39 protein-coding genes, 1 tRNA gene, 1 pseudogene and 1 riboswitch are annotated in these 45,932 nt (G+C 70.1%); of the genes and pseudogenes, 29 read left to right on the forward strand and 12 right to left on the reverse strand.

Features of this window, described 5'->3' with window-relative positions:
• The 3 genes from E3T33_RS08045 to E3T33_RS08055 all read left to right on the forward strand — a co-directional run.
• Nucleotides 1–367 (forward strand): FMN-binding protein (locus tag E3T33_RS08045; protein WP_134575102.1); only part of this gene is annotated, 367 nt, incomplete at its 5' end.
• Nucleotides 351–1,142: an FAD:protein FMN transferase gene (locus E3T33_RS08050; protein ID WP_241982873.1), complete on the forward strand. Its 792-nt coding sequence runs from the start codon at nucleotides 351–353 to the stop codon at nucleotides 1,140–1,142. The genes E3T33_RS08045 and E3T33_RS08050, both read left to right, overlap by 17 nt.
• Nucleotides 1,143–1,248: 106 nt before the next feature.
• Entirely contained in the window at nucleotides 1,249–1,485 is a 237-nt protein-coding gene (locus E3T33_RS08055) for a hypothetical protein (RefSeq protein ID WP_092322282.1), read from the forward strand.
• A gap of 13 nt (nucleotides 1,486–1,498) precedes the next feature.
• Here E3T33_RS08055 and E3T33_RS08060 read toward each other — a convergent pair whose 3' ends face one another.
• The 3 genes from E3T33_RS08060 to E3T33_RS08070 all read right to left on the reverse strand — a co-directional run bounded on the left by E3T33_RS08060 (nucleotide 1,499) and on the right by E3T33_RS08070 (nucleotide 4,084).
• The gene (locus E3T33_RS08060) at nucleotides 1,499–2,818 is read right to left on the reverse strand and encodes an MFS transporter (protein WP_134575103.1); all 1,320 of its coding nucleotides are present in this window, start codon (nucleotides 2,816–2,818) and stop codon (nucleotides 1,499–1,501) included.
• Between the two features lie 118 nt (nucleotides 2,819–2,936).
• Complete coding sequence (locus E3T33_RS08065) at nucleotides 2,937–3,287, reverse strand: DUF3054 domain-containing protein (RefSeq protein WP_092322279.1); 351 nt, start codon at nucleotides 3,285–3,287, stop codon at nucleotides 2,937–2,939.
• A gap of 86 nt (nucleotides 3,288–3,373) precedes the next feature.
• Nucleotides 3,374–4,084, reverse strand: coding sequence for a VIT family protein (locus E3T33_RS08070; protein WP_092322277.1), 711 nt, complete (start codon nucleotides 4,082–4,084; stop codon nucleotides 3,374–3,376).
• Nucleotides 4,085–4,300: 216 nt separating this feature from the next.
• On the opposite strand from E3T33_RS08070, the gene sucC reads away from it, so the two are divergent.
• The 9 genes from sucC to E3T33_RS08115 all read left to right on the forward strand — a co-directional run bounded on the left by sucC (nucleotide 4,301) and on the right by E3T33_RS08115 (nucleotide 16,331).
• Entirely contained in the window at nucleotides 4,301–5,470 is a 1,170-nt protein-coding gene (gene sucC / locus E3T33_RS08075) for an ADP-forming succinate--CoA ligase subunit beta (protein ID WP_134575104.1), read from the forward strand.
• A gap of 11 nt (nucleotides 5,471–5,481) precedes the next feature.
• Complete coding sequence (sucD, locus tag E3T33_RS08080) at nucleotides 5,482–6,369, forward strand: succinate--CoA ligase subunit alpha (protein ID WP_092322276.1); 888 nt, start codon at nucleotides 5,482–5,484, stop codon at nucleotides 6,367–6,369.
• 245 nt (nucleotides 6,370–6,614) lie between these two features.
• Nucleotides 6,615–7,838, forward strand: a complete 1,224-nt coding sequence (locus E3T33_RS08085) for a DUF6350 family protein (RefSeq protein ID WP_092322274.1) — start codon at nucleotides 6,615–6,617, stop codon at nucleotides 7,836–7,838.
• Between the two features lie 9 nt (nucleotides 7,839–7,847).
• Nucleotides 7,848–8,441, forward strand: coding sequence for a phosphoribosylglycinamide formyltransferase (gene purN / locus E3T33_RS08090; RefSeq protein ID WP_092322273.1), 594 nt, complete (start codon nucleotides 7,848–7,850; stop codon nucleotides 8,439–8,441).
• Complete coding sequence (gene purH / locus E3T33_RS08095) at nucleotides 8,438–10,123, forward strand: bifunctional phosphoribosylaminoimidazolecarboxamide formyltransferase/IMP cyclohydrolase (RefSeq protein ID WP_092322271.1); 1,686 nt, start codon at nucleotides 8,438–8,440, stop codon at nucleotides 10,121–10,123. Before purN ends, purH begins: the two co-directional genes overlap by 4 nt.
• 152 nt (nucleotides 10,124–10,275) lie before the next feature.
• On the forward strand, nucleotides 10,276–11,355 hold the full coding sequence (locus E3T33_RS08100; RefSeq protein WP_092322270.1) for a Glu/Leu/Phe/Val dehydrogenase family protein: 1,080 nt from the start codon (nucleotides 10,276–10,278) through the stop codon (nucleotides 11,353–11,355).
• A 106-nt stretch (nucleotides 11,356–11,461) separates the two neighbouring features.
• Nucleotides 11,462–12,232, forward strand: a complete 771-nt coding sequence (ddaH, locus tag E3T33_RS08105; RefSeq protein WP_092322269.1) for a dimethylargininase — start codon at nucleotides 11,462–11,464, stop codon at nucleotides 12,230–12,232.
• A gap of 443 nt (nucleotides 12,233–12,675) precedes the next feature.
• Nucleotides 12,676–14,529: an ABC transporter ATP-binding protein gene (locus tag E3T33_RS08110; protein ID WP_134575105.1), complete on the forward strand. Its 1,854-nt coding sequence runs from the start codon at nucleotides 12,676–12,678 to the stop codon at nucleotides 14,527–14,529.
• Entirely contained in the window at nucleotides 14,526–16,331 is a 1,806-nt protein-coding gene (locus tag E3T33_RS08115; protein WP_092322266.1) for an ABC transporter ATP-binding protein, read from the forward strand. Before E3T33_RS08110 ends, E3T33_RS08115 begins: the two co-directional genes overlap by 4 nt.
• 52 nt (nucleotides 16,332–16,383) lie before the next feature.
• On the opposite strand, the gene E3T33_RS08120 is transcribed toward E3T33_RS08115, so the two are convergent.
• The 3 genes from E3T33_RS08120 to E3T33_RS08130 all read right to left on the reverse strand — a co-directional run bounded on the left by E3T33_RS08120 (nucleotide 16,384) and on the right by E3T33_RS08130 (nucleotide 18,708).
• Nucleotides 16,384–17,877, reverse strand: coding sequence for an alpha-amylase family protein (locus E3T33_RS08120; RefSeq protein ID WP_241982874.1), 1,494 nt, complete (start codon nucleotides 17,875–17,877; stop codon nucleotides 16,384–16,386).
• Between the two features lie 61 nt (nucleotides 17,878–17,938).
• Entirely contained in the window at nucleotides 17,939–18,253 is a 315-nt protein-coding gene (locus E3T33_RS08125) for an MGMT family protein (protein WP_092322263.1), read from the reverse strand.
• Between the two features lie 2 nt (nucleotides 18,254–18,255).
• Complete coding sequence (locus E3T33_RS08130) at nucleotides 18,256–18,708, reverse strand: GNAT family N-acetyltransferase (protein WP_092322261.1); 453 nt, start codon at nucleotides 18,706–18,708, stop codon at nucleotides 18,256–18,258.
• A 156-nt stretch (nucleotides 18,709–18,864) separates the two neighbouring features.
• Between E3T33_RS08130 and E3T33_RS08135 the strand changes: the two genes are divergently transcribed.
• From E3T33_RS08135 to E3T33_RS08150, 4 genes are all read left to right on the forward strand, one after another.
• Entirely contained in the window at nucleotides 18,865–20,079 is a 1,215-nt protein-coding gene (locus E3T33_RS08135) for an NADP-dependent isocitrate dehydrogenase (RefSeq protein ID WP_092322260.1), read from the forward strand.
• Nucleotides 20,080–20,204: 125 nt separating this feature from the next.
• The gene (locus E3T33_RS08140; RefSeq protein ID WP_092322259.1) at nucleotides 20,205–22,097 is read left to right on the forward strand and encodes a heavy metal translocating P-type ATPase; all 1,893 of its coding nucleotides are present in this window, start codon (nucleotides 20,205–20,207) and stop codon (nucleotides 22,095–22,097) included.
• A gap of 129 nt (nucleotides 22,098–22,226) precedes the next feature.
• Complete coding sequence (locus E3T33_RS08145; RefSeq protein WP_241982875.1) at nucleotides 22,227–25,313, forward strand: S8 family serine peptidase; 3,087 nt, start codon at nucleotides 22,227–22,229, stop codon at nucleotides 25,311–25,313.
• 130 nt (nucleotides 25,314–25,443) lie between these two features.
• On the forward strand, nucleotides 25,444–26,619 hold the full coding sequence (locus E3T33_RS08150) for an MFS transporter (RefSeq protein ID WP_241982876.1): 1,176 nt from the start codon (nucleotides 25,444–25,446) through the stop codon (nucleotides 26,617–26,619).
• Here E3T33_RS08150 and E3T33_RS08155 read toward each other — a convergent pair.
• Nucleotides 26,612–26,965 carry a YrdB family protein gene (locus E3T33_RS08155; protein ID WP_092322254.1) on the reverse strand — a complete coding sequence of 118 codons (354 nt, stop codon included), beginning with the start codon at nucleotides 26,963–26,965 and terminating at the stop codon, nucleotides 26,612–26,614. The two genes, E3T33_RS08150 and E3T33_RS08155, sit on opposite strands and share 8 nt — an antisense overlap.
• Before the next feature lie 114 nt (nucleotides 26,966–27,079).
• Entirely contained in the window at nucleotides 27,080–27,952 is an 873-nt protein-coding gene (purU, locus tag E3T33_RS08160; protein ID WP_092322253.1) for a formyltetrahydrofolate deformylase, read from the reverse strand.
• A gap of 164 nt (nucleotides 27,953–28,116) precedes the next feature.
• On the opposite strand from purU, the gene E3T33_RS08165 reads away from it, so the two are divergent.
• From E3T33_RS08165 to E3T33_RS08185, 5 genes are all read left to right on the forward strand, one after another.
• The gene (locus E3T33_RS08165) at nucleotides 28,117–29,340 is read left to right on the forward strand and encodes an MFS transporter (protein WP_092322251.1); all 1,224 of its coding nucleotides are present in this window, start codon (nucleotides 28,117–28,119) and stop codon (nucleotides 29,338–29,340) included.
• Nucleotides 29,341–29,431: 91 nt separating this feature from the next.
• A riboswitch (ZMP/ZTP riboswitch) is annotated at nucleotides 29,432–29,520 on the forward strand.
• 27 nt (nucleotides 29,521–29,547) lie between these two features.
• Nucleotides 29,548–30,846: a serine hydroxymethyltransferase gene (gene glyA, locus E3T33_RS08170; RefSeq protein ID WP_134474608.1), complete on the forward strand. Its 1,299-nt coding sequence runs from the start codon at nucleotides 29,548–29,550 to the stop codon at nucleotides 30,844–30,846.
• Between the two features lie 78 nt (nucleotides 30,847–30,924).
• Nucleotides 30,925–31,809: a bifunctional methylenetetrahydrofolate dehydrogenase/methenyltetrahydrofolate cyclohydrolase gene (locus E3T33_RS08175; RefSeq protein WP_092322248.1), complete on the forward strand. Its 885-nt coding sequence runs from the start codon at nucleotides 30,925–30,927 to the stop codon at nucleotides 31,807–31,809.
• Between the two features lie 54 nt (nucleotides 31,810–31,863).
• A complete protein-coding gene (locus E3T33_RS08180; RefSeq protein ID WP_241982877.1) occupies nucleotides 31,864–32,697 on the forward strand; it encodes a nitrilase-related carbon-nitrogen hydrolase in 834 nt (277 codons plus the stop codon).
• A 4-nt stretch (nucleotides 32,698–32,701) separates the two neighbouring features.
• Nucleotides 32,702–34,399 carry an NAD(P)/FAD-dependent oxidoreductase gene (locus E3T33_RS08185; RefSeq protein WP_134575106.1) on the forward strand — a complete coding sequence of 566 codons (1,698 nt, stop codon included), beginning with the start codon at nucleotides 32,702–32,704 and terminating at the stop codon, nucleotides 34,397–34,399.
• Between the two features lie 76 nt (nucleotides 34,400–34,475).
• Here E3T33_RS08185 and E3T33_RS08190 read toward each other — a convergent pair whose 3' ends face one another.
• Entirely contained in the window at nucleotides 34,476–35,015 is a 540-nt protein-coding gene (locus E3T33_RS08190) for a gamma carbonic anhydrase family protein (protein ID WP_092322245.1), read from the reverse strand.
• A gap of 40 nt (nucleotides 35,016–35,055) precedes the next feature.
• On the opposite strand from E3T33_RS08190, the gene E3T33_RS08195 reads away from it, so the two are divergent.
• The 5 genes from E3T33_RS08195 (at nucleotide 35,056) to E3T33_RS15225 (ending at nucleotide 40,808) form a co-directional block, all read left to right on the forward strand.
• Nucleotides 35,056–35,532 carry a YbaK/EbsC family protein gene (locus E3T33_RS08195; protein WP_092322244.1) on the forward strand — a complete coding sequence of 159 codons (477 nt, stop codon included), beginning with the start codon at nucleotides 35,056–35,058 and terminating at the stop codon, nucleotides 35,530–35,532.
• Nucleotides 35,533–35,563: 31 nt separating this feature from the next.
• On the forward strand, nucleotides 35,564–36,460 hold the full coding sequence (locus tag E3T33_RS08200; protein WP_134575107.1) for an ABC transporter substrate-binding protein: 897 nt from the start codon (nucleotides 35,564–35,566) through the stop codon (nucleotides 36,458–36,460).
• 46 nt (nucleotides 36,461–36,506) lie between these two features.
• Complete coding sequence (locus E3T33_RS08205; RefSeq protein ID WP_134575108.1) at nucleotides 36,507–37,454, forward strand: aldose 1-epimerase family protein; 948 nt, start codon at nucleotides 36,507–36,509, stop codon at nucleotides 37,452–37,454.
• Nucleotides 37,447–38,739, forward strand: a complete 1,293-nt coding sequence (locus E3T33_RS08210) for a DUF445 domain-containing protein (RefSeq protein ID WP_241982878.1) — start codon at nucleotides 37,447–37,449, stop codon at nucleotides 38,737–38,739. Before E3T33_RS08205 ends, E3T33_RS08210 begins: the two co-directional genes overlap by 8 nt.
• Before the next feature lie 161 nt (nucleotides 38,740–38,900).
• The gene (locus E3T33_RS15225) at nucleotides 38,901–40,808 is read left to right on the forward strand and encodes a PKD domain-containing protein (RefSeq protein ID WP_166784444.1); all 1,908 of its coding nucleotides are present in this window, start codon (nucleotides 38,901–38,903) and stop codon (nucleotides 40,806–40,808) included.
• Nucleotides 40,809–40,846: 38 nt separating this feature from the next.
• Here the strand turns inward: E3T33_RS15225 and E3T33_RS08220 are convergent, their stop codons facing one another.
• The 3 genes from E3T33_RS08220 to E3T33_RS08230 all read right to left on the reverse strand — a co-directional run bounded on the left by E3T33_RS08220 (nucleotide 40,847) and on the right by E3T33_RS08230 (nucleotide 43,977).
• Nucleotides 40,847–42,493 carry an AMP-binding protein gene (locus E3T33_RS08220; RefSeq protein WP_092322238.1) on the reverse strand — a complete coding sequence of 549 codons (1,647 nt, stop codon included), beginning with the start codon at nucleotides 42,491–42,493 and terminating at the stop codon, nucleotides 40,847–40,849.
• A gap of 116 nt (nucleotides 42,494–42,609) precedes the next feature.
• On the reverse strand, nucleotides 42,610–43,791 hold the full coding sequence (locus tag E3T33_RS08225; protein ID WP_134575109.1) for a MarP family serine protease: 1,182 nt from the start codon (nucleotides 43,789–43,791) through the stop codon (nucleotides 42,610–42,612).
• A gap of 113 nt (nucleotides 43,792–43,904) precedes the next feature.
• Nucleotides 43,905–43,977, reverse strand: a tRNA-Lys gene (locus E3T33_RS08230).
• Between the two features lie 91 nt (nucleotides 43,978–44,068).
• Between E3T33_RS08230 and E3T33_RS08235 the strand changes: the two genes are divergently transcribed.
• The 3 genes and pseudogenes from E3T33_RS08235 to E3T33_RS08245 all read left to right on the forward strand — a co-directional run.
• Nucleotides 44,069–44,698, forward strand: a complete 630-nt coding sequence (locus E3T33_RS08235) for a DNA-directed RNA polymerase subunit beta (protein WP_092322235.1) — start codon at nucleotides 44,069–44,071, stop codon at nucleotides 44,696–44,698.
• Between the two features lie 307 nt (nucleotides 44,699–45,005).
• Nucleotides 45,006–45,590, forward strand: coding sequence for a sigma-70 family RNA polymerase sigma factor (locus tag E3T33_RS08240; RefSeq protein ID WP_241982879.1), 585 nt, complete (start codon nucleotides 45,006–45,008; stop codon nucleotides 45,588–45,590).
• Nucleotides 45,587–45,932 (forward strand): annotated as a pseudogene (locus E3T33_RS08245) (hypothetical protein); the annotation flags it as partial. The gene E3T33_RS08240 and the pseudogene E3T33_RS08245, both read left to right, overlap by 4 nt.

A 45,932-nucleotide genomic window follows, 5' to 3' on the forward strand; every position in this document is an offset into this window, starting at 1 on the left:
GGGCACGGCGGCGGGCACGTCCGACTCCTCGGGTGCCGCCTCGCCCGGCGGCGCTCCCGCAGCTGCCGCGCCGGCCGCAGCGGCCGCGCCGTCCGGCACATTCACCGGCTCCGCCGTGCAGACCCGGTTCGGCCCCGTGCAGGTGTCGGTGACCATCGCCGGGGGCGCGATCACCGACGTCACCGCGCTGCGGCTGACCGACCGCGATGGCAAGTCGGTGGCGATCAGCAATCGGGCCGCGCCCGTGCTCCGCGAGGAGGTTCTGTCGGCGCAGTCGGCCTCGGTGCAGAACATCGGTGGCGCGACCTACACGACCGAGGGGTACCTCCAGTCCCTGCAGTCCGCTCTCGATGCCGCGAACTTCTGATCCCGGCGGGCGTCCCTCGCTCACGTTCGAGTCGATGGGAACGGTCGTCAGCCTGCGGCTGGCCGGCCCTGCCGGCGACGCCGGCGAGTCGGTGCGCCGGGCGGCCCACGCCGCGGCCCGGGACACCTTCCGACGCTGGGACGAGCGGTTCAGCCTGTACCGGGCAGACTCCGAACTCAGCCGGATCGCCCGGGGCGACATCCGTCTCACCGACGCGAGCCGGGAGCTGCGCGACTGCTATGCGCTGGCCCTGGACTGGCGTGATCGCACCAACGGGGTCTTCACCCCGCACCGGGCCGACGGCGTGCTCGACCTCTCCGGGATCGTCAAGGCGCTGGCGATACACGAGGCCGGTGGGGTGCTCGCCGGTCTCGGCCTGGCCGGCTGGAGCATCAACGGGGGCGGGGACATCCTGGTCGGCGGGCGCCCGACGCCGGGCTCGGACTGGATGAGCGGGATCGTGGACCCGCTGCACCGAGGCGCCGTGCTGGCCGGCGTGCCGCAGACCGGGCGGATGCGCGCGGTCGCGACCTCGGGCAGCGCCGAACGCGGGGAGCACATCTGGACGGCGCTGCCCGGTGCGCCCTCGCCCTACCGGCAGGTCAGCGTGTTCGCGGGCGACATCGTCACGGCGGACGTGATCGCCACGGCGATCGTCGCCGGCGGCGAGAAGACGCTGGACGAGAGCACCGACCGCTGGTCGATCGAGGTGCTGGCTGTGCTCCGGGACGGCCGCCTGCTCGCCACGCCCGGGCTCCGCCGCCCCGCCTCCTGACCAGCCCGCGGCGCGCCGGAAGCGCCTTGCCCGGGCCTGGGGACGGGCGTACCGTGGCTCGCGCGGGGGAGCCTTCCCCTCCGCCGGGAGCACGTGAGGAGTTGTGATGATGGCAAGCGACCCGGACGCGCTGTGGCCCAGGCGGCCCGGCCTCGGCAGCGAGGGGGTCGACGAGAACCGTGAGGTCGACGACACCAACCTGACCCTCGACGAGGACCTCGCGGGCGGCGAGGACGAGAACGACGAGTGGGCGACCGACGCCGACGAGCGCCCGGTCGATCTGGATCGCGAGGATCGCGAGGATCGCGACGAGGATCGCGACCAGGGCGAAGAGCAGGACTGACCGGGCAGGCGCCTCAGGGCTCGTCGCCCGGGTCGAGCGGATGCTCCAACTCGTCTCGGGACATCCGGAAGATGACGATCGCACTCAGCGCGAGGACCGGCGGCACGAGTCCGGCGACCAGGAAGGCCGGTGCGAGGCCGATGGCCTCGCCTACCGGCCCCGCGAGCGCCATCGAAACCGGCATGAAGGCCAGAGAGACGAAGAAATCCAGGCTCGATACCCGGCCGAGCATCGCCGGGGGGACCCTCCGCTGCAGCAGGGTGCCCCAGATCACGGTTCCCGCCTGGAAGGCGAACCCGACCAGGAAGAGCGCGACGATCATGACCCACAGCTCGGTTGTCAGCCCGATGACCGCCAGGGGCACGCAGCCGAGCCCCCAGAGTGCGTTCATCACGGTCAGGTAGCGGCGCGGCAGCCGGCGCGAGGCGACGACCACCGATCCGGCCGCCCCGCCGATCCCGAAGGCGGCCAGGGCCAGGGCGAAGCCGCCCGGTCCGCCGCCGGCCTGGTCCTTCACTGCGAACGGCAGCAGCACCTCGATCGGCCCCATCAGCACGAGCACCAGCAGGGTGAAATAGGAGAGCGTGCCGAGCAGCCACGGAGTCCTGATCATGTAGGCGAAGCCCGCGCGCACATCCACGAGCACCGCCAGAAACGGATGCTGCCGGGGCGCGTCCGGGGCGGGCGGCTCACGGCGCAGGGCCGTGGGGTGCAGGAACGCGAGGGCGACGGCGGCCAGCAGCTGGGCGCCGGCAATCAGCGCGAAGGCGAAGCCCGGCGAGGAGGCCGCGATGGCGGCGCTGGCGACGGCGGGGCCGGCCGCCTGCATGACCATCGGCCGCAGCACCCCCTCGACGCCGTTCGCGGCGAGGAGTTCCCCGGCCGGGAGGATCGAGGGCAGCAGCGCCGAATAGGCCGGGTAGAAGAATCCGTCGGCCACGCCCAGCGCGAAGGAAATGACGGCCAGGTTCCAGACGTCGACGGACCCCGTGAACGCCAGAACGGCGGCGACCGCGATGACCACGGTCTTGGTGGCCTCGACCGTGACCATGATCCGGCGTTGGGGGATGCGGTCGGCGGCGACCCCGCCGATCAGGACGGCCGCGAGCAGACCGGCTGCCGAGCCGGTGGCGACCACCGAGAGCTCGATCGGGCCTCCGCCGAGCTCGATCACCTGCCAGACCACGGCGACCAGCCACATGCCGGCACCGAACAGCGACAGCGTCATCGCGCCGATCAGGATGCGGTACTGCCCCTCCCGGAAGGGCCGCGCGGCCCGGGGCAGCCCGGGCCGACGGCGCGGAGGCGTGCCCGTGGCGGCGTCATCCCTCATGGCGAGCGTGGTCCTTCCGGCCGCAAGTGCGACCTGTCCATGATTCCGTGCCGCCGCGCAGGGCCGCAACCGCCGGGCCGGGCCGCACCCCGGCGAATCCGGCCGGGCCGCGGCGGGTTCAGCGGGGCGACCGGACGCGGCGAACCAGCAGCGCGACGCCCCGCCAGCCGAGCAGGAACACGCCCAGGACCAGCACGGTCACGATCGCGAAGCTCGGCTGCACGCCCTGCCCGCCGACCAGGCGCAGCGCCAGTCCGCCCGCGGCGGTGCCCAGCCAGATTCCGATGCCGGTCCAGACGATCCGCCGCGGGCTGCGCCACGCCCGCATGACCAGCCAGCCGGCGACAAGCCCGCCGAGGAACGGCCAGAGCGTGTTCAGGACACCGAGGAGGTCCTCGCCGTGGCTGGCTCGCCCGATCAGCACGAACGCGAACACGAGGGCGACGTCGATGGCCGCGGCGAATATCATCCCTCCATCCTCCCCCCAACCTCCCGCGAAACCGCAGTTGTGCACGCTAAACGGCACGTATAACGCGCACAACTGCGCTTTCGCGGTTAGACGGCGGTGCCGATCAGGGCGCCGATCGCGTAGGTGACGACGAGGGCGAGGCCGCCTCCGACCACGATCCGGCCGATGGCGCGGCCCTTCGGGCTTCCGCCGAGGTAGGCGCTGAGCCAACCGGTGATGACCAGGGCGATGACGACGGAGAGGAACGTGGCCGGCACGCGCCACTCGGGCGGCGGGAGCAGCACCGACAGGAGCGGCAGGATGGCGCCGACGGTGAAGGCGAGCGCCGAGGCGAACGCGGCGTGCCACGGGTTGGACAGTTCCTCGGTGCCGATGTGGAGCTCCACCTCGAGGTGGGCTCCGAGTGCGTCGTGCTCGGTCAGCTCGACCGCCACCTGCCTGGCCGTCGCGGGGCTCAGCCCCTTCGCCTCGTACAGCCCGGCGAGTTCGGCGAGCTCCTGTTCGGGCATGTGCTCGAGTTCGTAGCGCTCCTTGGCGATCAGCGCCCGTTCGGTGTCCCGCTGGCTGCTCACCGACACGTACTCGCCCAGGGCCATCGAGATGGCGCCGGCGAGCAGGGCCGCGACGCCCGCGATCAGGATTGCAGCGGAATCCGTCGTCGCGGCGGCGACACCCACGACCAGCGCGGCGACGGACACGATGCCGTCGTTGGCGCCGAGCACCCCGGCGCGGAGCCAGTTGAGCCGGGACGCGTGTCCGGCCGTGTGCGGGTCTACGCCATGTGCTTGTTCAGTCATGGGTACAGCAAATCACCCCGGGGATGCCCGCGCCAGCGACGCGCGGTATGCCCCGGCCCGGCCGCCTGCCGACGGCGGCGATTAGCGACTGTTTGGCCCGGACTGTAGAGTTTGACCGGGTCGTATGTCTTGACGTCGAGCTAAATCCGACATCGACTGCGTCGCCCGACACCCCTCACCATGCACGAACGCTATGACGCGGATTGGAAGAGCAGCGTGGATCTTTACGAATACCAGGCAAGAGACCTGTTTGAGCAGTATGGAGTCCCGGTGCTTCCGGGAATCGTCGCGGACACACCCGAAGAGGTGCGCGCGGCCGCCGAGAAGCTGGGCGGCGTCGTCGTCGTCAAGGCGCAGGTCAAGGTCGGCGGCCGAGGCAAGGCCGGCGGCGTCAAGGTCGCGAAGACCCCGGATGACGCGGAAGCAGCTGGCCGCGCCATCCTCGGCCTCGACATCAAGGGCCACACCGTCAACCGGGTCATGGTCGCCGGTGGCGCGCGCATCGCGCAGGAGTTCTACTTCTCCGTGCTGCTCGACCGGGCGAACCGCTCGTACCTCTCGCTCGCCAGCTACGAAGGCGGCGTGGAAATCGAGGTCATGGCGGTCGAAAAGCCGGAGGCGCTCGCCTACGTGTCGATCGACCCGCTCGCCGGGATCGACCTGGCCAAGGCCCGGGAGATCGCGATCGACGCGAAGTTCCCGGCCGAGCTCGTCGACAAGGTCGCACCGATCTTCGTGCAGCTCTACAACGTGTTCACGGGCGAAGACGCGACCCTGGTCGAGGTCAACCCGCTCGTGCTCACCGAAGAAGGCGACATCATCGCCCTCGACGGCAAGGTCACGCTCGACGAGAACGCCGGCTTCCGCCACCCGAAGCACGCGTTCCTCGAAGACGCCGCGGCGGCCGACCCGCTCGAGGCGAAGGCCAAGGAGAACGACCTCAACTACGTCAAGCTCGACGGCGAGGTCGGCATCATCGGCAACGGCGCGGGGCTCGTCATGAGCACCCTCGACGTCGTCGCGTACGCGGGTGAGAACCACGGCGGAGTGAAGCCGGCCAACTTCCTCGATATCGGGGGCGGAGCATCCGCAGAGGTCATGGCTGCCGGCCTCGACGTCATCCTCGGCGACCCGCAGGTCAAGTCGGTCTTCGTCAACGTCTTCGGCGGCATCACCGCCTGCGACGCCGTCGCCAAGGGCATCGTGGGCGCGCTCGCCGAACTCGGCACGTCCGCGAACAAGCCGCTCGTCGTGCGCCTCGACGGCAACAACGTCGACGAGGGCCGCCGCATCCTGGCCGAGGCCAACCACCCGCTCGTCACACTGGCCGCAACGATGGACGAGGGCGCCGCCAAGGCCGCCGAACTCGCCCACGCCGCGAAGTAAGGATTCCGAGAATGTCAATCTTCCTCAACAAGGACTCCAGGGTCATCGTCCAGGGCATCACCGGCGGCGAGGGCACCAAGCACACCGCCCTCATGCTCAAGGCCGGCACCCAGGTCGTCGGCGGAGTGAACGCCCGCAAGGCCGGCACCACCGTGGTGCACGGCGACGTCGAGCTGCCCGTGTTCGGCACGGTCGCCGAGGCGATGGAAAAGACCGGCGCGGATGTCTCCATCGCGTTCGTCCCGCCCGCCTTCACCAAGGACGCCGTGATCGAAGCGATCGACGCGGGCATCCCGCTGCTCGTCATCATCACCGAGGGCGTCCCGGTGCAGGACTCCGCCGAGTTCTGGGCCTACGCCCAGGCAAAGGGCAACAAGACCCGCATCATCGGGCCGAACTGCCCCGGCATCATCACCCCCGGTGAGGCGCTCGTCGGCATCACGCCGGCGAACATCACCGGCAAGGGCCCGATCGGCCTCGTCTCCAAGTCGGGCACCCTGACCTACCAGATGATGTACGAACTGCGCGACCTCGGCTTCTCCACCGCGATCGGCATCGGCGGCGACCCCATCATCGGCACCACCCACATCGACGCCCTCGAGGCGTTCGAGGCGGACCCGGAGACCAAGGCGATCGTCATGATCGGCGAAATCGGCGGCGACGCCGAGGAGAAGGCGGCCGACTACATCCGGGCGCACGTCACCAAGCCCGTCGTCGGCTACGTCGCCGGCTTCACCGCCCCCGAGGGCAAGACCATGGGCCACGCCGGCGCCATCGTCTCCAACGGGGCCGGAACCGCCCAGGGCAAGAAGGAGGCCCTTGAGGCCGCCGGGGTCAAGGTCGGCAAGACGCCGAGCGAGACCGCCACCCTGCTGCGCGAGGTTCTCGCCGCACTGTAAACAAGCATCCAGTGAGAGGGCCCGGCGTTATCGCCGGGCCCTTTCGCGTGCGCCATAATGGTTCCTATGGCGACTTTTCTCACCCTCTTTCTCACCGGATTCGTTCTCGTCGGCGCGACTCTCGGCCTCGCGGCGATCGTCGCGATGATCAAGGAGCCGTACCGCAAGTAGAATCTCCGTCGAATTCGCACGCACCGCACGCGCGCGCCCGGTGCGGCCGGATCGGCGGGTAGGCTCAGAGGCCGATGAACCGCTTAACGACAGCCCTGCTCGCCGCGCTCGAGGCGCTCATTGTCGTAGCCATCGGCATCGGCATCGCGCTCGTGCCCCTGACCGTGCTCTGGGCGACGCAGGTGGACCTCGGCCTCGACTGGCTCGTCTTCTGGCGGGCCGCCGCCGACGCGTGGTTGCTCGGCAACGGGGTGGACCTCCACGTGCAGCTCGGCCCCGCCGTCGTCTCCGCGCTCGGGATGCCGGCCGCCCTCGAGCCGTTCCCGGTCACCATCGCCTTCCTCGGCGTCGCCCTGCCGGCCGTCGTGCTCGGGGTGCGAACGGGCCGCCGCGCCGCCGCGACCCCGCACCGCTGGGTCGGCGTGCTCTCCGCGATCTCCGCCTACGGCCTGCTCGCCACCCTGGTCACCCTCTCGGCGGGCACCGAGCTCGTGCGTCCCTCCGTGCCGCAGGGGATGCTCCTGCCGACCCTGGTCTACGCGTCCGGCGTGCTGGTGGGCTCGGAGCTGGGCTCCGGCGCCCGCGGGATCCGTGAGCGGTTCGCGGACCTGCCGAAGACGGCCCGCGCGGTCGTCGCGGGGGCGCTCCGCGGCGGGAGCGCGGCGGCCGTCGGCGTGATCGGGGTCTCCGCAGTCGCCGTCGCCGTGCTCACCCTGATCAACTACGCGACCATCATCGGCCTGTACGAAACCCTGCAGTCCGGGGTCCTGGGCGGCATCATTCTCACCCTGGCGCAGCTCGCGCTCATCCCGAACCTCGTCATCTGGGCCGCGGCCTGGTTCGTCGGCCCGGGCATCGCCGTCGGCGTCGGCACGAGCCTGTCGCCGGTCGGGACCGCCCTCGGCGCGGTCCCCGGGCTCCCGATCCTCGGCGCGCTGCCGCACGGCACCCTCGAACTCGGGTTCGTCGGTCTGGTCGTGCCCGTGCTGATCGGCTTCGGCGCCGCACGGATGACCCGCCGCAGGTCCGAGGGGACGGATGCCCCGCTGCCGGGCGCCGCGGAGCGCCTGGTCACCGGACTGTCGATGGGGCTCGTGGCCGGCATCCTGCTCGGGCTGCTCGCCTGGTGGTCGGCCGGTGCGATCGGCCCCGGCCGCCTGTCGATGGTCGGACCCGACCCGTTCCTGGTCGGCGCGCTCGCCGCTGTGGAGGTCGGCCTGGCCGCCGGCCTCGGCATGCTGGTCGGTGGGCGCCCGGCGATCGTACGGGCCGAAGGGCGCTCCTTCGCGAAACGGTAAGCTCGAAGGGTGCTGTCACTGGTCGTTTTGATCTCCGGCGGGGGATCCAACCTCCGCGCCCTGCTCGAGGCGTCCGAGGACGCCGAGTTTCCCGCGCGGGTCGTCGCGATCGGCGCCGACCGCGACGCCGACGGACTCGCCCTCGGCGAAGAGTTCGGCGTGCCCACCTTCACCGTCCCCTATTCCTCGCACGCCGACCGGGAGGCCTGGGGAGACGAACTCCTCGCGCAGATCCAGCAGTGGCAGCCGGACCTCGTCGTGCTCAGCGGCCTGATGCGCCTGCTGCCGCCGCGCGTCGTCGCCGCGCTCTCCCCGAACCTGGTCAACACGCATCCGGCCTACCTGCCCGAGTTCCCCGGCGCCCACGGCGTCCGGGACGCCCTGGCCGCGGGGGCCGGCCAGACCGGGGCCAGCCTCATCGTCGTCGACAACGGCGTCGACGAGGGACCGATCATCGCGCAGGAACGGGTGCCCGTCCTGGCGGGCGACACCGAGACCACCCTGCACGAACGCATCAAGACCGTCGAGCGTCGCCTGCTGGTGCAGGCAGTGCTCGACATCGCCAACGGACACGTCAACCTCAAGGAGCTTTCCCACACATGAGCGGCCACACACAGAGCACCGCAGCGAGCCTCTACCGCGACCGGGACGTCATCCCCGTGCGGCGCGCCCTCATCTCGGTCAGCGACAAGGCCGGCCTGATCGACCTCGCCGACGCGCTCGTCGCCGCGGGAGTCGAAATCGTCTCGACCGGGTCGACGGCGGCCACCATTCGCGCGGCCGGCCACGAGGTGACGGATGTCTCCACGGTCACCGGCTTCCCGGAATCCCTCGACGGCCGGGTGAAGACGCTGCACCCCGCCGTTCACGCCGGCATCCTGGCCGACCTGCGCCTCGAGGCGCATGAGGACCAGCTGAAGGACCTGAGCATCGCCGCCTTCGAGCTCGTCGTGGTAAACCTGTACCCGTTCGTCGAGACCGTGCAGTCCGGCGCTGCCCCGGCCGACGTGATCGAGCAGATCGACATCGGCGGCCCCGCCCTCGTGCGCGCCTCGGCGAAGAACCACGCGAACGTCGCGATCGTGGTCGACCCGGAGGACTACCCCGAGATCATCGCCGCGGTCGGGACCGGCGGCACGACGCTGCGCCAGCGCCAGAAGCTCGCCTCGCTCGCCTTCGAGCACACCGCCGGCTACGACCTGTCGGTGTCGGCCTGGTTCACCGAGAACGTGTACGACCAGTGGGCCGACGACACCGAGACGCTCGCCGAAGACATCCTTGAAGCATTCGACGCCGTGACCGGCGCCGACGAGGACATCGACATCCCGTTCTTCCCGGACGCCCTGGTCATCGAGGCCACCCGCAGCGCCGTGCTGCGCTACGGCGAGAACGCCCACCAGTCTGCCGCGCTCTACGCCGGCGAGGGCGGGCAGGGAATCGCGCAGGCCCTGCAGCTGCACGGCAAGGAGATGTCCTACAACAACTACGTCGACGCGGATGCCGCGGTGCGCGCCGCCTTCGACTTCGACCAGCCGGCCGTCGCGATCATCAAGCACGCCAACCCCTGCGGCATCGCCGTCGCCGCGGGCAAGGCGCCGGATGCGATTGCGTCCGCCCACCGGCGGGCCCACGACTGCGACCCGGTCTCCGCGTTCGGCGGCGTGATCGCCGCCAACCGCACGGTCACCCTCGGCATGGCCGAGACGGTCAGCCAGATCTTCACCGAGGTGCTCGTCGCGCCGGGATTCGAGCCGGCCGCATTCGAACTCCTCCGCGCCAAGAAGAACATCCGCCTCCTGGAATTGCCGGCCGACTACCGCCGCTCCTCACTCGAGCTGCGCCAGATCTCCGGCGGCCTGCTGGTGCAGGAGTCCGACACATTCGAGGAGTTCAGCTCGGCTGGCTGGACGCTCGTGGCGGGCCCGGAAGCCGACGAGGCCACTCGCGCCGACCTCGAGTTCGCGTGGAAGGCCTGCCGCTCCGTGAAGTCGAACGCCATCCTGCTGGCGCGCGGCGGGGCATCCGTCGGCGTTGGCATGGGCCAGGTCAACCGGGTCGACTCGTGCCACCTCGCCGTGCTGCGCGCCGGCGACCGCGCGGCCGGCTCGGTCGCGGCCTCGGACGCGTTCTTCCCCTTCGCTGACGGCCTGCAGGTGCTGCTCGACGCCGGCGTCACCGCGGTCGTGCAGCCCGGCGGCTCGGTGCGCGACGAGGAGGTCATCGCCGCCGCGGCCCTGGCCGGCGTGACCATGTACTTCACCGGCGAGCGCCACTTCTTCCACTAGCCCGCGAAACCGCAGTTGTGCGCGTTATGCGCGGGTTTTAGCGCGCACAACTGCGGTTTCGCGGGGAGGGGAAGGCTTTAGGGTTGAGGTATCCGCCCGACACAATCAGGCGACACACACCGCCCACAAGGCCACCACAGGAAGAACCATTCATGACCCTCTCGCAACCATCACTGTCGCTGGATGCTCTCGCCGGAATCCCGTTCACGCACGAACGCGTGCTCATCACCACGGGCGTCCGCTCCGGGCTCGTCATCACGGTCGCCGTGCACTCCACCCGCCTCGGCCAGGCCCTCGGCGGCGCCCGAGTCTGGCAGTACGAGAACTGGACCGAAGCCGTCGCCGATGCGCTGCGCCTCTCGGCTGCGATGACGCTCAAGAACTCGGCCGCGGGCCTCACCCGCGGCGGCGGCAAGTCCGTCATCTATCTGCCGGTCGGCACCGTGCTCACCGACGAGCAGAAGCGCGACGCCATGCTCGACCTCGGCGACGCCATTGAAAGCCTGAACGGCGCCTACATGACCGCTGAGGATGTCGGCACGAGCGCCGAGCTCATGGCCATCGTCGCCGAGCGCACCCCGAACGTCTGCGGCCTGCCCGCATCCAGCGGGGGCGTGGGCGAACCGGCCGACGCGACCGCCGCCGGCGTCTACGCGAGCCTCGTCGCCACCCTCGAGGCGCTGTTCGGCAGCCGTGAGGTGTCCGGACGCCACATCGTGATCTCCGGCCTGGGCCAGGTCGGCGGCCGCCTCGCCCGGGCGCTCGCCGCCGCCGGAGCTCAGCTGACCGTGACCGACGTCAACCTCGACAAGCGCGAGCTGGCCGAGGAACTCGGCGCCGACTGGGTGCCCGTGGCCGGAGCGCACCGCGTGCAGGCCGACCTGTTCGTGCCCTGCGGCCTCGGCGGGGTCCTCACTCCGCAGGTGATCGGCGAGCTCAATGTGCTCGGCGTCGTCGGCGCCGCCAACAACCAGCTCGAGTCGTCCGAGGGCGCCGCCGAACTGGACGCCCGAGGCATCCTCTGGGCCCCCGACTTCGTCGTCAACGCGGGCGGCGTGATCTACCTCGCGTACGCCGGCGAGCCGGGCGCCGACCTCGACGCCATCGCCGCCCGGGTGGACGCCATCGGCGACACCGTCGCGACCATCTTCACGGATGCGCGCGCGCAGGGCATCACGACGCTGGAGGCAGCCGAGCGCCTCGCCGCAGCCCGCCTCGACGCCGCCGAATAGCCCCGCACCACCCTCGCGATTCCGCAGTCGTGCACGTTATGAACGCCGAATAACGCGCACAACTGCGGTTTCGCGGGGGTGAAGCGGCGGGAAGTAGGCTGACGGGATGACGCACGCGAGACGCATTGCCCTGGTCCGGAGGCCGGCCGCGAACCTCGCCGCGGGGCAGCTGACCCACATCGAACGCACCCCGGTCGACCTGGAGCTGGCCCGCGCGCAGTGGCGCGACTACGTCGAGGCGCTCGCCGCCGCGGGCTGGGAGACCCGAGAGGTCGATCCGGCCGACGAGGCTCCGGACTCCGTTTTCATCGAGGATGCCGTCGTCATGTTCGGCGACGTGGCCGTCGTCACGAGCCCGGGGGCCGAGAGCCGGCGCGGCGAGAGCGCCGGGGCGGAGGCGGCCGTGCGCCGGCTCGGCGGCACCGTGCGCCGGCTCGAGCTGCCGGGCACGCTCGACGGCGGCGACGTGCTCAAGGTGGGGAACACCGTGTACGTCGGCCGGAGCCTGCGCACGAACGCCGAGGGCGTGCGCCAGCTGACCGCGATCGTCGGCCCGCTCGGGTACACCGTGGTTGCCGTGCCCGTCAGCGGCGCGCTGCACCTGAAGACCGCGGTCACCGCGCTGCCCGACGGAACCGTCATCGGCTTCCCGCCGCTCGTCGACGACGAGGGCCTGTTCGATCGTTTCCTGGCCGTGCCGGAGGCCGAAGGCACCGCCGTCGTCGTGCTCGACGAGCAGACCGTGCTCATGTCGTCCGCAGCGCCCCGCAGCGCGGACCTGTTCCGCGGGCTGGGCTACACCGTCGTCACGGTCGGCATCTCCGAATTCGAGAAGCTCGAGGGCTGCGTCACCTGCCTCAGCGTGCGGGTGCGTTGACACACCCCCGCGAAACCGCAGTTGTGCGCGATATGAGCGTGTTTTAACGCGCACAATTGCGGTTTCGCGGGAGTTGTGGTTGCGGTGCGGGGGGCGGGGGGCCTAGTCTGAAAGGCTGCCTGATCAGGGGGGCAAAGACGAAGAACGACGCGCTCAGGAGGCCGACATGACAAAGACAGCACAGCTCAGGGTCGCGATGGCTGCGAACACCGGCACTGCCTTTGGCGCCCCCAACGCCGCCGCCTCCATCGCCGGCCCGCTCACCGCTCCTTAGCGGCCCCGCGCACAGCCACCCCACCCCACTCACCCCACCGCAGCACGTCGTCGGCGGCACCTGCCGCCCGTCACGCCGGAAGCGCACGTCTTCCGCCGCCCTCGAGCGACTTCGATCGCCGATGCCCGTTTTTCTTGACGCCACGCTCACTTTTTCAGGACCCCCACACATGACCGCACTCGCCGAACACTCACCGCCAGCCGGCCCGGACGCCCGGGAGGAAGGCCGGATGAACACCTTCCGCACGCTGCTGCGCCTCTACCCGTACGCCAAGCCGGCGATGCCGCGCATCTATCTCGGCATGGCCGCCGCCCTGCTCGCCGGCCTGGTCGCGCTCGCGATCCCGCAGGTGCTGCAGCGCCTCGTCGACGGTCCGCTGTCGCAGGGCGACCCGAGCCAGATCTGGCCGGCCGTGCTGATGGTGCTCGCCCTCGGCGTCGTCGAGGCGATCCTGATCGCGCTGCGGCGCTGGTTCGTGCTGCGCCCCGGCACCTTCATTGAGGCCCGCATGCGCAACGGCCTCTACGCCCGGCTGCAGGACCTCCCCGTCACGTTCCACGACCGCTGGCCGAGCGGGCAGCTGCTCTCCCGCGCGGTGAGCGACCTGAACCTGATCCGCCGGTGGATCTCGTTCGGGCTGGTGCTGCTCGTGGTGAACTTCCTCACCATCGTCGTCGGCGTCGTGATCCTGGTCTCGATGAACTGGATCCTCGGCGTGATCTTCGTCGTCTGCTCGATCCCGATCTGGATCTACGGCTACGTGTTCGAGGAGAAATACTCGATCATCGCCCGGCGCAGCCAGGACCAGGCCGGCGACCTCGCGACCGCCGTCGAGGAGTCGGTGCACGGCATCCGCGTGCTCAAGGCGTTCGGCCGCGGCACGTACGCGATGAAGAACTTCGCCAGCCAGGCTGAAAGCCTGCGCGGCACGGAGATCGAGAAGGCCAGGGCGATCGCCGGCATCTGGCTCTGGCTGCTGCTGGTTCCGGATGTCGCCTTCGCGCTCTGCCTCGTCGCCGGTGTCTGGCTGGCCGGGCAGGGGCAGCTCAGCGCGGGCGAACTGGTCGCCTTCTTCGCCACGGCGACCGTGCTGCGCTTCCCGGTCGAATCGATCGGTTTCCTGCTGTCGATGACGTTCGACGCGCGCACGGCGACCGACCGGTTCTTCGACATCCTCGACGCGCCGAACACGATCACCGATCCCGAGCGTCCGGTCACGGTCGAGAAGCCCCTCGGCCGGCTGGCGTTCGAGGACGTGCACTTCCGGTACCAGGATTCGCCCGAGCGGTTCCCCGACCTGCTGGACGGCATCGACCTCGTGCTCGAACCGGGCGAGACCATGGCCCTGGTCGGGCTCACCGGCTCCGGCAAGTCCACGCTGACCGCCCTGACCACGCGCCTGTACGACGTGACGGGCGGCCGGGTCACCCTCGACGGCGTCGACGTGCGCGACCTCGGCCGTGAGGAGCTGCGCACGCACCTGGCGATGGCGTTCGAGGACGCCACCCTGTTCTCGGCATCCGTTCGCGACAACGTGCTGCTGGGCCGGTCCGAGTTCGCGGAGCCGAGCCCCGAAGCGGATGCCGTGCTCGAGGAGGCCCTGCAGATCGCGCAGGCGGGCTTCGTGCACGACCTGCCCCAGGGCGTCGACACGCTCGTCGGCGAGGAAGGCATGAGCCTCTCCGGCGGCCAGCGGCAGCGCCTGGCGCTCGCCCGGGCGGTCGCCGCCAGGCCGGCCGTGCTCGTGCTCGACGACCCGTTGTCGGCGCTCGACGTCGACACTGAGGCGCTCGTCGAGGCGGCCCTGCGCGAGGTGCTCGCGTCGACCACGGCGCTGGTCGTGGCCCACCGCCCCTCGACGGTCATGCTGGCCGACCGGGTGGCGCTGCTCGAGAACGGCCGGATCACGGCCGTCGGGCGGCACTCCGAGCTGCTCGCGACCAGCGAGCACTACAAGTTCGTCATCTCCAGCCTGGAGGACGAAGAACGACGAGAGTCGATGCGGAAAGAGGACTCGCTGTGAGTGTCACCGGGGTAGAGGGCGAAGAACGCCATGACTTCACCCGGGCGGAAAGCGCCCAGATCCGCCGACGGTCGCTGAGGCTGCTCGGCTCGCTGCTGCACCCGCTGCGCTGGCCGGTGGTGGGGGCCATGCTCGTCGTGGTCGTCTCCACGGCCGCGCAGGTGGCCGGCCCGCTGCTGATCGCCTTCGGCATCGACAAGGGCCTGCCGGCGCTCATGCAGCAGGACTGGATGCCGCTGGCCCTGGCCGGCGGCGCCTACCTGCTGACCGGGATCATCGGCGCGCTGCTGATCGCCTGGTACACCGTGCTGTCCGCGAGGATCAGCCAGGCCGTGCTGATCGACCTGCGGAAGCGTGTGTTCCTGCACACCCAGAAGCTGAGCCTCGAGTTTCACGAGTCGTACACGTCGGGCCGGATCATCTCGCGCCAGACCAGCGACCTCGACACGATTCGGGAGCTGCTCGACTCGGGCATCAACCAGCTGGTGCAGGGCGTGCTCTACATGGTCTTCACCGCCATCGCCCTGTTCACGCTCGACGGGCAGAGCGGCCTCGTGCTGTTCGCCGCGCTCGTGCCGCTCATCGTGCTCACCCGCTGGTTCCAGCTGCGCTCGCAGACCCTGTTCCGGCAGTCCCGCGTCGCCTCGGCGAGCCTGATCGTGCACTTCGTCGAGACGATGACCGGCATCCGGGCGGTCAAGGCGTTCCGCAAGGAGAAGCGCAACGAGAAGCAGTTCGCCGGCCTGGTCGAGAGCTACCGCGACGTGAACGGCCGGGTCATCCAGCTGTTCGGCATCTTCGACCCCGGCCTCGTTCTGATCGGCAACGTCACGGTCGCCGCCGTGCTGCTGGTGGGCGCGTTCCGCGTCGCCGACGGCCAGCTGGCGATCGGCGCGCTCCTGGCCGCGCTGCTCTACACGCGACGCTTCTTCGACCCGATGGAGGAGATGGCGATGTTCTACAACTCCTACCAGTCGGCCGCGGCGGCGCTCGAGAAGATCTCCGGCGTGCTCGAGGAACGCCCCGGCGTGCCCGACCCGATCAAGCCGGTCGACCTGTGGAAGGCCGACGGCGACGTGCGCTTCGACAACGTGCAATTCGCCTACAAGACCGATCGGGTCGTGCTGCCGCACTTCGACCTCACGATCCCGTCCGGGCAGACCATCGCCCTCGTCGGCTCGACCGGCGCGGGAAAGTCGACGCTGGCCAAGCTCATCTCGCGGTTCTACGACCCGTCGGAGGGCCGGGTGCTGCTCGATGGCGTCGACCTGCGCGACCTGCACCCGAAGGACCTGCGCCGGGCGATCGTCATGGTCACCCAGGAGGCGTACCTGTTCAGCGGGTCCGTCGCCGACAACATCGCGATCGGCAAGCCGGATGCGACGCTGGACGAGATCACGGCGGCCGCGCGGGCGGTGGGCGCGCACGGCTTCATCGAGGGGCTCCCCTCCGGGTACGACACGGACGTGAACAAGCGCGGCGGGCGCGTATCCGCCGGCCAGCGTCAGCTGATCTCGTTCGCCCGGGCGTTCCTCGCCGACCCCGCGGTGCTCATCCTCGATGAGGCGACCTCCTCGCTCGACATCCCGAGCGAGCGCCTCGTGCAGGAGGCGTTGCAGACCCTGCTGAGCGATCGCACCGCGGTGATCATCGCGCACCGGCTGTCGACCGTCGCGATCGCCGACCGGGTGCTCGTGATGGAGAACGGCCGGATCGTCGAGGACGGCACCCCGGAGGAGCTCATCACGGGCACCGGCCGGTTTGCGCAGTTGCACGCGGCCTGGCGGGAGTCGCTGGTCTGAACCGGAAACCTGCCGCGGGTGCATCGGGCGGCAGCGCAGGCCGGGCGGCAGTTCAGGACAGCCGGGCCCCCACGTGCAGGGCAACGGCGCCCCCGGGCGGCACGGTGACCCTGGCCGTGCCGTCGGCGGCGACCTCGACGGACCCGCCCGAGCAGGCTTCGGCCGCCGTCGGCGTGCCGCCGCCGGTCACGACGTCGCAATAGCGGCCGGCGGCCAGGCCGGTCTGAAACCGGCGGGTCAGCGGTTCGTCGCCCGCGTTCATGGCGACGAACCCGCGCTCGCCGCGGCTGAACGCGTACGCGTCGCCCCGGGTCCACGAGTTTTCGAGCGGCGCGTCGCCGACGGCGCTCCGCCAGGACACCATGCCGGCGATCGCGTCCCAGCGGTGCTGGCAGACCCAGTCCCCGTCGGAATGGCTCACCTCCGGTCCGACCGTGCCGCAGTCCGCGTCCTGCACCCGGCCGGATGCGTCCTGCGCCGGCCCGTCGTCGCCGGCGCTGAAGGCGTAGCCGGAGTAGAGCACGGGGGAGCCGTAGGGGAGGGCCAGGGTCAGCACATTCGCGAGAACGTACTGGGCACCATCCGTGTAGTTCAGGGTCTCCCCGTTGCGTTCCGTGTCGTGGTTGTCGACGAAGGTGCGGGCGATGCGGCCGGGCAGGAAGCCCCAGTCCTCACCGAATCCCTCGCTGACGCTCATCGTGCCGGACTCGACCATGCCCTCCAGCTCGCGCGCGAAACCGAACTCGAACACGTCGCCGTTGCCCGTGTACATCTCGGGCTGGACCGCCTCCCGGGAACCGCGGATGACCTCCTGCACGACGTAGGCGTCGGGTGGCAGCGGCGCGAGGATCGCCGCCAGGTCGGCGGCCGGGATGTGCTTGGCCGCGTCGATCCGGAAGCCGTCGACGCCGAGCGAGAGCAGGTCGGCCAGGTACGCCGTGATGGTCTTGCGCACGTGCGGCGTCTCCGTGGCCAGGTCGGCGAGGTTCACGAGTTCGCAGCTCTGCACGTCGAACGCGGCCCGGTAGTTGGCGATGTCGTCGCCCTCGCCCCGTCCGCAGTGGTGGAAGTCCCCGGCGGCGTCGGAGTAGAGCCCCGGGTAGTCGTAGTGCCCGTGGCGGCTGCCGGCCCAGCCGACGCCGGGTTCGTCCCGGCCTGTCATGTGGTTCACGACGGCGTCGGCGAGCACGTCGACCCCCGCCTCGTGGCAGGTCGACACCATCGACTCGAACTGCTCCCGCGTGCCGAGTCGGGACTCGACGCGGTAGCTGACCGGCTGGTAGCTCGTCCACCACTCCGGCCCGGTGACGTGCTCGTTCGGGGGAGAGGCGAGCACCCAGGCGATGCCGTTGGGGCCGAGGGTGTCGGTGCATTCGCGGGCGATCGAGTCCCAGTTCCACTGGAACAGCTGCACGCCCACGTCGTGCGTGCCGGCCGGCTGGTCCGCGGCGACGGTGCCCGCAGTCGACAGCCCGGAGCATCCGGAGAGCAGGGCGACGGATGCCGCGATCAGCGTCGCCGCGGCCGGCATTCGAACAGAGACCACGGCACCGCTTCCCGCGCAGCCCCAATGCAAACGCTTGCACCGAGACTAGTACGGCCGGCGTTCAGGAGGGGGACCACCGTGCGGCCGGGTAGTCGATCCGATACGCCGTCGCGCTCGTGACGAGCGGTGTGCCCTCGGCGAGGTAGAACGGCAGGGCGCGGTCCTCGTGCTCGATCGGCGGGTGGCCGCCGGCCCGGATGACACGCCACCACGGAACATCCGACCCGTAATGGGACATGACCTGGCCGACGGCCCTCGCGGCGCGCGAGCCGAGCGCGGCGGCAACGTCGCCGTAGGTCATCACCCTGCCGGGTGGGATCGTGTCGACGATGTCGAGCACGTCCGCCACGAACGCGCTGTCGGGGGTGAAACGCACCGCTACAGCTGCAGCGCGCCGATGGTTTCGCCGTACTGGGTCTGCCCGACGTCCCGGAAGCCGATCCGGTGGAAGAACTCCTCCGGGCCTTCTTCGCCCGGCTCCCAGATCACGTTGATGTGGTCGAACCCGCGCGAGCGGGCCTCCTCGGCGAGGGCCTCCGCGGCGAACTTGCCCACGCCCTTGCCCTGGGCCGCCGCGTCGACGTTGATCCGCCAGATGCACGCGCGGAACTCCTCGTGCTCGGCTTCGGGGTCGAAGTTGCCGTGAATGAAGCCGACGACGTCGTCGCCCTGGAGCACCACGCGCTGCCAGGCGGTGGCCGGGTTGATGACGGTGGCCGCTACGGAATAGGAGACCGGTGCGATGAATTGCTCCTGGCCGGGTTTCAGGCTCAGGTTATTGGCCGCAACGATGTTGCGTGCGGACAGTTCTTCCAGTCGTAGCGTCGCCATGGGAACAGGCTAACCTGCGGCCGGTCCGGTCGGTAGTCGGCAGCCGTACGCACAGGATGAACTCTCGGCAAAGTCTCTCGATGTCAAGATACTTGCACTCCTCTAGTAAGCTTGGTGTCGGCCATTCGCGGCCCACCTACTTTTTGAGGAGAACCATTGTCGAAGATCAAGGTTGAAGGCACAGTCGTCGAGCTCGACGGCGACGAGATGACCCGCATTATCTGGCATGCCATCAAGGACACGCTGATCCACCCGTACCTCGACATCGACCTCGAGTACTACGACCTGTCGATCCAGAAGCGCGACGAGACCGACGACCAGATCACGGTCGACGCGGCACACGCCATCCAGAAGCACGGCGTCGGCGTCAAGTGCGCGACCATCACGCCCGACGAGGCGCGGGTCGAGGAATTCGGCCTGAAGAAGATGTGGGCCTCGCCCAACGGCACCATCCGCAACATCCTCGGCGGCACGATCTTCCGCGAGCCGATCATCATCTCCAACATCCCCCGCCTGGTTCCGGGCTGGAACAAGCCGATCATCATCGGCCGCCACGCGTTCGGCGACCAGTACAAGGCCACGAACTTCCGCTTCGAAGGCGAAGGCACGCTCAGCATGACCTTCACCCCGAAGGATGGCAGCGCGCCGCAGCAGTTCGAGGTCTTCCAGTCGCCCGGCAGCGGTGTCGCCATGGGCATGTACAACCTCGACAAGTCGATCACGGACTTCGCCCGCGCCTCGCTCAACTACGGCCTCGAGCGCAACTACCCGGTGTACCTCTCCACGAAGAACACCATCCTCAAGGCCTACGACGGCCGGTTCAAGGACATCTTCCAGGAGATCTTCGACGCCGAGTTCAAGTCCGCCTACGAGGCTGCCGGCCTCACCTACGAGCACCGCCTCATCGACGACATGGTGGCATCCGCCATGAAGTGGGAGGGCGGTTACGTCTGGGCCTGCAAGAACTACGACGGCGACGTGCAGTCGGACACCGTCGCGCAGGGCTTCGGCTCGCTCGGCCTGATGACCAGCGTTCTCTCGACGCCGGACGGCAAGGTCGTCGAGGCCGAGGCCGCCCACGGTACCGTGACGCGCCACTACCGCCAGCACCAGCAGGGCAAGCCCACCTCGACCAACCCGATCGCGTCGATCTACGCCTGGACCCGTGGGCTCACCCACCGGGCCAAGCTGGACGACAACGCCGCCCTGGCCGAGTTCGCGCTCACGGTGGAAGACGTCGTCATCAAGACCGTCGAGAGCGGCAAGATGACCAAGGACCTCGCCCTGCTCGTGGGTCCGGACCAGGCGTTCCAGACCACCGAGGAGTTCCTCGCTGCGATCGACCAGAACCTGCAGGCGCGCCTGGCCTGACCGTTTCGCACGGCGACGGCCCCGACCTCACCAGGTCGGGGCCGTTCCGCGTCCGGGGCCGGGCATCGGTCAGGAGAGCCTGTCCTTGCTGGCGAGGGGCGCCTGCCGGGGGAAGAATGTTGAGCATGCGAACCTTTGCCCATGCCGCACGCCGGTATCCGATCGTCGCGGCCACCATCCTGGTCGCCGTGGTCGGGGTGGTCCTCTGGCTGAGCGGTGAGACCGCAGGGGTGCGGTGGCTCTTCAGTGGCTTCGGCCTGTTCGTCGCCGGGATCGAGGCCGTCGGCATGGTCAGGCAGCTGCGCCGGGGCAGCTTCGGCATCGACTTCCTCGCCATCACGGCCATCGTCGCCACCGTGCTCGTCGGCGAGTACATCGCCACGCTCATCATCGTGCTCATGCTCTCCGGCGGAGCCGCCCTCGAGGACTACGCGGTCAGCCGCGCCAAGCGGGAGCTGGACTCCCTGCTGAAGCGCGCACCGCAGATCGCGCACCGGGTGCGAGACGGGCAGGGAGAGGTCGAGGATGTCCCGGCGGGCCGGGTGCAGGTCGGCGACGTGATCCTGGTGCGCCCGGCCGAAATCGTCCCCGTGGACGGCGACCTCGTGTCCGAGACGGCGTCCTTCGACGAGTCGTCCCTGACCGGGGAAAGCCTCCCGGTCGAGCGCGGCAGCGGCGATCCCGTGCTCAGCGGATCCATCAACGGAACGGCCGCGGCCACCGTCCGGGCGACCGCGACCGCCTCGAACAGCCAGTACCAGCAGATCATCGCGCTGGTCGAGGAAGCGGCGGCCAGCAAGGCGCCCGTCGTGCGCCTCGCCGACCGCTACGCGGTGCCGTTCACGGCCGTGTCGCTGGCCATCGCGGGCCTCGCCTGGTTCTTCAGCGGAGATCCGGCCCGTTTCGCCGAGGTGCTCGTCGTCGCCACCCCGTGCCCGCTGCTGATCTCGGCGCCGGTCGCGTTCATGGGCGGCATGAGCCGCGCCGCCCGCAACGGCATCATCGTGAAGGGCGGCGGCGTGCTCGAGAAGCTCGCCCGCGCCCGCACCGTCGTGTTCGACAAGACCGGCACGCTCACCCACGGCCAGCCGACCATCGTCGCCGTGCGCCCGGAGCATCCGTTCACGGAGCGCGAGGTGCTCGCGCTCGCGGCGTCCGCCGAGCAGTACTCCTCCCACGTGCTCGCGGCGTCCGTCATCGCGGCCGCCCGCGACCAGGGCGTGGAGCTCACGAGCACCGAGCAGGCCGGCGAAGTCGCCGCTCGCGGGGTGGTCGCCCGCTTCGGCGAACGCGAGGTTTCGGTCGGCAAGCTGTCGTTCATCATCGACCGTGCTCCGGATGCCGCCGCCACGCCGCTCGACGGCGGCGAACTCGCGATCTACGTGGCCGTCGACGGGAAGTTCGCCGGGAGCCTCGTGGCCAGCGACCGGCTGCGCGACAACGCGAAGGCCACGATCGCTGCATTCGCGGCCCGCGGGGTGCGCGACACCGTCATGCTCACCGGGGATGCCCGGCCGACGGCGGAGCACATTGCGGGGCTGGTCGGCATCACTCGCGTGCAGAGCGACTGCCTGCCGGGCGACAAGGTGAACGCCGTGAAGGCGATCTCCCGCCGCCCGGTCATCATGGTGGGCGACGGCGTCAACGACGCTCCGGTGCTCGCGGTCGCCGACATCGGGATCGCGATGGGAGCCAGGGGTGCGACGGCCGCCAGCGAATCGGCCGACGTCGTCATCCTGCTCGACGACCTGTCCCGCACGGCGCGCGCCGTCGCCATCGGGCAGGACACGATCCGGATCGCACTGCAGAGCATCTGGCTGGGAATCATCCTGAGCCTGGGCCTCATGGTGGCGGCCGCGTTCGGGTTCATCCCGGCCACCGCCGGGGCGCTCGCCCAGGAACTCGTCGACCTGGCCACGATCCTGAACGCCCTGCGCGCGATCGGCGGCCGGCGGGATGCCGCGCGCTCCGCCGTGGCGGTGCCTGGGCGCGCTGCACCCTCCTTCGCCAGGGATTGAGCGTCATGCCCCCAGTACGGGGGTGATTGTCGACACAATGCACCGATCATCGGCTAGTTTTTGATTCGTGCACGTCCCTCGGCCGGGGGGCAGCATGCCATTCAACGACGAACGGATTGGACACCACAAGTGACCTTACGCACCCGGCGACCGAGCACCTCGGGCCACGAACCACGATCAAGCCGCGCGCTGCTCCGCAGCGCGACCGCCCTCACACTGACGGTCGGGATGGTGGCCGCTGCGGCCCTTCTCGGCGGAACCGCTGCAACGGCCGTGGCCCAGCCCACAACCAGCGCGGCGGCGGCCAAGCCGTCCGCGAGCTTCGAGGACGGCCGCTACATGGTCACCCTGGCGGCCAGCGCTGTCGCCACGTACTCCGGCGGGGTCAACGGTTTCGCGGCCACGAAGCCGGCCAAGGGCAAGCAGCTCGACGCCCGGTCGAAGGACTCGAAGGCGTACGCCGGCCACCTCAAGGCCCAGCAGAAGAAGATCGCGGCGGCCGCGGGCGTGAGCATCGACTACTCCTACACGACTGCCATCAACGGCTTCGCTGCCACCCTCACCGCGGCCCAGGCCGCCACGCTCTACGCCAACCGTGCCGTGCTCTCGCTGGAGAAGGACTCGATCCGCCAGATCACGGCGCAGTCCTCGACCGAGTTCCTCGGCCTCGGCAAGGCCGACGGCCTCGGCGGTCTTTGGGAGTCCACGGGCGGCGTCGCCACGGCAGGCGCCGGCGTCGTCGTCGGCATCGTCGACACCGGCATCGCGCCGGAGAATGCCTCGTTCGCCGGCGCTCCGCTGGGCACGGCCAGCGGCGCCGCGCCGTACCGCACGGCCGACGGCAGCATCAGCTTCGCCAAGTCCGACGGGGGCACCTTTACCGGCGCCTGTGTCACCGGCGAGCAGTTCACCGCCGCCGACTGCAGCACCAAGATCGTCGGAGCCCGGTACTACGTCAACGGTTTCGCCGCCTCGCAGATCGGCAGCGCCGACGTCGGCGAGTACGTCTCCCCGCGAGACGGCGACGGACACGGTTCGCACACCGGCAGCACCGCGGTGGGCAACCACGCGGTCGCGGCATCCGTCGGCGGCATCGACTTCGGCACCATCTCGGGTGTCGCTCCGGCAGCCAAGATCGCCGCATACAAGGTCTGCTGGTCGGGTCCCGACGCGGTCAGCCAGGACGACGACGGATGCGCAACCAGCGACCTCGTCGCCGCGATCGACCAGGCCACCAAGGACGGCGTTGACGTGATCAACTTCTCCATCGGCGGCGGAGCGGCCCAGACCACGGTGTCCGCCACCGACATGGCCTTCCTCGGCGCGGCATCCGCCGGCATCTTCGTCGCAGCCTCGGCCGGTAACTCCGGCTCGGCGGCGTCGACGCTGGACAACGCCTCACCGTGGATCACCACCGTCGCGGCCAGCACCATCCCGAGCTACGAGGCCACCGCCACCTTCGGCAGCGGCGCGAAGTTCGCCGGTGGCTCGATCACGGTCCCGACGACCGGTGTGACCGGTTCCCTGGTGCGCGGCGACCTCGTCGCGGCCCGCCGCGGCGTCGACCCGCTGCTCTGCGGACCGGGTTCGCTCGACCCGACCAAGGTGGCCGGCAAGATCGTCTTCTGCGCACGCGGCGTGTACGCCCGCGTCGACAAGTCGGCCGAGGTCAAGCGCGCCGGTGGTATCGGCATGGTGCTGGTGAACCCGTCGTCGAGTTCGCTCGACCTGGACCAGCACTCGGTTCCGTCCGTGCACCTGAACGGCGACGCCTACGCCACGGCCTTCGCCTACGCCGGCACCGCCGGTGCGACGGTGACGCTCACGCCGGGCAACGAACTCGGCACGACGCCGGCTACGCCGCAGGTTGCCGGATTCTCCTCGCGGGGACCGGTCCTGGCCGACGGCAGCGACATCATCAAGCCGGACATCTCGGCCCCCGGTGTCGCCATCCTGGCTGGCGGCGCGAACGCCGCGGGCGACGCCGGCACGTACAAGTTCCTGTCCGGAACGTCGATGTCGTCGCCGCACATGGCCGGTCTCGCCGCGCTGTACTTCGGTGAGAAGCCCACGGCCAGCCCGGCCGAGGTGAAGTCGGCGTTCATGACCACCGCCTACGACACGAAGAATGCGACCGGCGGAGCAGTGACCGACCCGTTCACCCAGGGGGCGGGCCACGTCGACCCGACGAAGTTCTTCAACCCGGGCTTCGTCTACCTCAACGGCGCGGACGACTGGTGGTCCTTCATCAAGGGCGCCGGCTACACCTGGCAAGGCTCGGACGATGTCGCGGCGATCGACCCGTCGAACCTCAACCTGGCGTCCATCGGCATCGGATCCCTCACCAAGGCGGAGACGGTCACCCGCACGGTGACGTCCACGCAGGCGGGCACCTTCACCCCCACGGTGATCGGACTCAACGGCATCACCGCGGTGACCTCACCGGCGGAGCTCGTGTTCGACTCGGCCAACCAGGTCAAGTCCTACACGGTGACGTTCACCCGCACCACGGCGCCCCTCGACACGTTCGCGACCGGTTCGCTGAACTGGACGAGCGGCACCACCGTGGTGCACAGCCCGCTGGCGGTCAAGCCCGTCACGATCGAGGCGCCCGGTTCCGCCAACGGAACCGGCGTGTCCGGCTCCGTGGAGATCGCCGTGACGCCGGGTTCGACCGGCCCCATCGCCCTGACGACCGACGGCCTCGCGGCCGGCGTGCAGCTCAAAGAGAAGAAGGGCGGCCCGGGCAAGGCCTACAGCGGTAACGGAGTCGCCGGCACGGAGATCACCTTCAACGTGCAGGTTCCGGCGGGGACGGCGCTGCAGCGCTTCGACCTCGACTCGCTGACCGATGCCGCCGACCTGGACCTCATCGTCTACCGGCTGGACGGCAAGGGCGGCACCGCGGTCGATGGCTGGCAGTCGGCCACGGCGGCGACGGACGAACACGTCGACCTGATGAACCCGATCGCCGGGTACTACCAGGTCATCGTGTCGGTCTTCAGCGGCAACGACACCTACGACCTGACCAGCTTCTCGGTCATGCCGGACGGCGGCGTCGGAACCTTCACGGTCCCGGCCTCCATCGACGGTGTCCAGGGCATCGAAACGCAGTACACGGCGTCGTGGTCCGGGCTGACTTCCGGGACCGATTACCTGGGGCTGGTGCGCTACGGCACCTCCGGCTTCTCGACGATCGTGTCGGTGAAGAACTAGCACCAACCGAACCAGCACTAGCGGAGAGGCGGCGACGGAAGGCAACATCCGTCGCCGCCTCTCTCTCTGCCTGCCGCGCACACCGTAACCTGAGGGGATGCGACGAGAGGGGATGCGACGAGCTCGGCCGGTGAGGCCCCGCTTCTCCCGTGACGTCTACGTGCTCGGCGTCATCGCGTTCTTCGTCATGGTCGGGTTCGGCGTGGTCGTGCCGGTGCTGCCCGTGTACGTGCGCAGCTTCGGAGTCGGCTATGTCGAGGTGGGGGCCGTCGTCTCGGCCTTCGCCCTGATGCGGCTGGTCGCCAGCCCGTTCTGCCCGCGCTTCATCGACTGGTGGGGCGAGCGCACGACGCTGGCCGTCGGGATCGGAATCGTCGCCGTGTCCAGCGGGCTGGTCGGCATCGCCCAGGACTACCCGCAGCTGCTCCTGCTCCGCGGTGTCGGCGGCATCGGCTCGGCCATGTTCACCGTGTCGGCGATGACGCTGCTGCTCGGTTCGACCTCGCCCGGCATCCGGGCCAGGGCGATCGGTTTCTACCAGGGCGGCTTCCTGATCGGCGGCATGGCCGGCCCCGCGCTCGGCGGGCTGCTGGCCACGATCTCGCTGACCGCCCCGTTCTTCTTCTACGCGGCGACCCTCGCGGTCGCCGGCCTGGTCGGCCTCGTCCTGCTGCGCCCGGCCACCCGCGCCGCCGCCGCCGCCGGTTCCGGCGCCCAGGCCGATCGCATCCCGTTCCGCACGGTGCTTCGCGACCGCCGCTTCCGCGCCGCCTGCCTGGCCAACTTCTCGCAGGGCTGGACCTCGTTCGGCGTGCGCAACTCCCTCATCCCCGTGCTCGTCGTCGAGGTGCTCAAGGGTCCCAGTTCGTGGACGGGCCTCGCCTTCGCCGCCGCGGCGGTCGCCCAGACGCTGGCGCTCGGCCCGGCAGGCCGGTTCGTCGACCTGGTCGGCCGCCGGCCGGCGATGATCGGGGCCTTCGCGCTCGCCGCCGTGACGATCCTGGCCGTACCCTTCGCGGGCAACATCTGGCTGCTCACCGGCCTGCTCTGCCTGTACGGGGTGGCGGCGGCGTTCATGGGGACCGCGCCGGCCGCGGCGGTCGGGGACGCGGCCGGGGCATCCGGGGGGCGGCCGGTCGCCGTGTTCTCGATGTTCGCCGACGCCGGCGCCATCGTCGGGCCGCTGGTCGCGGGCCTGCTCGCCGACACCCTGTCCTACCCGGCCGCGTTCGCGGTGGGGGCGGTGCTGTTCCTGGCGACGTCCGCCTACGCGATGCGGATGCCGCGGGAGACGCGCGTCAGCTGAGTTCCTTGCGGCCGGAGATGACGCCGCTGACCGTGGCGACGAGCGCGAAGACCGCTGCGACGACGGGCTGGTCGAGGTCCCACCAGGCCAGTGCCGCCGCACCGAAGACGGCGATCTCGACGACGGCCTTGCCGAACGGGTCGAGCCGGAACACGGCCTTGGGCGAGCGGAACAGGCCCCAGAGCACAATCGCGAAGGCCGGCGCCAGGATGCCCACGAGCACGCCGGGCCAGGGCAGCGGCCACGCGGCGAACCCCCAGAAGCCGAGGCTGACGAAGGCGAAGAGCTCCAGCAGGAACCTCAGGACGTCGTTGGGGCCGATCGTGGTCTCGCCTGTCTCTTTCACCCGCCAATCCTACCGACCCTGTCCCGTCACCGACTCCCCGCGAAACCGCAGTTGTGCGCACTAAAACGCGTTCATAACGCGCACAAGTGCGGTTTCGCGGGAGGGGAGAGGGGGTTACTTGAAGATGATGGTGCGGGCGCCGTCGACGAGCACCCGGTTTTCCGCGAACCACTTGACCGCCTGGCTGAGCGTGCGGCTCTCCTCGTCCTGGCCGATCGCGACGAGCTCGCCCGGCGTGCGGGAGTGGTCCACGCGCACGACGTTCTGCTCGATGATCGGTCCCTCGTCGAGGTCGCCGGTCACGAAGTGTGCGGTCGCGCCGATCAGCTTCACCCCGCGGGCGTGCGCCTGCCGGTACGGGTTGGCGCCCTTGAAGCCGGGCAGGAACGAGTGGTGGATGTTGATGGCCCGGCCGGCGAGGCGCTCGCACAGTCCGGGGGAGAGGATCTGCATGAACCGGGCGAGCACGACGAGCTCGATGTCGTTCTGCTCGACCGCGTCGACGACGCGAGCCTCGAACGCGGCCTTGCTGGCGGCATCCGTGATCGGCAGCGATTCGAAGGGCACGCCGTAGAAGCCGACCAGGTCACGCAGGGTGCCGTGGTTGCTGAGCACCAGCGGGATCTCGACCGGCAGCTGGCCGGCGCGCTGGCGGAAGAGCAGGTCGTTGACGCAGTGCCCGGCCGTCGAGGCGAGCACGAGCGTGCGGAGAGGGCGGCCGACGACGTCGATGACGGAGGTCATCTCGTAACGGTCGACCACGGGGGCCAGCCCGGCCTCGAGCTCCGCCCGGTCGGCGGGGGACTCCACCTGCAGGCGCATGAAGAACCGGCCGGTGTCGGCGCTGGAGAATTGCTGGCTCTCGGTGATGTTGCCGCGGGCCCGCACGATCGCCCCGCTGACCGCGTGCACGATGCCGGGCCGGTCGGCGCAGACCAGCGTGACCACCCAGTGGTGGTGGGCAACCGGCGGCGGGTTACTGGTCATGCCCCCAGATTAGCGGCCCCCAGGCGGCCGCGCGCCCGTCGGTTAGACTGCTTACGGCCGTCGGAATCCGCTCGGCCCCGGGCGCGCACGCTGGCGCGCAGTCGATCCTTGCCCCGCCCCACCGGTGTGAACGGCAGGATCCGCCGTCCGTGAGCCATGGCCCCATGTCGAAAACCACCCCCCACGTTCCGCTCCGCGGCCAGGCGGCCTTCCCCTGGCTCGGCCTGATCACGCTCTCCTCCGCCGTCTTCCTCTCGGTGACGAGCGAGATGCTGCCGACCGGGCTGCTGCCGGAGATGAGCCGGGACCTCGACGTCACCCAGTCCCGGATCGGGCTGCTCGTCAGCTGGTTCGCCTTCACCGTGGTGCTCACGAGCACGCCGCTGGCCCACCTGACCCGACGCCTGCCCCGGCACGGGCTGATCGTGGCCGTGCTGATCGTCTTCGCGCTCAGCAACGTGCTCACTGCCGTCGCGCCCACCTACGAGTTCCTCGTCGTCTCCCGGGTGGTCGGCGGGATGGCCCACGGGCTCTTCTGGTCGGTCGTCGGCGCCTACGCCGCGCACCTCGTGCCGAAGGAGCAGATCGGCCGCGCCGTGTCGATCACGATCGCCGGCGGAACCGTGGCCTTCGTCTTCGGCGTGCCCGTCGCAACGGCCGCCGGGCAACTGCTCGGCTGGCGCCTGTCCTTCGCCGTGCTGGCCGGGCTCATGCTCGCCGGTGCCGTGCTCGTCTGGCGCCTGCTGCCGCCGGTCGAGCACTACGCCGGCACGACGGATGCCGCGGCATCCGCCCCCGGCGCCGCCCCGCCCCGCCGGGACCCGACGGTCCCCGCCGTCGTGCTGGTCTGCGTCATCACGGCGGTGACAATGATCGGCCACTTCACGTTCTACACCTACATCGCACCGTTCCTGATCGAGGAGGTGGGGGTCCGGGGCGTCGACGTCGCGCCCCTGCTCTTCCTCTTCGGGATCGCCGGCGTCGTCGGCCTCATCCTCGCCGGCACGGTCTTCGGCCCCCGGCCGCAGCGCGGCCTGCTGGTCAGCCTCGCGCTCGCCGCAGTCAGCGTCACCGTGCTCGCCGTGTCCACCGAGACGCTTCCGGTGGCCGTCACGGCCTTCGTGCTCTGGGGGCTCGCCTTCGGCGTGCTGCCCCCGCTGATGCAGACCAGGCTCCTGCACGCCGCCTCGCACCGCATCCGCGACACCGCGAGCGCGTTCTACACGACCGCGTTCAACACCGGGATCGGCGGCGGCGCCCTGCTCGGGGCGGTGCTGCTCGACACCGTCGGGCTCGCGGTCGTCCCGTTCGTCTACGCCGGCATCCTGGTCGCCGCGTTCACGTTGGCGCTGGTCAGCGGGCGGATCGTGCGCCGACGGGCCACCTGAGCCGGCCAGGGAGCCCGGCAATACGCGGGCATGTGCTCGTGACGACGTGCTCGTCACAGACGAGCCGGGCACCCGCCCGGGCTGATAGGATCGTTCGTGTCGCAACTGGCGTAGCACGAAGATGGGTCACCATCGGGGAGCGACTGACACGGTTAGTGGCCGCACGCCTGGGCCGCAGCATCCACCGATATGTCTAAGGAGACCCCCGTGTCCACCACCGTGCCAGCCCACTCCGTGCCCTCCACGTTCAACGATTCCCTGCAGGACGTTGACCCCGAGATCGCCGCCGTCCTCGAACAGGAGCTCGGACGCCAGCGCGACTACCTCGAGATGATCGCAAGCGAGAACTTCGTTCCGCGCGCCATCCTGCAGTCGCAGGGTTCCGTGCTGACCAACAAGTACGCCGAGGGCTACCCGGGCCGCCGCTACTACGGCGGCTGCGAATACGTCGACGTCGCCGAGCAGCTCGCGATCGACCGGGCCAAGGCCCTCTTCGGCGCCGAGTACGCCAACGTGCAGCCGCACTCCGGGGCGACCGCCAACGCGGCCGTGCTCTCCGCGATCGCCACGCCCGGCGACACCATCCTCGGCCTCGAGCTCGCCCACGGCGGCCACCTCACCCACGGCATGAAGCTCAACTTCTCCGGCAAGCTGTACAACCCGGTCGCCTACGGCGTCGACCCCGAGACCTTCCGTGTCGACATGGACGTCGTGCGCGACAAAGCACTCGAGCACAAGCCCAAGGTCATCATCGCCGGCTGGTCGGCCTACCCGCGCCACCTCGACTTCGCGGCCTTCCGCAACATCGCCGACGAGGTCGGCGCGCTGCTCTGGGTCGACATGGCGCACTTCGCCGGCCTCGTCGCCGCCGGGCTGCACCCGTCCCCGGTTCCGCACGCCGACGTCGTCTCGAGCACCGTGCACAAGACCCTCGCCGGTCCCCGCTCGGGCTTCATTCTCTCCCGCGACATGACGCTGGCCAAGAAGCTCAACTCCAACGTGTTCCCCGGCCAGCAGGGCGGCCCGCTCATGCACGTCATCGCCGCGAAGGCGACCGCGTTCAAGCTGGCGGGCGAGCCCGAGTTCAAGGAGCGCCAGGAGCGCACCCTGCGCGGCGCGAGCATCCTCGCCGACCGCCTCACCGCCGAGGACTCGAAGGCCGGCGGCGTCGACGTGCTCACCGGCGGAACCGACGTTCACCTCGTGCTCGCCGACCTCCGCAACTCGCCGATCAACGGCCAGCAGGCCGAGGACGCCCTGCACGAGGTCGGCATCACGGTCAACCGCAACTCCGTCCCGTTCGACCCCCGCCCGCCGATGGTGACCAGCGGCCTGCGGATCGGCACGCCGGCCCTCGCCACGCGCGGCTTCGGCGACGCCGAGTTCACCGTCGTCGCCGACATCATCGCCGAGGCGCTCAAGCCGGATGCCGACATCCCGGCCCTCCGCGCCCGGGTGAAGGTGCTCACCGCGGCCTTCCCGCTCTACCCGGGCCTGCAGCAGTAACGGCCAGACCCGGGCCCCGGCCCTCGCCGGGGCCCGGGCCGAATTCGCTGAAGGACTGACCGACAGAATGGATCACTCATGACGGCAATCACTCTCGACGGGGTCGCGACGGCGTCCGCGGTCAAGGCCGAGCTGGCCGAACGCATCTCGGCCCTCCGCTCCCACGGCATCGTGCCGGGCCTCGGCACCCTGCTCGTCGGCGACGATCCCGGATCCCGCTCCTACGTCGCGGGCAAGCACCGCGACTGCGCCGAGGTCGGCATCGAGTCGATCCGGATCGACCTGCCCGCCTCGGCGACCTCGGCCGATGTGCGGGCCGCCATCGCCGACCTCAACGCCAGCCGCGAGGTGACCGGGTACATCATCCAGCTGCCGCTGCCGGTCGGCCACAACGACAACGCCATGCTCGAACTGATCGACCCGGCCAAGGATGCCGATGGGCTGCACCCGACCAACCTCGGCCGGCTCGTGCTCGGTATCGAGGGCGAGCTCAACTCGCCGCTTCCCTGCACCCCGGCGGGCATCGTCGAGCTGCTGCGCCGCTACGACGTGCCGATCGTCGGCCGGAAGGTCGTCGTGATCGGCCGCGGACTCACCGTCGGCCGTCCGCTCGGCCTGCTCTTCACCCGCAAGGGGCTGGATGCCACGGTGACCCTCACCCACTCGCGCACCGTCGACCTGCCGGGCGAGGTCCGACGCGCGGACATCGTCGTCGCCGCCGTCGGGGTGCCGCACCTCGTGCAGGCCGACTGGGTCAAGCCCGGGGCGGCCGTGCTCGACGTCGGCATCACCCGGGTGACCGACCCGGTCACCGGCAAGGGCACGCTGACCGGGGATGTGCATCCGGATGTCGCGGCGGTCGCCGGCCACCTCTCGCCCAACCCCCGCGGCGTCGGACCGATGACCCGCGCCATGCTGCTGGGCAACGTGGTCAAGGCCGCCGAACAGTCCCTCCGCAAGTAGCGGGCCCCCGGCACATCCGGGGCACGATGGAGGCAGAGCGACCGAGGAGGTCCGGTGGATCGCCAGCCAGGGCACGACACCCGGACCGTCCGGCTGGCCATGCTCCAGGCGAGGGCGGAGCCGCTGGCCCTCACGGAGAACCTCGCCCTGGTCGACGCCTCCGCCCTCGAGGCCAGGGAAGCCGGAGCGGACCTTCTGCTCACGCCGGAACTGTTCGCCACCGGGTATGCACCGACGCTGATCGCCGAGTCCGTCTCGGCGGCGTCGGTCGCGGGCGCCCACGAGTCGCTCCGGGCGATCGCGGCGAACCGGGGAATCGCGCTCGCCTTCAGCCTGCCCGGACCGGGCCCGGCCGACGAGCGGGAGATCACGGCGACCCTCGTCGACAATACCGGCACGGTCATTCTCGGCTACGCCAAGTCCCACCTGTTCGGGCCGGCGGAGCGCTCCAGTTTCCGGCCGGGCGCGGAGGCGCCCCGGGTCGCGGAGCTGCTGGGCCTGCGCATGGCGTTGCTGATCTGCTACGACGTCGAGTTCCCGGAGACGGTGCGTGCCGCGGCGCTCCGGGGCGCCCAGGTCGTGCTCGTGCCGACCGCCCTGGCCGCGGGGTACGAAAACGTCGCCCGGGTGCTCGTGCCGGCCCGCGCGCTCGAGAACTCCCTGATCGTCGCCTACTCGAATCACGTCGGCGTCGAGGACGGACTCGAGCTGGCCGGTGCGAGCGTCGTCGCCGGGCCGGACGGAAACCTCCTCGTCGACGCGGGGAGCGCCTCCGGCCTCGTCTACGCCGACCTGTCGGTCCCCGACGTGGACGTGGACTACCTCGCCGACCGCAGACCCGGGCTCTACCGAGCCTGGGAACAGAACCGCACGACTGAGGAAACGTGAATCAATGACCCTGGCAACCAATCTTCCGCACACACCCCTCTCCGGCGAGGCCGGCGGGCTGCCGATCACCATGCTGAACCCGGACTTCCCGTTCAGCTACGACCACTACCTGGCGCATCCGGCCGGACTCGGCGAGGTGCCTGCACTCAAGCACGGCACGAAGGTCGCCGTGATCGGGGCCGGGTTGTCGGGCGTGATCGCCGCCTATGAACTCCTGAGGCTCGGCCTGCACCCGGTGCTCTACGAGGCCGATCGCATCGGCGGACGGCTGAAGACGCAGGGGTTCGCCGCCGCGCCGGGTGTCGTCGCCGACCTCGGCGGTATGCGGTTCCCCGAGTCGGGCCGGGCGTTCTACCACTACGTCGACACGGTGGGCCTCGAGACCCGGGAATTCCCGAATCCGCTCTCCGACGTGACGCCGAGCACGTTGATCGAGCTCGAGGGCGAGTCGTGGTACGCGGAGACGGACGAGGACCTCCCGCCGTTCTTCACCGAGGTGGCGGATGCCTGGCGCCGCGCCCTGCTCGAAGACGCTGACCTCGCCGCGATCCAGGGTGCGATCCGGCGGCGCGATGTCACGGGGATCAAGAAGATCTGGAACCGGCTCGTGGCCGAGCTCGACGAGCAAACCTTCTACGGTTTCGTCGGCGCCAGCGCGGCCTTCCGGGAGAAGAGCTTCGCCCACCGGGAGGCGTTCGGGCAGGTCGGCTTCGGCACGGGCGGCTGGGACACCGACTTCTCCAATTCCATCCTCGAAATCCTCCGGGTCGTCTTCACGGACGCCGACGACAAGCACCGGCGTATCGTCGGCGGGGCGCAGCGGCTGCCGGACGGACTCTGGACGCACGCACCGGAGAACATCGTGCACTGGCCGGCCGGGACGACACTGTCGAGCCTGCACAACGGAGTGCCCCGCGGCGCGGTGGCGTCCATCCGGCGCGGGCCGGGCGGCGGCATCCGGATCGGCGAGAAGTGGGGCGGGGCCAGCGAATTCGAGGCCGCCATCGTGACCTGCCAATCATGGCTGCTCTCCGCGCGCATCGACACCGAAGAGGGCCTGTTCCCGCCGAGGCTGTGGACCGCCATCGAACGCAGCCACTACATGCAGTCCTCGAAGACATTCGTCATGGTGGACCGCCCGTTCTGGAACGACATCGACCCGGAGACCGGCCGCCACGTGCTGAGCATGACGCTCACCGACCGCCTGCCCCGGGCGACGTACCTGATCGACGACGGACCGGACAAACCCGCGGTGATCCTGCTCTCATACACCTGGAACGACGACGCACTGAAGTGGCTGTCGCTGAGCGCGGACGAGCGAACGACGCTCATGCTGCACTCCCTGCGTCAGATCTACCCGAAGCTGGACATCGGTTCGCACATCGTCGGCGAACCGATCACCGTCTCCTGGGAGGCCGACCCCAACTTCATGGGGGCGTTCAAGAACAACCTGCCCGGCCACTACCGGTATCAGGAGCGTCTCTTCGGCCACTTCATGCAGGACGAGCTTCCGGATTCCCAGAAGGGCATCTTCCTCGCCGGCGACGACATCTCGTTCACCGCCGGCTGGGCGGAGGGTGCCGTCACGACCGCGCTCAACGCGGTCTGGGGAACGGTGAAACACCTCGGCGGACGCTCCGCGGCCGGCAACCCCGGCCCGGGGGACCTGTGGGAGGAACTCGCGCCCGTCGTCCTGCCGTAGTCAGGACGCGCCCGGGCTCGCGCACGCCGGCTCCAGCCCCGGATGCGCGCCGGATGCGCGCCGGCTGCGCCCCGGATCAGTCCTGGATGGCTGCGCGGTGCAGGGCGGAGTGCCTGAGGTACTCCTCGGCGTTGTGGCGGTTGCCGGCGATCTCGTCGTCCGTCAGGGCCCGGCGCACCTTCCCCGGCACCCCGGCGACCAGAGAGCCGGGGGGAACCACGGTTCCCTCGAGCACGACCGCGCCGGCCGCGATGAGGGAGCCGGCGCCGATGACGGCGCCGTTCATGACCGTCGACGCCATGCCGATCAGCACGTCGTCTTCGATCGTGCAGCCGTGCAGCACCGCGCCGTGGCCGACCGACACATTGCGCCCGACGGTGAGCGGGTAGCCGCCGTCGACGTGGCAGGACACGTTGTCCTGCAGGTTCGACCCCTCGCCGATCGTGATCGGCTCCGCCTCGGCGCGGAGCACGGAGTTGTACCAGACGCTCGCCCGCCCGGCCAGGGTGACCCGGCCCACCAGGACGGCCCCCGAGGCCACGAAGGCGGAGTCGGCCACGCTCGGGGCGGGAAGGTTCGGGAGCACGATGATGCGCGCGGAAGGATCGATTGCCATACCCGCAGCCTAGTCGCGGCCGCCGTTTAGACTTTCGGGCATGGTGAACACCGAACATCCCGCCGTCGACCTCGTTCGCAGCGCGCTCGGCCGGCACGGCCTCCACCCCGAGATCCGCTGGTTCGACGAGGCGGCCACCACCGCCCAGGCCGCGGCAGAGGCCCTCGGCATCGAGATCGGCGCGATCGCCAACTCGCTCATCTTCACCCTCGACGGCGAGCCGCTGCTCGTGCTCACCAGCGGCGCCCACCGGGTCGATGCCGCGTGGCTGGGGGAGCAGCTGGGCGGCACGATCGGGCGGGCCTCCAAGGAGACCGTCAAACAGGCGACCGGGCAGGTGATCGGCGGGGTCGCGCCGGTGGGGCATCCGTCGCCGGTGCGCACCCTGGTGGATGTCGCGCTCGCCGGCTACCCCGTCGTATGGGCGGCCGCGGGCCACGCCCACACGGTGTTCCCGACCACGTTCGACGAGCTGGTGCGCATCACCGGCGGCAGGGCCACCGCCGTCGTCCCCTAGGGTGGGACCACTCCCAACCAAAGGATCGTCCATGCGCTCTCGTCATGCCCTCCCCGCCCTCGCCGCCATCGCAACCCTGTTGCTGACCGGCTGTGTCGACAATTCCGCGCCGAGCGCGGAGGGGAGCCCGGCACCGTCCGGGACGGTCGTCGAGAAGGATGACGCGGCCGCCGCGCTCCTGCCGGACTCGCTCGCGAAGGCGGGAACCCTCGTCTTCGGGACCAGCCCGAACTACGCGCCGAATGAATTCAAGAACGATGCGGGCGAGCCCATCGGCTGGGCCATCGAGGTCAGCGACGCGATTGCGGCGAAGCTCGGGCTTACCCCGAGCTACACGATCGCCCGGTTCGAAAACATCATCCCCGGGATCGTCGGAGGCACGATCGACGTCGGCCAGTCCTCCTTCACCGACAACCTGGAGCGGGAGAAGCAGGTCGACTTCGTGAACTATTACACCGCGGGCATCCAGTGGGCCTCGGCCACCGGCAAGACGGTGGACCCGGACAATGCCTGCGGACTCAAGGTCGCCGTGCAGTCGACGACCTACCAGGACAGCGTCGAGATCCCGGAGAAGAGCGCCGCCTGCGTGGCCGCGGGCAAGAAGCCGATCGAGAAGGTTGCCCTGGACACTCAGGATGCCGCCGCCACCGCCGTGACGCTCGGCCAGGCCGACGCGTTCACCGCTGACTCGCCCGTCACCCTCTATGCGATCGAACAGCTCAAGGGCAAGCTGCAGACCGCGGGGGAGACCTTTGACGCGGCGCCCTACGGCATGGCCGTCGCCAAGGATTCCGGCATGGCCGAAGCCGTGCAGGCGGCGCTGCAGTCCATGGTCGACGACGGCTCCTACGCCGAGATCCTCGAGGCCTGGGGAGTTTCGGACGGTGGGATCGACACGATCACGATCAACGCGGCCTCGAAGGGCTAGGGTCCGCGCCGGCGCGAGGCGCTCCGGGCCGGAATAGGCTGAACCCATGCGCGCAGCAACGGGACACCAGTACGAATTGACGGCGGCGACGCCGGCCGGGCCGGCCCGGGCGACCGTCACCGAGGTCGCGGCCGGCCTCCGGGCGTATTCCGTTGGCGGCATAGACCTGGTCGAAACCTTCCCGTCCGAGGCGGTGCCGCCGAAGGCCGCCGGGATCGTGCTGGTTCCCTGGCCCAACCGCATCCGAGACGGCGTCTGGGTTCACGACGGCGTGCAGCGGGAGCTCGCGCTGACCGAGCCGGCCCTGCGCAACGCCAGCCACGGCCTGCTCCGGTTCGCTCCCTACCGCGAGCTCGACCGCACGGCGGGATCGGTCACCCTCGGCGCCACGGTCTTCCCGCAGACCGGCTACCCGTTCCAGCTCGACACCGAGGTCACCTATACCCTGGCCGCCGACGGCCTCGAGGTCACCCACGTTCTGCGGAACGTCGGGCAGGCGGATGCCCCGGTCGCCCTCGGCGCCCACCCGTACCTGAAGATCGGCGACGTGCCCACCGGCGACCTCGTGCTGCGGGTCGCGGCCGGTACCCACATCGACGTCGACGACCGGCTGAACCCGGTCGGCGAGACGCCGGTCGACGGCACCCCCTTCGACCTCCGGAACGGCCAAACGGTGCGGGACCTCGACCTCGACGACGGCTTCGGCAGCGTGGCGTTCACGAACGGGCGCACGGAGCACTCGCTCACGGCGCCGGACGGACGCTGCGTCGTGCTCTGGGGCGATGAGAACATGCGGTACGTGCAGGTGTTCACACCGCGGAACTTCCCGGTCAGCGCCGAAGGAAGCGAACCCGTGCGCGGGCAGGCCGTCGCGATCGAGCCGATGACCGCGCCCGCCAACGCCTTCAACTCAGGGGCCGGCCTGCGCGCCCTGGCGCCGGGCGAGTCCTGGACCCTGCGCTGGGGCATCCGTCACGAGGGCTTTGGTGGCTGACGCGCGGACGGCCCCGGCCCGGCCCGCCCTGGGCCCGCAGGACGCGGCCCGCCGGGCGGCCCTCACGAGGATGAAGCGCCTCGCGGCCGGGCTGCTCGGCGTGATGGCCGTCGTCTTCGCCGTCTCCTTCGCCCTGCAGGAGCGCTACCCGGCGCTGGAGTACGTGCGGGCCGCGGCCGAGGGCGGCATGGTCGGCGCGATCGCGGACTGGTTCGCGGTGACCGCGTTGTTCCGCTACCCGCTCGGGCTGCGCATCCCGCACACGAACATCATCGCCCGGCGCAAGGACGAGATCGGCGCGAGCCTGGGCGAATTCGTCGAGACGAACTTCCTCTCCGAAGTCGTCGTGCGCGGCAAACTCGAGTCCCTCGGGGTGTCCCGGCGGCTCGGCGGCTGGCTGGGTCGGCCGCAGAACGCCCGGCGGGTCGCCGACGAACTCGCGGTCGCGGGCACGGGCATGCTCCGGCTGCTCGGCGACGAGGCCGTGAAGGACCTGATCGAGGCCGTGGTGCGCGAGCACCTGCTGCGCCCGGAGTGGGCGCCGAGCCTCGGCCGGGTGGGTTCGCGCCTGGTCGCCGCGGGGCAGCAGGAGGCGGCCGTCGACGCGGTGCTCGAACGCACCGAACACTGGCTGGCCGCTCACCCGGAGGCATTCGGGGATGCCGTGTCCCAGCGGCTGCCGCGATGGCTGCCCGGTTTCGTCGGCGAGATGGTCGACGACAAGGCCTACCGGGAGGTGCTCGGCTTCGTCGCCGCGGTGCGAGCGCAGCCCGGGCATCCGCTCCGGCAGGCGATCGACCGGTACCTGGCCGAACTGATGAGCGACCTGCAGCACGACCCGGACACCATCGCCCGGGTCGAGTCGTTGAAGGCCGGCCTGTTCGACAACGCCCGGCTGCGTGAGTTCGCCGGCGAGGCCTGGGAGTCGGCCAAGGCGACGCTGGCGGACGCCCTGGCCGACCCGTCGAGCGGCCTGCGCGCCGGCATCCAGTCGACCGTGACGGATGTCGGGGAGCGGCTGGCCGAAGACGCCGCCCTCGGCGCCCGGATCGACCGCTGGCTGGCCGACGCGCTCAGCCACCTCGTGCAGAGCTACCGCCACGAGATCGCCGGGGTGATCACCGAAACCGTCGAACGGTGGGATGCCGCCGAGACGTCCGAGAAGATCGAACTGCAGGTGGGCCGGGACCTGCAGTTCATCCGGATCAACGGCACGGTCGTCGGCGCGCTCGCCGGATTGGTGATCTTCGCGGTGGCCCAGGGAATGCTCGCCCTGACCCGCTGATCCGCTGACCCGCCGGGCGCTCCGCGGCCAATCTCCTTATGGCCGTAGCGGAGACTCGCGCGCCCGGTGTACCGTTTTTGCTGTCCGGACCTCCTTCGACTCGTGCATGTCGCAGGCTCCGTCGTCGTCATCGTGGGCAGCGCGCCCGGCTTGGAGCATCCGTGCGATCCAGGAAATTCGTCCCCGTCATTGCAGCGGCGCTCCTGCTGGCCGGCCTCCCGCTGGCCGGCGCCCCGGTGCCGGCCGCCGCCGCCGATTCGTTCTCCTTCGCGGTGATCGGCGACGTGCCGTACGGGTCCGCCCAGATTGCGGCATTCCCCCGTCAGATCGACCAGATCAATGCCGACCCTACGGTTCAGCTGGCCAGCCATCTCGGCGACATCAGTAGCCCCCTCAATTGCACCGACTCGTACTACTCGGCGATCAAGACACAGTTCGACCGATTCGTCGACCCCTTCGTCTACACTCCCGGCGACAACGAATGGGCCGATTGCCACCGCGCGACCGTGGGGAAGGCCAACCCCCTGGATCGGTTGAGCGCTGTGCGCAGGACGTTCTTCCCGGCCCCGGGAACAACGCTGGGGATGAACCGGATCGGCGTCAGCGCGCAGTCAGGGTACCCCGAAAACGTGCTCTTCGACGCCGGCGGGATGACCATCGCGGCCGTGCACATCGTCGGCTCCAACAACGACCTCAACACGTGGACGGGCCTGGGCTACTCATCGCCGACGACGGCGCAGAAGGCGGAGGTGACCGCCCGGACGAACGCCGGCAACACCCTGATGCGCGACGCCTTCGCGCAGGCCAGGGCCAACGGAAGCCGTGCCGTGGTCCTGATCACGCAGGCGGACATGTTCGCCCCCGGAGCGGACGGCTCGACCTACCGAACCGCCTTCCAATCGCTCGTGAAGACGATCGCAGCCGAGAGCCTGAGCTTCGCCAAACCGGTCTTCCTGGTCAACGGGGACACCCACAACTGGGCCAGCGACAAGCCCCTGATGTCGTCGACCTGGCGCTCCTACTATGGCGTCGCATCCGCTGTGCCGAACCTGTCCAGGATCACCGTCAAGGGCGGCACCAGCGAGTGGACGAAGTTCACCGTCGTGGCCGATGCGGCGGTGCTGAAGGTCCAGCGCATCCCCTTCGGCGCCGTCGCGTCGAACGCGGCGCCCGTCGCGGCGTTCACGAGCAGCGCGAATGCCCTGACCGCGACCGTGAACGGGTCGGGGTCCACGGACGCGGACGGGACGATTGCGTCTTATGCGTGGACCTTCGGTGACGGGGCGACGGCGACCGGCGTGACGGCGAGCCACACCTATGCCGCCGCGGGTACCTACCAGGTCACCCTGACGGTGACGGACAATGCCGGCGCCACGGGTACGGTCGGCCACGCTCTCACGGTGTCCGAGGTCACACCGCCGCCCCCACCACCGCCGCCCGCGGGGTCGACATTGGCGCAGGACTCGTTCACCCGAACGGTCAGCAATGGCCTCGGGTCGGCCGAGATCGGTGGAGCCTGGACGACGTCCGGCACGGCGGCCAACTTCGCCGTCGACGGCGGCGCAGCCGCAGTGACCAGCCCGGCCGGGTCGAACCGGTTCGCGTACCTGGACGGCGTGTCCTCCAGCGACACCGAGCTCAGCGCAACGGTGTCCTTCACCAGGCCGACGGCCAGCAGCATCTATGCGGGCCTGATCGGGCGGCGCGTGGGCGCGGCCACCTACGGCGCGCGCGTCGTCGTGGATGCGAACGGATCGGTGAAGCTGCAGCTGCAGCGCAGCACGAACACGGTGCTGCTCAGCACGACCGTCCCCGGCCTGACCTACCTCTCAGGCGACCGCCTCCAGCTTCGCGTGCAGGTGACGGGACTCTCGCCGACGACGATCCGGGCCACGGTGTGGAAGGTCGGCACGACCGAGCCGGTCGCCTGGCAGCTCACCGCCACCGACTCCACCGCCGCGCTCCAGTCGGCGGGAGGCATCGGCCTGTACAACTACCTGAGTGGCAGTGCCAGCCCCAGCACCCTCGTCGTCTCTTTCGACGACCTCCGGGCCGGGCCCACCGGGTAGTTCCGGGGCACGGACACCGGGGCACGGGCCCCGGGAGCTCAGGCCCCCAGGCGCATCCGGGCGATCGCCTCGTCCCGCATGTCGATCTTGCGGATCTTGCCGGAGACCGTCATCGGGAAGCTCTCCCGGACGTCCGTGAACCTGGGCACCTTGAAGTGGGCGAGTCGGCCGCGGCAGAAATCGGCGAGGTCGTCGGCCGAGATCATCTCGGCGCCGGGCTTGAGGATGATGCAGGCCATCAGCTCCTCCCCGTACTTCTCGTCGGGGACGCCGATGACCTGCACGTCCTGGATGGAGGGGTGCAGGTAGAGGAACTCCTCGATCTCGCGCGGGTAGATGTTCTCCCCGCCGCGGATGACCATGTCCTTGATCCGGCCCTCGACGCTGATGTACCCGGCCTCGTCCATGACGGCGAGGTCGCCGGTGTGGATCCAGCCGTCGCCGTCGATCGCCTCGGCGGTCTTCTCCGGCTCGTTCCAGTACCCGGAGATGACGCTGTAGCCGCGCGTGCACAGTTCGCCGATGACGCCGCGCTCCACCGTCAGGCCGGTGTCCGGGTCGACGATCTTGTTCTCCAGGTGCGGCATGGTCCGGCCGACCGTCGACGTGCGGCGGTCGATGCCGTCATCGCTGCGGGTCATCGTCGAGACGGGCGCGGTCTCCGTCATGCCGTAACAGATGGCCACATCCTTCATGTGCATCTCGCCGATGACGCGCTTCATCACCTCGACCGGGCAGGTCGACCCGGCCATCACCCCGGTACGCAGGGTGGAGAGGTCGTAGTCGGCGAAGTCGGCCAGCGCCAGCTCGGCGACGAACATGGTCGGGACGCCGTAGAGCGAGGTGCCCCGATGGTCCTGCACGGCCTGCAGCACCGCGGCCGGGCTGAAGCTGCGGCCGGGGAGGATGGCCGCGGCGCCGTGCGAGTAGATATTGAGGTTGCCGATGACCATGCCGAAGCAGTGGTAGAACGGCACGGCCAGCACGACCCGGTCCTGCTCGGTGTAATCGAGCAGCTCGCCGATGAAGAATCCGTTATTGAGGATGTTGCGGTGCGTGAGCGTGGCGCCCTTGGGGAAGCCCGTGGTGCCCGAGGTGTACTGCAGGTTGATCGGGTCGGTCGCTTCGAGTCCGGCCAGGCGCGCGGCCAGCTCCGCCGGGGCGACGTCGGCCGACCCGGCCGCCACCTCGGCGTAGCTGAACTCGCCCGGACGCCGTGCGTGGCCGTCGGGCTCGATGAAGACGAGCTCGGCCAGGTCCTCGCAGTCCTGGTGCGCCGTGCGCGCCATCGCGGCGTAGTCGCTGTTCTTGTCCGACGGGGCGGTGATGAGCATGCGCATCCCGCACTGCCTGACGACGTATTCCAATTCGCCGTAGCGGAACGCCGGGTTCACGTTAACGAGGATCGCTCCGACCTTCGCGGTGGCGTACTGCACGATCGTCCACTCGGCGCAGTTGGGCGACCAGATGCCGATCCGGTCGCCGCGCCGGACCCCGAGGGAGAGCAGGCCGCGGGCCAGCGCATCCACCTCGGCGTTCAGGTCGGTGTAGGTCCATTTTCGGCCCGTGGCGGCCTCGATGAGGGCGTCACGATCGCCGAACAGCGCCACATTTCGTTCGAAATCCACACCGATGGTGCATTCGAGAAGCGGCTGGTCTGACGGTGCGTCGGTGTACGAGAGCATGCAGGATCTCCTTTGATCGCCGGGCCAGCCTCAGCGAAGAGAGTGACAACTGCTACCGAGCAACGTACCAATGGCGGCCCCAGGCGCACGAATCGCCGCGGTGCTGCCGGGTACAATTAGTCGTTGACACAGTGACCGGATGCGACCGGTGAGCTAAGCGATGCCGCCCGGGCCGCGACCGGCGCGAGTTCCTCCATCGCCAGCGCGTAGCCGACGTTGGGCGTGTCCTCGGCCTTGGCGAAGATGACGCCGGCCACCTCTCCGCCGAGGCTGAGCAGCGGCCCGCCCGACTCGCCCTGCTGCACGTCGGAGGCGAGCGTGTAGACCTGCCGCGGCGACGGGTTCTGGCCGTAGATGTCGGCCACGCCGACCGAGGCGACGGAGATCACCTCGGCCGGATCGGAGTCGAAGGGGCCGCCGAGGGGGTAGCCGTCGGTGACTGCCTCGGTTCCCGGCGCGAGGTTCCCGGTCAGCTGGAGCGGGGCTGCGGTGAGGCCGCTGACCGCGATCACGGCGAGGTCGTCGACCGGGTCGAAGTAAACCACCCGGCCCGGCAGGGCGCCGCCGCCCGGCACCTCGACCACAGGTTCGCTCACGCCGGCGACGACGTGCGCGTTCGTGACGACGCGGCCGGCGGCCACGACGAAGCCGCTGCCCGACTGGTTCTGCCCGCACGCATAGGCGTTCCCGGTGATCTTCAGCACCGACCGCGCCGCGGTGACAAGGGCGGGGCTGCCGGTATCGACAGTGGGGATGTCCGGGCTGGGACCGGTGAAGGCCTCGACGATGCGGGGCAGCCCATCCTCCACTGCGCTCGAGCGAAGCTGGGCGAGGAAGCGCTCCACCGGGTCGGGGGTCAGCTCGTTGATCGTCCGGACCGTTCCGGACGAGGCGATCGCCGGCGACAGGAACGGCACCCCGAGGGCGCCGATGCTGAACGCCAGCATGGAGATCACCAGGGCGGTCGCGACCAGGGCGACGCCCGCGCCGAGCACCCGGTCGACCACGCGGAGTCTCGTGCGGTGCGCGCGGCGACGGATGGCGTGGCCGATCGACTCCCCGACCGTGAAGCCGCCGAGCACGAGCACCAGTGCGGCCCCCAGGGTCACCGGCGTGCGCCATTCCGGTGCCTGAATCCAGGGCCCGATCAGCGGAACGAGGAAGAACGCGACGGTGCCGCCGGCGACGATCCCGGCGATGCCGCTCAGGCTGCGCACCAGGCCGCTGCGATAGCCGTTGACCAGCGAGGCGACGAGCACGAGCACGAGCAGCACGTCCAGGAGGATCGGGTCCTGCATTCGGCATCCTCTCGTATCGCTCGTAGTGTTCGCGGGCCGCGATCAGGATAACCGAGGGAACTGGGAGCGAAGCTGCCTGATTCGGCGCCGGAGGCGCACGAGAGGCGCGAGGGTGGGCCCCGTCGGGCTCGAACCGACGACCCAAGGATTAAAAGTCCTTTGCTCTACCAACTGAGCTAGAGGCCCGCGGGTAATAATCTATCGCGGATTTCCCGGAGCTTTTGTCGGTACCGTTGATGCAGGCCCACGACCATCCGACAAACCGAGGGAGGACACGATGGCAGAGGACTTCCACAAGCCGACCCAGTTCTCCGGCAGCAAGTTCGAATCGTTCCAGGGCGGGGACGACCCGGCGTCGATCAGCCGCGTCGCCCATGAAACCGCCCAGGCCCTCCTGGCCCGCGTGCGCAGCGACCCGGATCCGCGCATCGTCGAGCGCCTCATCGCGTACACCGACGAGCACGGAATCGACACGGTCGCCGAGCTGTGGTCCCGGGCCACGCCCCGCAGCCTGCCCGGCGCGCTCTGGCGCATGTACCTGATTCGGCTGCTGATCCGGCAGGACCCCGACGGCACGGCGTTCCTCTACCAGCGTGGGGTGGACGTGACCGTGTCGATCGACCCCGTCGTGGCGGGCGCGTCGATCCCGACGGGACCGGCCGAGATCATCGCGGTGGCCGACGAGATCCTCCGCGGCGCGTTCTCCGGCGACTTCGCCGTCGCACTCGACCGCGCCGCCGCGTTCTGCCGGGTCACCGGAGCCGGGTGCACGAGCGTTGCCGACGACCTGGATGCCACCGAGCCGGCCCGGTCGTCCGAGCTCACCACGCGGGCGCTCCGGTTCTCCACCACCGCCCAGGACTTCGCCGCCTGCGCCCGCCTCTGGCGCCACCACTCGCTCGACTGAACGAGCCGCCCCGGGCGAGGCCATCGCTCAGGGCGAACAGCGCGCCGACCGCGGCCGACCTCGTTTACACTGGGTTATGGTCGGGCCGCAGTAACCCCGGGCTCCAATATTCGCCGCCTAGAGCGGCCGCACGCCGAGAGGCGTTCTGCGGCCCGACCTTCACCTCCGGTCGTCCACCTCCGGTCGTCCCACGCGACTGTCGAGGGGGCCACCGGTTGCCCGGACACGAGACATTCGACCAATCCGCGCGGGACTCGGCACCGAACCCTCTACATGGAACATGACGAGACCTGACATGCTTGTTCTCATGACTGCCGACTCCACGTACGACTCCGAGTCGACGGCTCCTGCCACCAGGGAGGAGCTGCTCGGCCGGATCGCGCACGGGGACCAGGCGGCATTCGGAGAACTGTACGACGAGATCGCCCCGCGGGTTCTTGGCCTCGTCAAACGCCTGCTGGTCGACCATGCACAGTCCGAAGAAGTGACCCAGGAGATCTTCCTGGAGATCTGGCAGAGCGCTACGCGGTTCGAACCGACGCGTGGCGGGGCATCGACCTGGATTATGACGATGGCCCACCGGCGGGCGGTCGACCGGATTCGCGCGTCGCAGGCCGGGCGCGACCGGGACCAGAAGATCGGAATCCGCGATCTCGCGGTCGAATACGACCATGTTTCCGAAACCGTAGAAGTTCGAATCGAGCACGAAAGGGTGAAGAAGGCGATGTCCAGACTGACGGAACTCCAACGCGAGGCGGTCAGCCTCGCGTACTACGGCGGGTTCAGTCACAGCGAAGTCGCCAAACGCCTGGACATTCCGCTCGGCACCGTGAAAACCCGTCTGCGTGACGGGATGATCCGCTTGCGAGACGAATTGGGGGTGGCGTCATGACCGAGCAGAAGCAGAACCCGGCCGACCTGTCCGGCGCCTATGCCCTGAACGCGCTCGGCGCGGACGACAAGGACGTCTACGAGGCGTACCTGGCCGGATCCGACGAGGCCAGGACCGAGGCGGCGGAGCTCGGCGACACCGCGCTCGCGCTCGGCCTGGCGGCGGACCCGGTCCAGCCGTCCGAAGGCCTCAAGGCGAGCCTGATGGCCCGGCTCGCCTCCACCCCGCAGCTGCCTCCGCTTCCCGTGCCCGAGGCCGCTCCAGCCGAACAGTCGGCGCCCGAGGCCGCTCCGGCCGCCGGCGTGACCGAGTCCGGCGTCGGCGTGCCCGCCGCGGCGCCCG

This window comes from Cryobacterium sp. TMT1-2-1, from assembly GCF_004403955.1.
In the GTDB taxonomy this organism is placed as follows: Bacteria; Actinomycetota; Actinomycetes; order Actinomycetales; family Microbacteriaceae; genus Cryobacterium; species Cryobacterium psychrotolerans.

Excerpts from the sequence above, each read along its gene's own strand:
- E3T33_RS08050 (WP_241982873.1), top strand. The coding sequence starts at position 351 with ATGCCGCGAACTTCTGATCCCGGCGGGCGTCCCTCGCTCACGTTCGAG.
- E3T33_RS08055 (WP_092322282.1), top strand. The coding sequence starts at position 1,249 with ATGATGGCAAGCGACCCGGACGCGCTGTGGCCCAGGCGGCCCGGCCTC.
- E3T33_RS08060 (WP_134575103.1), bottom strand. The coding sequence starts at position 2,818 with ATGAGGGATGACGCCGCCACGGGCACGCCTCCGCGCCGTCGGCCCGGG.
- E3T33_RS08065 (WP_092322279.1), bottom strand. The coding sequence starts at position 3,287 with ATGATATTCGCCGCGGCCATCGACGTCGCCCTCGTGTTCGCGTTCGTG.
- E3T33_RS08070 (WP_092322277.1), bottom strand. The coding sequence starts at position 4,084 with ATGACTGAACAAGCACATGGCGTAGACCCGCACACGGCCGGACACGCG.
- sucD (WP_092322276.1), top strand. The coding sequence starts at position 5,482 with ATGTCAATCTTCCTCAACAAGGACTCCAGGGTCATCGTCCAGGGCATC.
- E3T33_RS08085 (WP_092322274.1), top strand. The coding sequence starts at position 6,615 with ATGAACCGCTTAACGACAGCCCTGCTCGCCGCGCTCGAGGCGCTCATT.
- purH (WP_092322271.1), top strand. The coding sequence starts at position 8,438 with ATGAGCGGCCACACACAGAGCACCGCAGCGAGCCTCTACCGCGACCGG.
- E3T33_RS08100 (WP_092322270.1), top strand. The coding sequence starts at position 10,276 with ATGACCCTCTCGCAACCATCACTGTCGCTGGATGCTCTCGCCGGAATC.
- ddaH (WP_092322269.1), top strand. The coding sequence starts at position 11,462 with ATGACGCACGCGAGACGCATTGCCCTGGTCCGGAGGCCGGCCGCGAAC.
- E3T33_RS08110 (WP_134575105.1), top strand. The coding sequence starts at position 12,676 with ATGACCGCACTCGCCGAACACTCACCGCCAGCCGGCCCGGACGCCCGG.
- E3T33_RS08130 (WP_092322261.1), bottom strand. The coding sequence starts at position 18,708 with ATGGCGACGCTACGACTGGAAGAACTGTCCGCACGCAACATCGTTGCG.
- E3T33_RS08140 (WP_092322259.1), top strand. The coding sequence starts at position 20,205 with ATGCGAACCTTTGCCCATGCCGCACGCCGGTATCCGATCGTCGCGGCC.
- purU (WP_092322253.1), bottom strand. The coding sequence starts at position 27,952 with ATGACCAGTAACCCGCCGCCGGTTGCCCACCACCACTGGGTGGTCACG.
- E3T33_RS08165 (WP_092322251.1), top strand. The coding sequence starts at position 28,117 with ATGTCGAAAACCACCCCCCACGTTCCGCTCCGCGGCCAGGCGGCCTTC.
- E3T33_RS08175 (WP_092322248.1), top strand. The coding sequence starts at position 30,925 with ATGACGGCAATCACTCTCGACGGGGTCGCGACGGCGTCCGCGGTCAAG.
- E3T33_RS08185 (WP_134575106.1), top strand. The coding sequence starts at position 32,702 with ATGACCCTGGCAACCAATCTTCCGCACACACCCCTCTCCGGCGAGGCC.
- E3T33_RS08190 (WP_092322245.1), bottom strand. The coding sequence starts at position 35,015 with ATGGCAATCGATCCTTCCGCGCGCATCATCGTGCTCCCGAACCTTCCC.
- E3T33_RS08195 (WP_092322244.1), top strand. The coding sequence starts at position 35,056 with ATGGTGAACACCGAACATCCCGCCGTCGACCTCGTTCGCAGCGCGCTC.
- E3T33_RS08200 (WP_134575107.1), top strand. The coding sequence starts at position 35,564 with ATGCGCTCTCGTCATGCCCTCCCCGCCCTCGCCGCCATCGCAACCCTG.
- E3T33_RS08205 (WP_134575108.1), top strand. The coding sequence starts at position 36,507 with ATGCGCGCAGCAACGGGACACCAGTACGAATTGACGGCGGCGACGCCG.
- E3T33_RS08220 (WP_092322238.1), bottom strand. The coding sequence starts at position 42,493 with ATGCTCTCGTACACCGACGCACCGTCAGACCAGCCGCTTCTCGAATGC.
- E3T33_RS08225 (WP_134575109.1), bottom strand. The coding sequence starts at position 43,791 with ATGCAGGACCCGATCCTCCTGGACGTGCTGCTCGTGCTCGTGCTCGTC.
- E3T33_RS08235 (WP_092322235.1), top strand. The coding sequence starts at position 44,069 with ATGGCAGAGGACTTCCACAAGCCGACCCAGTTCTCCGGCAGCAAGTTC.
- E3T33_RS08240 (WP_241982879.1), top strand. The coding sequence starts at position 45,006 with ATGACTGCCGACTCCACGTACGACTCCGAGTCGACGGCTCCTGCCACC.